Origin of the sequence: Actinoplanes sp. NPDC051513 (genome assembly GCF_044454685.1) — a bacterium.
Lineage (GTDB): Bacteria > Actinomycetota > Actinomycetes > Mycobacteriales > Micromonosporaceae > Actinoplanes.
In genome coordinates this window covers 57145-112026 of sequence record NZ_JBITDW010000030.1, presented here as the reverse complement: position 1 = coordinate 112026, position 54882 = coordinate 57145, and the positions used below count along the sequence as shown (strand labels likewise).

The following is a 54882-nucleotide window of genomic DNA, read 5'->3' as shown; positions in this document are numbered from 1 at the left end:
TACGCCCAAGTCCTCGACGTCTGCGACCGAGTCAACCTGCTCCAACACGGCACCATCACCTTCGACAAACCCACCTCGGAGGTGACCCTGGAGGAACTGACCGAGCTGGTGATAGCCGAGTACCGCAACCGCCGTCTGCACGGCGACAACGGGTAAGTCATGTCGATGATGTCGCCGGAATGGGCGGCCGGCGTGCCGGGCGGCCAGCCTGCCGAGTTGGTCCGGCAAGATCGTGCTGATCAGCCGCTTTGCGCCTTGCCAAGCCCGGCAAGCGGACGGGCCGGCGATTGGCGAGACCCGACTTTCGGCCCGGCGGGTTGCCGGCAGGACGTCCTCAGTCCAGATGCCGGCCGCGCCGATCCGCCGGCGGACCATCGCGGACAGCGTGTCGATTCCCGCCGCTCCGAGGGCCGCCGGCGTCAGCGTCATTGTTTCCGTGCCTGCCGCACAAGCGCTGGAAAGTGGTGTGGTTTGCCCGGGCGGGTCAGGGTGACCCGGGCCGAGCCGGACTTGGTCGGATCGACCACCGATGTCGCCACGACGGTGAGCGACGACGCAGTCTCGGCGGCGGCCACCGAGAGCAGACCATTCGCGGAGATGGTGGTGTCCGCCGAGTTCGCACCCTTGACCGACCACGTCACCGCCGGGCTCACCCCCTCGTTGGTGGTCACCTTGGCGGTGAACTGCCGGACCCAGTTCCAGCCCCGCGTCAGTTTCTGAGTCGCGGGCGCCACCGACACGGAGTCCACCCCCGACCACAGGTAGTCCCTGGCGAAGATCGTGAACAGCTGGCCCGCCGTCATCCCGTCGTGCGCGCCGGGGACCTGGGCCGTCGCGGCGGCGTACCCTCGCGCCTTGAAGTTGTTCGCGATGGCGTTCTGGGCGTCGAGGTTGCCTTCGAAGACACCATTGCCGAGGAACACAAAGAGTTCATCGTTGCCGACCGCGGCCGCGACGTTGTCATAGTCCTGTGTGGTCAGCGACGGATTACCGGAGAAGTGTCCGTAGAACGCGAAGGTGGTCGGGTAGGCCCTGATGACGTGGGCGCCCGTCATTCCGCCGTACGAGAACCCGGCGTAGGCGCGGCCCTCACGCTTGGTCGAGACGTTGTATCTCTTTTCGATGAGGGGAAGGATCGTCTGGACCAGGTTGTTGGCGGCGTTGGTCTGGTTGTAGGAGGCGAAGCCGAGGCTGGTGCCCGTGAAGTGGTTCCCCATGGTGACAACCACCGTCGGCTCGATCTCGCCCTTCGCCGTCATGTTGTCCAGAATGTTCGGGACATTCGCCGGGATCATGAAGTCGGTCTCGTCACCGAAGATGCCGTGGGCGAGGTAAGCAACCTTGTACGGCTCCGCGCGGTTGGCGTCGTAGCCGGCCGGCAGGTAGACGCCGAGGTAATGGCCGCTGTCGCCCAGAATCGTGGTGTAGGGGATGTACCTGACGGTGCCCCATTTCGATCGGTCCGCCATCGGCAGCTCGTACTCCGCACGTTCCTTGAGCACCGGGTCGTTCTGCTTCTTGGCGTACGGCACGTACACCGCATCGAGAACGTCGTTGTTCCTGACGCGGAACGAGGACTCGCCCGGGGGCCGTGGGTTCGTCGAGGCCGGATCCCAGATACGCTTGTTTTCCCAGCCCTGAGTCGGGTCCCAGACCCGGTACCAGTAGCTGAGGCCGCCGGCGTGCAGCGGGATCGAGATCGACCAGTATCCCCTCGAATTCTTGGTCATGTCCCTGAGGAATTCGGTGCCTCCGGCGTGGTACCGCCCCGTCTGCCAGGCTTCCGGCTGATACCGCGTGTTGCCCGTGCCGAGGTCGAGCAGAGTCAGATCTCCGGCAAGGCGAACCTGGGTGGCATGGGGATTGCGGTAGACGAACTTGGCGGTGTATCCGGTCGGTGAATGGCGATCCGCCCGGACGGTCGCGCCTTCCACAATTGCGCGTTCGCCTGCGGTGGCAGCCGGCGGGGAAACGATGATGCCGGCACCGAGGGACACGAACAAGAGTAACGAGATCGCACGCCTGAGCCGGCGCCGTTCGATCGCCTTTCTCATCTGAGCACACTCCTTCGTTGTCTGTTCAGTGGAACCAGCTCATTGGGCGAGAAGCCATCGCAGGATGGTCTTGTCCTCGTACGTGGGGGCCGCGGCGAGGTGGCGGTCCGGCTCGTAGAACGCCGAGTCGGCGTACTCGGTGTACTTGACCAGTGCGTTTGCCTGGGCGGGGGTTTTCCCGAGGACCATGTAGGCGTTCCAGATGCGGTTGTACGAGGCCTGCCCGGTCGTGACCACGTTGAGAAGGTGGTCATGAGTGCCGTGGGTGATCCAGACCGGCGTACCGGACGCGGCGATGGCGGTTGCCTGGGCTGCGCCGGCGGCGAAACCTCCGGTGATCAGGGCACCGTCGAAGAGTCCGGGGTAGGTGGCGAGTGCGGCCCAGGCGAGCGTGGAGCCGTACGAGACCGTGGACGAGTAGATCCGGTCCTGGTCCACCGAGAACTCCCGCGCGAAAGCGTTCAGGAGCTCGACCATGACGTCTGCCTGGGCGGCCGCAGTACCGACCCGCTGGTTCTGTGGAGCCAGGACGATGACGTCCTCGCTGGTGCCCGTCCACTTCTCCTGCAGCCACGCGGTCGCGGGGATGTCCGCAGCTACCTGCACCCCTTCGTTGGAGCCGTTGAACCCCATGCCCTGCCCCGGCAGGATCACGACGACCGGGTACTTTTTGGCGGCGTCGTAACCTGCGGGCAGGTGGTAGGCGTAGGGAATCATCGTGCCCGCAGTCGTCGTAAACCTCTTGTAGACGAAGTCGTCGGCCAGCAGGTTGATCGCGGGTTTGGTGGGCGCGTACGCCCGGTCGGACGCCGCGGCCAGCCGCGGGCCATGGCCTTTACCCTGCCCCCGCTGGGCATAGACGTCCTCGTTCTGCACGACCGTCGTCTGCAGGTCGGCGTTGACTTTGACGTAGTTGCCCGCCGCCATGACGGTGTTGCCACCGGGATCCGTCGCGGCGAGCTCGATGATGACGAACTTGCCCGGGTCGGACCGCTTGTCCGCGTTCAGGGCGGGCGCATCATTGGTATAGACGGCGGCAATCGTGCGGTTGGCTCGTTTCGTCGGGTCGGTAATGTCCTCGACGGGGTTGAAGCGGAAGTTGTAGAGGCTGTCCGAGACCGCGTAGGTGCCGCGGTCCAGGGTCCGCCCGTTCACCTGTGACGAGTACTCGACCGCGACCGCCGTGACCTTCTGGCCGAAGGCCAGAATCTGCGTGATCGGGATGACGTTCTGGACTCCGTGACCACCATGGCCGGGCGGCTTCGCGGTGGCCGCGCCAGGGGCGATCAAGACCGTGCCGACAAGGACGGCGACCGTAGCCAAGGATTTTCGCATCGACATTGGTTGTCCCTCCGAACGGTGCGCGCCGCTATCAGGGAGCGCCGTGGCACGGACGCTACGCAACGCCCCCGAAACAATCAATAGACGAAAACATCCGAAGGTACAGGCAATCTTTACGACTAATCCGTCATATATAGGCCGCCTCATCGAGTCGCAGCCAGAACCGATGATCAGCCACGAACTGCGGGCTCTGCCGATAGCGCAGTTATGACGAAACAGCTATAAATTACGGCTATGCCGATGACCTCCGACGCTGCCGTCGACAGCGGTCTCACCAGTACCGAACGAGCTGTCCTCCGGGCCTTGTCCGACGGTGAGCACCGCACCGTCGCCGCAGTCTGCGCCGAGGTCTCGGCGGCGCGCAGCAGTGTCGTACACGCGTTGAAACGCCTTCGGGCCGCGGGCTTGGTGGCGGAGCATCCCTCAAGTCGCTCGGCGAGAGGGCGGCCGGCCCGCGGTTGGTCCGTCACGACATCGCCTGGCGTGCTCGCCGTGGTCCTGGCTGCGGCCCATGGTTTCCTCGCCGGTGTGGTACGACCCGACGGCGAGGTCCTGGCGGCGGTGCACGGCGTAGCGGACTTCACCACACCGGCGGGGGCTCTGGAGTTGCTCGATCGTGCCCTCGCCGAAGCCGGCGTGACGCATCAGGAGGTCGAGCTCGCGGTCCTCGGGCTGCCTGGCCCGTCCTTGTTCGCTCGGACGCCTGGCCCGGACCCGCTCGGAGGATCACACCTGCGGCGCTTCCGGTCCTGGGACGGGCGACCAGCTGCGGATGTCGTGGGCGATTTTCTCGATCGCCCCGTCTTCTGCGAGAACGACGCCAATCTGGCAGCGCTCGGTGAGGCCGTCTACGGGGACGTGGCCGGCCTCCACACCGTGCTGCACATCTCCCTCACGCACGGGACCGGCGCTGGTCTGGTCATCGGAGGCAGGCTCCACCGCGGTGGCTCCCGGCTGGCGGGTGAGGTCGGGCACCTCCACGTCGACGACGCCGGGCAGCTCTGCGAGTGCGGTGCGCGCGGCTGCTTCTGGCAGACCACGAGCATTCCGGCGCTGCTCAGCGAACTGGCCACGGCCCATGGACGGACCTTCACGGTGAGCGATCTCGACGCGGCGGCCGCCTCCGGAGAGCTTGAGATCATGCGGGCGCTCCGCGGATTCGGCCGCTCCCTCGGCCGCCGCGTGGCCGACTTCGTCGTATTCCTCGACCCCCAGGCCATCGTCGTGGACTCCGCCCTGGGCGCCGCCTCCGACGTCATCGCCGACGGCATTCGTGAGGCGGTCGACCAGTACACCCCGCCGATGATGGCGGCGTCGGTCAAGATCTCATCCGGATCGCTGGGGGCATCGGCACATCTGAAGGGGGCGGCGGCCCTCGTCCGTACGGAGCACCTCTTCGAGGTATCCCAGCTTGGCCCGCGGGTGCAAGCGAGCCAGGCATAGCTCGCCAGTCCACGCGTTCAGCGGCGGCGGCAAGTCGGCCGTCCAGGCGGCCGTCGCATTACTCGTCAATCACCTTCTGCTGACGGTCTGGTGAGATCACCCGGCGGAACACCAGGGCCTGGTAGTGATATCAGGGCCAGCAGCCCCTCGAAGTCGGTCGAGCAAGGGCCACAAGCGCGCAGGTGCGCGGCGACGCCGGGGTACCTGCTCCGGGCCGCCTCGGGGCCGGCGGCATGCAGCTCGGCGTAGACGTGCAGAAGCTCCATCGCTTCACCGCAGCCGACATCGCGCGGATCGGTCCGCAGGAACGCGTCGAAATCGATCGGGTCGCTCATCGGTCCTCCCGCAAATGCCCCTTGGCGACCAGAGCCGTCCGCAATTTCCGGCGCGCGTCGAAAAGCGTCTTGTATGCCGCGTTGTGGTTGGCGTCGAGCTCGATGCAAAGCGAGTCGAGCGGCACACCGTCCAGGACGATCGCCTTGAAGACGCGTCGTTGCCGGTCGGTCAGCTCGTGCTCCACCGCGTGCCGGAAGACCTCGAGCAGCTCACGCCACTCGGCTTCACGCTCGGCGGAGAACCCGAACAGCGCGGGCATGCGCTCCCGGTCGGACTCGTCCAGCGGCAGCGTGGGTCGGCGGTTCCAGAAATGCCGCCCGAGCTCCCGGGCGAGTGGCGGAGTCCGCTCCGGCAGTCGGCAAGGTTGCGAAAGTGTTGCCTGGAGATGTCTTGCGCGCGGTGTGACGCTCGCCATAATCTGTCGGCACCTGATTGTTGAAGCGCTTCGACGATACGCATCGACTACGTCCTGGGGTTTGCCCATGGCTGCATTCACGAGCAAGGATGTCGCCCGGCTCGCGGGCGTCTCGCAGAGCACAGTTTCGTACGTGATGACCGGCAAGCGTCAGATCTCCGAGCGCACCCGGCAGCGCGTGCTGGCCGCCATGGAGCAGCTCACCTATGAACCCCATGCCGGTGCGCGAGCGCTGGCCGGACGGCGTACGCAAGTGGTCGGTCTGGTCGTGCCTTTCGACTCGACATCGGAAATGACCGGGCTGCTGCCGTTCATCGAGACCATCGCCAGTTCCGCGCGGGCCAACGACTACGAGGTTCTGCTGGTCACCGCGGACGAGGGTTCGGCGGGGCTGCGGCGCCTGGCCGGGCGGGCGCTGTGCGACGCGATCATCATGATGGACATCCAGGAGCAGGACGAGCGAGTCCAGGTGGCCGCCTCCTTACCCATTCCCGTCGTGCTCGTCGGCGTGCCCGACGACCCGGCCGGCCTCTACTGCGTGGATCTCGATTTCGAGGCGGCCGCCCGGATCGCCGTCGACGAGCTTGTGGACACCGCGCATGACGAGGCGTTCGTCGTCGGCTATCCGGCGGCGGTGACGGACCGCCGGATCAACTTCGCCGGCCGGTTCCTGCGATCGGTGCGCCGTCATGCGGAGATGCGCGGCCTCCCGCTCACCGTGCTCGAGCCGGCCGAGCTGGGCCGGGCGGGGGCCGCGGAGGTGGTCGACCAGATTCTGACGCGCCGAAGCCCGGGGCGGACAGGCGTCCTGGTGCCCTACAACGCGGCCATCGGACCGTTGCTGCACGCGCTGCGGGCCCGTGCGGTGGTACCCGGCCGCGACCTGTCCCTCATCGGACTCAGCACCGACCGCCAGGCGGACGAATCGGAGCCGCCGTACACCAACATCTCCGAGGAGCCGCGAGACGTGTCGCGGCGCGCGATGAAGACCCTGCTCTGGTTGCTCGATCCCGGTCCCGGGGTGGGGCATCCACCGATAGATCTCGTCGCCCCGCGCCTGACTCGCCGGAGCACCGTGATGCCCGCGCCCGCATCCGCGGCGCGCTCGGGCTAGAGCCAGATCCGAAGACGCCAACTCGGTCCGCCGCATCCGTGTCGTAATCGATGCGTATCGACGGGCGATCGCCGACACATCCCTATCGATACGTATCGACAGGGACCTCGAAACGACGCCTTGAAAACCCTTCCCACGTTGCGTTCCGATCGAAAGGACACCCCCGACATGTTCCGTTCCACTCGATCTCGTAAAGCCCCGGCCGCACTCGCGTCGATACTCGCCCTGCCCCTGGCGCTCACCGCTTGCGGTGGCTCGGACAACGGTTCGGACAGTGGCGGCGCGACGACCCTGCGGGTGCTCGACTACTACAACAACGATCCGGGCAAGACGGTCTGGCAGAAGGCCATCGAGGCCTGCGCCTCGCAGGCCGGCGCCACCGTCTCGCGGGAGGCGGTGCCGGGCGCGACGCTGATCCAGAAGGTGCTGCAGCAGGCTTCGTCCAAGACGCTGCCGGATCTGCTCATGCTCGACAATCCCGACCTGCAGCAGATCGCGCAGACCGGGGCCCTGACGCCGCTGGACACCTTCGGCCTCAATGCCGATGGCTTCGCCAAAGGCGTGGTCGACGCTTCGACCTATCAAGGCAAGCTCTACGGCCTGCAGCCCGTGACCAACACGATCGGGCTGTTCTACAACAAGGACATCCTGGCCAAGGCCGGCGTTACCCCGCCGACAACCTGGGAGGAGTTGAAGACGGCCGCCAAGAAGCTGACCTCCGGCAGCCAGTACGGACTGGCCTTCTCGGCGCCGGCCAACTACGAGGGCACGTGGCAGTTCCTGCCGTTCATGTGGTCGAACGGCGGCGACGAGAAGAACATCGCGACGCCGGAGACCGCGCAGGCCCTGCAGCTGTGGGTGGACCTGATGAAGGCCGGTTCGGTCTCGAAGTCCGCGCTGAACTGGACCCAGGCTGACGTCAACGACCAGTTCAGGGCCGGCAAGGCCGCGATGATGGTGAACGGGCCGTGGCAGTTCCCGGTGCTGGACGCGGACACGGCTCTGCACTATGCGGTGGTGAAGATCCCGGCCCCGGCCGCCGGCCGGCCGATCGTCGCGCCCCTCGGTGGCGAGACGTGGACCGTCCCGCAGACCGGCAACAAGGACAAGCAGGCCAAGGCGGCCAAGGTCGTCGCCTGCCTCAACTCCGACGAGAGTCAGGTCAACCTGGCCAAGCAGAACCAGACCATCCCCACCAAGACCGCCCTGCTGACGAGCTTCAGCTCGTCGAACCCGAACGTGAAGGGCTTCGCCGATCAGATCCCGACGGCGCGGTCGCGCACGGGTGAACTCGGCGCTGACTGGCCGAAGGCGGCCACGAAGATCTACACAGCCTTCCAGTCCGCGCTGACCGGGCAGGCGGATCCGGCCAAGGCCCTGGAGCAAGCCCAGAATGGCTGAGAACCAGCCCCTGTCCGGCTCGGTGCACCCGGGATCCCAGTCCGGATCCCGGGGCGCCACCACCGCGCATCGCCGGGCGGATCCACCGCCCCCGCTGGATCCGGCGCCCCCGGACCGGGTCCGCCACTGGAAGTCGCGTCGCGGGCAGGACCGACTCGCACAACTGCTGTTCCTGGCCCCGGCCGTGATCTACATGGTGGCGTTCTTCGGCTACCCCGTCGTCAAGAACTTCCTGATGGCGCTCCAGAAGTTCTCGACGAGCACCTTCTACACCGGCGAAGCGCCGTGGGTCGGGCTCGCCAACTACCGCGCCGTGATCACCTCGTCGGTGTTCAGCAAGGCACTGTTCAACACCGTCCTGTTCACCGCCGGGTCGATCCTGGGGCAATTCGTCATCGGGCTCGGTCTGGCGGTCTTCTTCCGCCGCCGCTTCCCGCTCAATGGCGTGCTGCGGTCACTGTTGTTGATCCCGTGGTTGATCCCGCTGATCGTCTCGGGTGCGGTCTGGCGCTGGATCCTGGACAAGGACAACGGCGCGCTCAACCGGTTCCTGGCCGCCATCCACCTGGCGCCCGGGCACCCCGGCTGGCTGACCAGCACCTCGCTCGCCCTGATCGCCGTGATCATGGTGAACATCTGGATCGGCATCCCCTTCAACCTGACCATCCTCTATGGCGGACTGCAGGACATCCCGGAGGATCTGTACGAGGCGGCCACGCTCGACGGGGCGTCCGGCTGGCAACGGTTCCGCTACGTGACGTGGCCGCTGCTCCGGCCGGTCGTGAGCGTCGTGCTGGTGCTCGGGGTGGTCTACACCGTCAAGGTTCTCGACGTGATCCTGGGCCTGACCAACGGCGGGCCGGCCAACGCGAGCCAGACCATCGCCACCCAGTCGTACCACCTGTCCTTCGTGGAGTTCGATTTCGGGCAGGGGGCCGCCCTCGGCAACATCCTGATCGCCATCTCCCTGGTGTTCGCCGTCATCTATCTGCGCGCGAACCGGCGTGCCGTGGACGAGTGAGGTCGTCATGTCCATCACCGCGCAACCGAGCAGGCGCGTCAAACAGCCCTGGCCACGCTGGGCCAACACCGTGGTCGCGATCGGAATTCTGGCTGTCCTGCTGTTCCCGATCTACTGGATGATCAACGTGTCGCTGCAGCCGAGCGGATCCGCGGTCGGCACGCCGTGGCTACCGATCCATCTCAGCTGGCGGGGCTACTCCACCGCGCTCGGTCAACAGGGCCGCAACCTGCTGACCAGCCTCGTCGTGGCGCTCGGTTCGGTGGTCTTCTGCCTGCTCGTCGCGACCCCGGCGGCCTACGTGCTGGCCCAGCTCCGGCTTCGCTTCGCCGGCGCGATCCTGTTCGGCGTGCTCATCTCGCAGATGATCCCGGGCATCGTGATCGCGAACGCGCTCTACACCGCCTACACCGACGTGGGACTGCTCAACTCGGTCCCCGGCCTCGTCCTCGCCGACTCCACCGCGGGTGTCCCGTTCGCGATCCTCATCGTGCGGGCGTTCATGACCAACATCCCGCAGTCGGTCATCGAGGCCGGCCGGGTCGACGGCGCCGGGCACCTCCGGACGTTCGTCTCGATCGTGCTCCCGATGAGCCGCAACGCGCTGATCACCGCGGCGCTGTTCAGCTTCCTGTTCGCATGGGCGGACTTCCTCTTCGCGCTCACGCTCACCACCACGGAGGACGTGCGGCCGGTGACGCTCGGCCTCTACACCTACATCGGAACGTACGTCAACGACTGGAGTTCGGTGATGGCGACCGCCGTGCTCGCCTCCATCCCGGCCATCGTGCTGCTCGTCGTGGCCCAGCGCTACGTCGCGGCCGGAACCACCGCCGGCGCGGTGAAATGAGTCTTATCGGAAGGAGTCAACCGTGACATCGGCAGAGACCGGCCCCGTGCGCGTGACGGTGTGGGGAGAGAACCGCCACGAACAGATCGAGGAGCACGTGGCGAAGATCTACCCGTACGGCATGCACGCGGCGATCGCGGACGGTATCCGGGAGAATCTCGGCGACGGATGCACCGTACGGACGGCGACGCTCGACGACCCCGAGCACGGGCTGACCGAGGACGCGCTCGCACAGACCGACGTACTCACCTGGTGGGGGCACGCGGCGCACGCCGAGGTGGCCGACGAGGTCGTCGAGCGCGTACACCGGCATGTGCTCTCCGGAATGGGCCTCGTCGTGCTCCACTCCGGACACTGGTCGAAGATCTTCACCACGCTGATGGGCACAACCTGCACGCTGCGCTGGCGCTCGGAGCACGATCGCGAGCTGATCTGGACGGTCGACCCCACCCACCCCATCGCGCGGGACGTGCCGCATCCCCTCATCATCGAGGAGGACGAGATGTACGGCGAGTTCTTCGATATCCCGGCTCCCGAGGAGCTGGTCTTCATCAGCTCGTTCACCGGCGGGGAGGTCTTCCGCAGCGGCTGCACCTTCCGGCGAGGCCACGGCAAGATCTTCTACTTCCGCCCCGGGGACCAGGACTATCCCACCTATCATCACCGGGGCGTACGCAAGGTGATCGCGAACGGGGTCGCCTGGGCCGCCGGCGACCGGTCCGCGCGCGAATATCCGACGCTGCTGCGCTACGACACCGGAGACTTCTTCCACGGCCAGGGCTACCGGGGACCGCTCCAGTGAGGTTCCGGAGCGTCGTCAGCAGTCCGGCCCAGCCGCTGCGGGTCGTTGTCGCCGGTGCCGGCAACATGGGCCGGGCCTGGCTGGCCGCCGTCACCGCTGCGCCCGGCGTAGAGCTGACCGGCGTCGCCGACCTTGACCTGACCGCTGCGAAGGCCGCCGTCGCCGCCGTCGGCCGGCCCGGTCTGGCGATCGGCAGCGACGCCGTCGAGCTGGCCGGGCAGACCGACGCGCAGGCGCTGATCAACGTGACCGTCCCGGAGGCCCACCACTCGGTGACCACCGCGGCGTTGTTCGCCGGCCTGCCGGTACTCGGTGAGAAGCCGGTCGCGGAGTCGGTGAGCCGTGCGCTCTCGTTGGTGGCGGCCACCGAGGTCACGGGCGAGCTGTTCATGGTCAGCCAATCCCGGCGATGGAATCCGCAGCTGTCCCGGCTGCGCGCCATGACCCGGCAGCTCGGACCCATCGGCACGGTCACCACCGACTTCTTCCGGGCTCCGCACTTCGGCGGCTTCCGCGAGCAGATGGCCCAGCCGCTACTCGTCGACATGGCGATCCACGCCTTCGACTCGGTGCGCTTCCTGCTGGACTGCGAGCCGGTGTCCGCCTACTGCCAGTCCTACAATCCGCAATGGAGCTGGTATGCCGGGCACGCCAGCGCGACCGCGGTGTTCGAGATGGAATCCGGCACCCGGTACGTCTACAACGGCAGCTGGTGCAGCCCCGGCGCCGAGACCTCGTGGAACGGCAGTTGGCGGATCAGCGGGCAGAACGGCACCGCACTGTGGAACGGCGACGACGACCCGATCCTGCACATGGAAGCGGCGCCCACGATCGCGGACACGTCGCCCTATTCCGGGATCGAGGGCGCCCTGCAGATGTTCGTACAGGCCTTACGCACCGGACAGCGGCCCTCCGGCGAGGTGCACGAGAACGTGATGAGCCTGGCGATGGTCGAAGCAGCCGTGCAGTCGGCCAGGACGGGCAGGCCCGCTCGGCTCGACGACGTTCTTACCCGGGCGTACGTGCAGGCGATCCGCACCGAGGACCGCCCTGACGTCTGCCGCGTTCTTCAAAATTGGCCCTCTGTGCGCGCTGCCCTTGCGACATCCTCCAGACACGTAAAGATCAGATGAGCGGCCCAGCCGGATCCGCGACCTGCCGGCGCAGCGCCACCTTGGCGAACTTGCCGGTTGCGGTCTTCGGGATCTCCGGCATGAAGCGGAACTCGTCGGGCACCCACCACGAGGCCACCCGGCCGGCCAGGTGGGCCCGCAGGTCCTCGGCGGCGAGGCTCCGGCCGGGCGCGACCACCACACAGGCCAGTGGGCGCTCGCCCCAGCGGCGGTCGGGAACGGCGACCACCGCGGCTTCCAGGACGTCGGGGTGCGCCATGATCGCGTTCTCGAGAGTGACGGAGGAGATCCATTCGCCGCCGGACTTGACCAGATCCTTGGTCCGGTCGACGATCCGGAGACAGCCGTCGGCGTCGATGGTGCCGATGTCGCCCGTACGCAGCCAGCCGTCGTCGGTGATGCTCTCCTGGCCGGCGCCGGCCCCGAAGTAGCCGTTCGCGATCGTCGGGCCGCTGACCTGCACCTCCCCCGGAGTGGCGCCGTCGTGCGGGACGATGTGGCCGTCAGCGTCGAGGAGCCGCAGTTCGGTGAGCGGCACCGACCGGCCCGGTGAGCACAGAATTTCGCGCCGCGCGGCGGCGTCCAGCCCGTCCTGGGTGCTCGCCGGCCGCGCGCAGGTGACCAGCGGGCTCGTCTCGGTCATCCCCCAGGAGCTGCTCAGGGTGACACCGGCGACGTCGTCGTACGCCTGCGACAACGAAATTGGCAGCGCGCTGCCACCGCTGACCGCCATCCGCAGCGCGGACAGGTCGAGGCCGGGCAGCAAGGGCTCCAGGGCGCGCCAGATCGCCGGGACCGCGGCGGTGAACGTGACGCGATGCCGGGTCAGCAGCGACGCGAGGGCGTCCGGGGTCATCCGCGGGCCGGGCAGCACCAGGTCGGCGCCGGCCATGGCCGCGGCGTACGGGAGTCCCCAGGCGTTGACGTGGAACATCGGGACGATCGGCATGACCACGTCGCGCTCGCTGATCGCGAAGGCGTCGGCCCCGAGCAGGACGAGAGTGTGCAGCACGATCGACCGCTGGCTGGAGAGCACGCCCTTCGGCCGGCCGGTCGTGCCGGAGGTGTAGCACAGGCTCGCGGCGTCGTCCTCGGCCACGACGGCCGCGGCGACCGGTTCGCGTACGCGGGCCAGGAGCGCGTCGTAGTCGAACACGCGGGAGTCGCCGGGGATCGGCTCGTCGCCGCCGTCGTCCATCACCACGACGTGGCGGACGGTGTGCAGGTCCGCCATGAGCGGCCACACCGTGGGCAGCAGGGACCGGTCGACGAAGAGGACGTCGTCAGCGGCATCGGCCACTATGTAGGTCAGTTCGGCGGCGAAGAGCCGGTGGTTGAGGGTGTGCAGCACCCGGCCCGAGCTCGGCACGGCCAGGTACAGCTCCAGGTGCCGCTGGGAGTTCCACCCGAACGTCCCGACCCGCGCACCCGGCGGCACGCCGAGCAGATCGAGGACGCCGGCCAGCCGCCGGGCCCGGGCGACGACCTCGCCCCAGGTCGCGGCGCCCTCCCCCGTGGCAGTCGCGGTGACGACCCGTTTGTGGCCGAACACGCCCTCGGCGCGCCGCACCAGCATCGCGACGTCGAGTGCCCGGTCCTGCATCAGCCCGCGCACCGGTCACGCCCCCGGGACGTCGACGCGGACGGCCAGCAGCCTGCCCTCGGTCGCGGCCTTGCGCGCCTGATCGTGGAAGTCCGGCGCGGCGCAGATGTAAAGGGTGCGCCCGTCGGCGCCGCCCAGGCCGCAGGCGTAGACGGGGGTACCCGGACGGATCTCATCGGTGATGGTGCCGCCCTCGATCACCCGCACGACACGCTCGCCGGTGGCGTCCGCGATCCACAATCCGCCCTCGGCGTCGAGACAGGCGCCGTCGCCGGCCACGGTGAGCGCCGGCAGCACGACCTCCAGGGACCGGTCGGCGGGCAGCGGGGCGAATTCCGCCCAGACGCGGCGGTTGATCAGCCGGCCGTCCTCGGTGAGATCGAACGCGCTGACCCGGTCGCCGAAGGTCTCCACGACGAGCAGGACGCCGTCGGGGGTGATCACGCTGCCGTTGGGGAACCAGAGATCGTCGGCGACCTGGGTCACGGTGCCGCCGAGGTCCACCCGGTGCAGCGAGGCCGGCTCGATCGGGGCGCCGGCCATCAGGTCGAAACCGAAGTTGCCGACGTACGCCCGGCCCTGCGCATCAACCGACATGTCGTTGGCGTGGCCGGTGGCGTACGACGACAGGTCGCCGTGCGTGACCAGGGCGCCGTCGGGTTCGCGGCGCAGCACCCGCCGGTCGGTCATCGAGACGATCAGCAGCCGGCCGTCGGGCAACCAGCCCAGGCCGGACGGCTGCCCCGGCACCTCGGCCTCGACGCGCAGGTCCGAGCCGTCCTCCTTGGCCGACGAGACGCGGTAGCCGTAGAAGTCGGAGAACCAGATGCGCCCGTCGTGCCAGCGAGGCGCCTCCAGGAAGTGCCCGTCGGCCACGACGGTGGCAGGCGTTTCGCTCATGTTGTCTCTCCTTCGAAAGCTGGGGGCGGTCACAGGGAGAGTCCTCCGTCGACGGGAAGGACGACGCCGGTGATGTAGGACGCCTCGTCGGAGGCGAGGAACGCGACCGCGCCCGCCATCTCGGACGTCTCGGCGAAGCGGCCCATGGGGATGGCGCCGGTCAGTTCGGCGAGCTTGCCGGGCGGCACCGAGGCGATCATCCGCGTCTGCGCGTTGGGCGAGATCGCGTTGACCGTCGTGCCGAACCGGGCCAGCTCCTTGGCGGTGCTCTTGGTGAACCCGATGATCCCGGCCTTCGCCATCGCATAGTTCGACTGGCCCGGATTGCCGTGCAGGCCGGTGTACGACGTCACGTTGATCACCCGGCCCGAGCCCTGGCGGCGGAAATGCGGTACGGCCGCCCGGGTGAACCGGAATGTGCCGCCCGCGTGCACCGCCATCACCGACTCGTAGTCGCCGTCGCTGAGCTTCCACACGACGCCGTCGCGCAGGATCCCGGCGTTGTTGACCAGCACGTCGATCCGGCCGGTCTCGGCCACCACCCGGGCCACGACGGCGTCGACCTGTGCGCTGTCGGTGACGTCGGCGGCCAGCCCCGCCGCCCCGGTCTCGCCCGCCGTCCGGGCCACCGCATCGGCCTCGACGTCGACGAGATAGACGGTCGCGCCGGCCGCGTGGAAGTGCTCGCCGATCGCCCGGCCGACACCGCGGGCGGCGCCGGTGACCAGCACGGTCCGCCCGGTGAAATCGAAGGTCAGGTTCGCCATCACGCCTCCACCGTGCGGGTCCGGGCACGCATCCGTTCGGCGTTTCGCCGTAATCCCGGCGAGTCCACCGCGACGACCACCGCGAGCAGCGCCGCGTAGAACAGCTGGGTCGAGTAGTCCGGCAGGTACGCCACGGCCACGATCTGGGCCAGCAGCGCCACCGAAACCGCCCCGGCCAGCAGCCCGGCCGGGGTGCCGCGGCCGCCGGCCAGCGACACGCCGCCGAGGAGCGCGGCGACCGCGGCGATGAGCAGCGGCTGGAGCCCAGGATCGGGATTGGCCGAGGCGAAGCTGAAGTTGAGCAGTGCTCCGCCCAGCGCCGCAAGCGTGCCGGACGTGGTGAAGAGCAGCACCAGGTTCCGCCCCACCCGGACGCCGGCGACCCGCGCCGCGCGGCGATCGCCGCCGATCGCCCGCAGTTCCGCCCCGAGCCGGGTGGCGCCCATGACCACGGCCGCGAGCGCGAACGCCCCGAGGGTGATCAGGCTGCGCGGCGAGAAGACGCCGGCCACGGTCTGGTCGACCCAGAGGATCGCGTCGCGGTTGGTGAAGGTGACACTGCGGCCGTCCGAGAGCGCGTATGTGCCGCCGAGCAGCGCGATGTAGGCGGCGAGCGTGACCGGCACCGACGGGATGCGCAGCCAGGCGATGAGGCCGCCCTGGACGGCCCCGATCGCGGCGCCGGCGGCGACGGCGGCCAGCAGGCCCAGTGCCGCCGACGACTGCCCCGCCTGCACGGCGATCATGCCGCCGATGGCGTACGTGCCGACCACGGACAGGTCGAACTCGCCGGCGATCATGGTGAGGCCGATGGCGAGCGCGAGCAGCCCGATCTGGGCGAGGCCCTGGAACGCGTTGTAGACGTCGAAGGTGGTGAGCGCAGCGCCGGTGAACAGCGGTGTGCTCGCGAAGGCGATCACGACCAGCAGCAGCGCCGCGGTCGGCACCAGGTGTTCCGGGCGCGGCCGGAGCCAGCCGTTCATCGCGGCCCTCGCGAGCTGCGGAGATGGACGAGCACGACGACGACGAGCACGAGGACTCCTTTCGCCAGGATCTGAACCCCGGTCGGGTAGCCGCGGATGAGGAGGATGTCGGCGATGACCGAGATGAGCACGGCGCCGCCGAGGGTCCGCAGCGCCGAGCCCTTGCCGCCGGCGATGGCGGTGCCCCCGACCAGGACCGCGGCGATCGCGTCGAGAGTGAGCGTGCCGCCGAGGTTGGTGGTGGCGCTGGTGTTGAACGCCGCCAGGAAGACGCCGCTGATCGCCAGGCACAGGCCGGAGAACGCCCAGGCCACCACCGTGACCCGGCCTACCGGCAGGCCCGCGGCCCGCGCTGCGGCCCGGTTCTCCCCGACCAGGTACATCTGCCGTCCCGCGGTCGTACGCCGCAGGATCCACTGGGCCAGCACGGTGAGCAGCAGCAGGACGTAGACGGCGAGCGGGAGTCCCAAAGGCGTCGCGTTGAGCACGTCGTAGTCGCCGGACGCGGCGTTCACTGGCGTCCCGCCGCTGAACCAGACCGCGCCGCCGCCGATCGCGAACCCGGCGGCGATCGTCAGCACGATCGGGTTGGCCTCCCAGTAGCCGACCCCGATGCCCTGGACGACGGTGATGGCGACGCCGCACAGCAGGGCGAGCAGCGTGGCCATGACAAGGCCTTGGCCCAGCGCCGCGAGGAAGACCATGGCGACGACCGTGGCGGTCTGCGAGGCCGCCAGCGAGACCGCCGACCCGGCGATCATCACGAGCGTCGCGCCCATCGCGGCGATGCCGACCAGAGCGGTCGACGCGAGGATGGCGCGCGCGTTGTCGAGGGTGAGGAAGCGGTCGGTCGTGACGGCGAGCGGCAGGAGCGCCACCACCAGGAGGCCGAGCGCCACGGTGAGCAGACCGGGCCGGGTATGCCGGCGCGGGGTGTCCGCGGTGGCCGGCCGCGGCGCGGTGAGTCCGTCGGTCGTCGTCATGCCGGGTCCTTCCACTCGGTCATGTCCCGCATCAGCACCGCGCCGTCCGCTCCGCCCTCGTACGTGTCGACCACGCGACCGTCGCGCATCGTGAGGATCACGTCGCCGAGTTCGAGCAGCTCCTCGAGCTCGGTGGAGGCGAAGACCACGACGAGGCCGGTGTCGGCGGCCTCGTGCAGCAGACGGTGGATCGCCGCCCGCCCGCCGATGTCGACGCCGCGGGTCGGCTCGTCCAGCAGCAGGACGTGGACGTCGTCGCGGCCCAGCGAGCGGCCGACGAAGACCTTCTGCTGGTTGCCGCCGCTGAGCGCGAGGACCGGATCGGCGAGCCGATCCTCCGGCAGGCCGGCGAGAGTGGCGAGCGACCGAGCGGTACGCCGTTCGCGCCCCGTACCCACGAGCCCGCCCGCGCCGAGCCGGTCGAGCCTGGTGGCCACGAGGTTCCCGGCGACCGATTTGTCGAGGAACAGTCCCTCGCCCTTGCGGTCGTTGGAGACGAACGCGATCCCGGACCGGGCCGCGCCGACCGGGTCGCGGAACGGGACGGCGCGGCCGCGCAGGTCGACGCTCCCCGTCGCCCGGGGGTGCAGGCCGGCGAGCGCCCGCAGCACGTCGGACGCCCCGCTGCCGAGCTGACCGGCCAGCGCATAGATCCAGCCGGCCCGCGCGGTGAACGTGAAGTCGTCGAGCCGGCCCGGCACGCGCAGGTGCTCGACCCGGAGCGCGTGGGTAAGGTCCGGGTCGGGCCGCCGGGTGGCCTCGAGCCGGTGCGGGGGCTCGCCGAGCATCGTCACGATCAGCCGCTCGACGGTGAGATCCGCGGCTGGGGTGGTCGCGACGTCGCGGCCGTCGCGCAGCACCGTGACCGTGTCGCAGAGCTCGAGCACCTCGGACAACCGGTGTGAGACGAAGACAACCGCGCATCCGCGTGCAGCGACCCGGCGTACCGCGGCGAAGACCCGCCGGCTTTCCGCGGCGCTGAGGGTGGCGGTCGGCTCGTCCAGGATGACCACCCGGGCCCGCTGGCTCAGCGCCTTCGCGATCTCGACGAGCTGGCGCTCTCCCATGCTCAGCGTCGCGACCGGCTGGTCCGGCCGGACCTGGTCGAGGCCCATGTCGTCGAGGACCTCGCGGCAGCGGCTCAACGCGGCCCGCCGCCGCTTGACCAGCGGCGCGTCGATGTCGCCGAGCGACATGTTCTCGAGCACGGTGAGCGCCGGAACCACGCTCAGCTCCTGGTCGACCAGGGCGACGCCGAGCCGCTGCGCGGCCTGGCGGTTGCGCAGGGCGACCGGCTTCCCGTCGAGCAGGATACGGCCGGCGTCGGGCGCGAGCTGCCCCGACAGCATCTTCACGACGGTGCTCTTCCCGGCCCCGTTGTGGCCGCACAAGGCGTGGATCTCGCCGACCCCGACCGTGAAGGAGACCTCCCGCACCGCCGGGACGCCGGCGAATCCACGCGCGAGCGCCTCGACGGTGACGAAGGGCTCCGAGCCTGCGACCGGCTCGTCGGCGGACGCAGTCATGCTGTGCCTACCTTCGGCATGCGCTCCCGGCCCTCGCCTGTGAGGCCGCCGGGCGGTACGGCTGGGTGCCGTTCGGTGCAGTCGCTCATGCCTGGCTGCACTGCTCCTCGAACTGCGAGACGGTCGCGGCCGTGACCCGGTCCTCCTTGACCAGCTCGCTCTGCGGTGGGTTCTCGCCGTTGAAGTAGCGCTTGACGTAGTCGGCGGTCTGCTTCGCGATCGTGATCGGGTCTTCGGTGGCGGTGCCATACATCTCGCCCGCCTTGATCGCCGTGATGCCGGCCTTGAAGCAGTTGCCGCCGGTCACGACGAGCCCGTCCTTGCCACCCACCTTGCAGCCCGCCTGTTTGGCCGCCTGCACGATCGGCAGCGCCATGTAATCGGCCATGCCGTACGCGGCCTGGATGCCGTCGCAGCCGTGCTTGGCGAACAGCTGCTGAGCGACCTTGCCGGACGCCGTCGGGTCCCAGTTGGTGTCCTGGTCCTCGATCACCTGGTACTGCGGCGCGGTCGCCATCACCTTGGCGAAACCCTTCATGCGGTCCTGGGTGACCAGCATCGACTTGGTGCCGGACAGCACGATCACCTTGCCGGATGCGCTCCCCTTCGCTTTCAGCCCCTCGATGATGTTCTCCGCCGCGAATTCACCGAGCTTCTCGTTGTCCGACAGCACCGACATGACGTCCTTCTCGACCGACGGGTCAGGCCGGCCGTCGACGATGAGCACCGGGACCCGGGCCTGCTTGGCCTTCTGGATCGGGACCGCCATCGCCGTGGTGTCCCACAGCGCGGAGACGATGAGGTCCGGCTTCTGCGAGACCGCCTGGTTGAAGTTCTGCACCTGGGAGCCCGCGTCCATGCTGGCAAGGTCGTTGACCTTGATGCCGGTCGAGGCGAGCTCCGCCTTGAAGGTCTTGTTGTACGCGGCGCCCCACGGGCTGGCGTCGCCGTACCCGACGAAGGCGATCGTCTTGCCCTGGGTCCCGCCGCCCCCGCCGGCGTCGGCGGCGGAGGAGCCGCCGGACGAACCGCCGCAGGCCGCGGTGGCCAGGATCAAGCCGAAGGCGCCGGTGACAAGACCGGCGCGGTGTGTTCGAGTCCGGAACATGGGATCTCCTCCGAGAGAGGGGGCGTCGAGGACGAAAGAGAGGCCGGCGATCGCCGCTGACTAAGCGCATAGTCACCTGATAGCGTGAGTGTGTCAACCGTCACATGTAGGTGGCGCGGTGGAAATGGGAGAGTCCGCACCGGGTGGTCTGGATTCGGCAGCACGTCCCGAACGTGTACGGTCGCCGGCATCGGCGAGGAAGGCGGCAGGCACCCGATGGCCAAGAGACAGGCCCGATTCACCACGCAGGACCTCGAGGGGCTTCCGGAGCTGGAGGACGACTCGCCGGCGCTCTGGGACGAGTCGTTGGGCGACGTGCCGCGGCGGCTGCTCACCTCCGCGGTGCGCTGCTTCGCGTCCAACGGCTTCCACGCGACGACCACCCGCGACATCTCCAGCGGGGTCGGGCTCAGCCCCGGCGCGCTCTATGTGCACTTCCCGTCGAAAGAGATCGTTCTCTTCGAGATCATTCGCACCGCCCACCAGCGTGTCCTGGCCTACCTCACCGAGCCGGCGGTGCTGACGATCGAGGACCCGGTGCGCCATCTCCAGGCGCTGGTGGCCCGATACACCGAGTGGCACGCCCGCAACCACGTCGCGGCCCGTGTCAGCCAGTACGAGCTGGCCGGCCTCTCCGCGGAACACTACGAAGAGATCCTGGAGACGCGGCACCGGACCAACGACGTCTTCCGGGCTGCGGTCGAACGCGGTGTCACGACCGGAAAATTTGCCGATGTCGATGTCAAGCGGGTGTCCCGGGCCATCCTCTCGCTCGGCATCGACCTGGTCCGGTGGTACCGCCGCGACGGCTCCGACTCGCCGGAACAGCTGGCGGAGTTCACTGCCCAGCTGGCGCTCAAGATGGCCATGACACCCGACCTCGACCTCGGTCCGGCCCCGCTGGGCACGCCGGCCACCTTCTCGGCGTGACCCGGCCACCGGCTCAGCCCGCAGCGGCGCGGCCTTGAGGCCGGCGAGCACCGAAGGGCGGACCCAGGTCGCCGGCGGTGCGAGCCGTGCTGCTCGGTACGCCGCTGCGACGATGGCGTTGTCGGGTTCGGCCCATACAACCTCGAAGAAGTTTGTCCTCTGTATCGGCGACGTACGCGGACCTGCCGGGAAAGAACTCCGCATCCGTCGGTTCCTTGGTGATCCGCCCTCCCGCAGCGCGGAACCGATCCGCCAGGCGATCAACCTCGGATGCATGACGCACAACGATGCCGATGGTGAACCGGATACCGCCGCGGCCGAGCTCATGGTCGCCGCGCCCATTGGCGGCGAGCTTCGTCGCGGAGAACAACGCCAGCACCGCTCCGATCCGCGAGGCTATTGCAGCGACCACTGCTGGTTGCCTTGGCCGCCGGCGACGCAGGCGTAGATCTGCAGTCCGGTCCCGTTACCGGTGCCTTGGCCGATGGCGTCGAGGCACTTGCCGGACGCGGTGTTGACCAGGTTGCCGTTGCCTTGCAACGTCCACTTCTGCGCGCCGCTGCCGTTGCAGGTCCACAGGTTCACGGCCGTGCCGTCACTGCCGGCGTTGAGACACTTACCGCTTTGCGGGTTGACGAGGGTGTTGTTGGTGTAGCTCCACGCCTGGTTCCACTGCCCGGTGCAGTCGTACAGCTGCAACCGGGCGCCGTCAGCGGTGTTGTAGCCGGAGATGTCCGCGCAGCGGCCACTGGCCGTGCCCTTGAGCGCACCGCCGCTCGGTGGCGGAGTGGTGACCGGCGGGAGGTGGCCGCTGCCACCAGACGGAGTTCGCCCGGTGGCAGCGGCTCAGCAGCCGGAGCAGGACACCGCTAGCGCTGCAGGGTGAGCAGGCCCGGACGCCACGGCAGGTTGTTGTAGTCGCCGCCGGCAGCGGGATCCTTGCCCTGGTAGAGCAACTGCAGGTTGCACGGGTCGACGGTCTTGGTCTGATCGGGGTTGTTGCGGACCAGATCACCGTGGCTGATGTCGTTGGTCCAGGTGGCGCCGCTGTTGGCCTTGCCCGCGAACGGGTTGCTCTCGGTGGCGGCCTGCGGAGTCCACGAACCGCTCAGGCTGGACGAGGTGAACGAGCGGAAGTAGCGACCCTGACTCCCGATCGCCTCGACGATCATCAGGTACTGGTTCTGGCCCTGGACCTTGTAGACCTCGACCGCTTCGAAGAGGTTGTTCGTCGAGTCGCTCATGATCGTCGTGTACGACGCCCCGAAGCTGCCCGGGAAGTTCCCGATCGGCATGCTCGCCCGGTAGATCTTGCCGTTGTCCCCGGCGAAGAACAGGTACATGTTCTGGTCGTCACCGATGAGGGTCTGGTCGATCACACCGTACGGAGCGTCGGCGATCGTCCCGGTGAACAGCGTCTGTACGCCGGACCAGCCGTTGGCGTTGGTCGGATCGGTGGAGGTCTTGTAGCTGAACGAGGTCGGACCCCACTGATAGGCCAGCACCCAGATGTTCTTCGGGGCGAAGTAGAGCAGCGTGGGCGCCACCGTGCCCTGGCTCATCCCGTTCTGGCCCGCCGAGGCCATGTCCGACCAGTTCGTGAACGGGGTGAAGTTCATCGAGCCGTACGAGCCGTTCGAGACGTTCGACGCGTAGACCAGGTGCTTGCCGTTGTAGACGACGTTGGTGAAGTCCTTCAGCGAGGTCCAACCGTTCTTCGGGTTGGCCAGCGAACCCGAAGAACTCCACCGGTACGACGACGGAAGCGTGCACGTGCTGCCGGTCGGCGTCGGTGTGGGCGAGGTGGTCGGTGTCGGCGAGGTGGTGCCGCCCCCGAGGGAGACGAGCTGGAACTGCTGGTTCGCCTGTCCGTGGCAGTCGTACAACTGGACCTGCTGACCGTTGCCCGTGCCCCAGACGTCGAGGCACCGCCCGGACTGCACGCCGGTGATGGTGCCATTGGAGTTGACGTTCCACTGCTGGTTTGTCTGCCCGTTGCAGCTGTATATCTGGATCGCCGCGGAGTTGCCGGAGCCGGCGGCGTCCAGGCACATGGTGCCGTACACCGTCAGTTGCTTGTTGGAGGTGTACGTCCATTGCTGGTTGGACTGGCGGTTGCAGTCGTACAGAGCAACCCGCGTGCCGTTGTTCTGCGAGGCGTTCGGCACGTCGATGCACCGACCCGACTGCGTACCCCTGATCTCGTTCGCGCCGCTCGGCGAGGTGGGCGTCGGACTGGTGGGTGTCGGCCCGGTGGGCGTGGGGCCGGTTGGTGTGGGTGTGGCGGCGTTGAGTGCGTTGAGGACCGAGGTGTAGGCGGCTTTCTTGTTGCCCGAGCCGTCGAACAGCAGCGGGCTCTCGCCGGAGCGCCAGGAGTCGCTGTCACGCACCCCCCACACGGTGATGCCCAGGCAGCGGGCCACGTTCATGCACGCTTGGGTCAGGCCGGCGTACTGGGAGGTGGAGGAGTTGGTGACGTCGACCTCGGTCAGCGCCACGTCCACGCCGGCGTTGGCGAAGTTGGTCAGCGTGGTCTGGAAGTTGCCGGGCAGCGAGCTGCCGCCGGTGAAGTGGGTCTGCAGGCCCACGCAGTCGATGGGTACGCCGCGGGACTTGAAGTCCCTGACCATGTTGAGCACGGCCACGGTCTTGGCGTACGTCGCGTTCTCGATGTTGTAGTCGTTGTAGCAGAGCTTGACCGACGGGTCGGCGTTGCGGGCGGTGCGGAACGCCACCTCGATCCAGTCGTTGCCGGTGTTCTGCAGGTTGGAGTTGCGGCGGCTGCCGTCCTCGTTGAAGGCCTCGTTGACGACGTCCCAGGCGGCGAGCTTGCCCTTGTAGTGGGCCATCACGCCGTTGATGTGATCGATCATCGCCTGGCGCAGGCTGCTGCCGCTGAGGCTCTGCATCCAGCCGGGTTGCTGGCCGTGCCACGCGAGGGTGTGGCCGCGGACCTTCATGCCGCGCTGGGTCGCCCAGTTGTAGATCTGGTCGCCGGAGCTGAAATTGAACTGGCCACGGTTGGGCTCGGTCGCGTCCGGCTTCATCTCGTTCTCGGCGGTCACCATGTTGAACTCGCGTCCGGCGATCGTGCTGTAGGTCGAGTCGCCGAGCCGGCCGGCCGCGATCGCGGTGCCGAAGTAGCGGCCCGACTGGGCCGCGGCGGCACCCAGCGTGCTGGCCGCCGCCTCCGCGGACGGGATGAGGACCGCCGTGCCGGCCGCCGCCAGCAGACCCGTCGCGGCGGCCAACACCAAACGGTACCGGCTGGATCTCTTCAAGCGATTCATGACACTCCTTGTGACCTCGTGCTCGGAGGGACGGTGGACGCCCTCTGCTGCACCTGCGCTCGCCCGCGGCCCAGGTGCGGCAAACACCGCCGGGTGGCGGCGCGGCTGTCTTCTCGATTTGTGGCGTGCCGGTTGCCGGCGTCGGCCGCGCGGGTGTGGCGCTCTCGAGGCGGTGACGGGCCGCCCTGTGCGCCGCCGCGGCGACCGCCTTCGCGAGGCTCCTGCGGGGGCGGGTGAGCCATCGGGTTTCGGGATTGACGCAGACCCGAATCTGCAATATTCCGAAACATTCCGGCAACTTTCGGCGAACGCTACCTCTGAAGCCAGCTACTGGTCAATGCCTCCGGAAGCGTTCAGGATCTTTCGACTCTGTATGGGCTTTGCTGGAAGCGGTGTCGCGGTCGCGCGATTAGGCCATCGACGCAGAGCGATGGTCTCGACGCTCATACATTGACCGATGTTACAGTCCGCGAAGGTCGCTTGGCCGGAAGTACCGGAGCCGCCTTGGAACTTTTAGATTAGGCAGCTGGGGGCCATCGCTGTTGCGCGCGAAGGCGGCTACACAACGTGTCCGTGGCCCACCGCTCTCACCGATCACTGGCCCAGCCGCGGTCGCGCCCGAGCAACAGGTAGAGCTCGGGGCTGAGCAGGCCGGACGGCAGATCGCCGCCTCTCCGACGGGCATGCTCACGCGCGCGCCCGGTTCGCCGGCCGGCATCTGCGCTGCGTTGCGCCGGACGACGTAACGCGGGTCGACGCCGTAGGACCACGCGCCTTATCGCCGGCGTTCAGCAGGATGCGCTTGTTACCGAAGACAACCACCGCATCGTCACGCGCGGACCGGCAAAGCTCGGGAATCCGCCAAGGATCGACGCCAACGACCAAGTGACACGCCCCGATGTAACACTTTTCCGGCTGTAAACTGACGGGATCTATTCACCGATGATGAAAAGTCATCTCGATCAGATTTCCACCTTGTCCGGCCGGCGCCGGCTCGACGGCTTGCCTCTGGGCGAGAACGCAGTGTCGGTCGACGAACATCGGGCGGGTGCGTTACTCTTCGAAGCTCGTCAATGTCTTTGCCCGAAGAGGATTCGCATGAATTCGCGGAGCGCACTGGTTACGGCGGGCTCAGTCGGCCTACTGCTCATGGCGAGCACGGCGGCGGCGAGGGTCGCGCAGGCCGACGACCTGCCCCCCGGCGCGCCTCCCGGCGTCTGCGCGGTCGATGCCGAGTATGGTCCACCGCTCTCCTCGGCGACGACCACCGCTGCCCGGCTCGTCGGCGGCCAAGCCTTTCTCGAAGGTCCCGTGTGGGTCGCCGATCACGGCTTTCTGCTGATGTCCGACATGGCCGCGGCCACCGGACCGCAGCGAGTACAGCCGTCGACAATTCTGCGCTATACCCCGGGTTCGGCAGTCGTAGAAACGGCGATCGCCGACTCCGGCAGTAACGGCCTGGCGCTTTCCCCGGACGGCCAGTCGATCGTCGCGGCTACTCACGACCAGCGCAGCATCTCCCGTTATCAGCTCGCCGACTCTTCCCGTACGGTCGTTGCCGCCGATTTCCTCGGTGCGGCGTTCAACTCGCCGAACGACGTGACGATCCGCTCCGACGGCGTCGTCTATTTCACCGATCCGGATTTCCAGCGCGGCGGCCGAGCCGACGCGATGAAGGGCCGAACGAGCGTGTTCCGGGTCTCCGGCGGAGCCGTATCGCTGGTCGACGACGGCCTGCGGGAACCGAACGGCATCGCGCTGTCCCCGGACGGCGGCACTCTCTACGTCGGCGCATACGGCGAGAACAAGATCTACAGCTATCCGGTACGGGCGGACGGCAGCACCGGCGCCCGAACGCCCTTCGCGTCCGTTGCCGGACCCGACGGGGTGACGATCGACTGCGCCGGCAACGTCTACTGGGCGTCCGGACGGGACGGCCTCGTCCACGTCTTCGCGCCGGAGGGTGCGGAACTCGGAACCGTCGCCTCCGGCGCCGGGACCACGAACGTCGCTTTCGGCGGCGACGACCGGCAGACCCTGTTCATCACTTCCGGGCGTACGGGCGACTCCGGGCTCTACAGCGTGCGTCTCGGCGTGCCCGGCTACCCGTACTGAAAATTGTTGTCGGAGGGTACGCACATGCTGTCACGACGCGCTGTCCTTGCCCTGTTCGCCGCTTGCGCGGTGCTGGCCGGTGTAACGGCGGCCGATGACCCGTCGGCGCGGGCGGCCGCGGCCGATACCCAGCCGCCGACCGTACCGACCGGCCTGGATGCCAGTGACGTCGGTTGCGCCGCCGTGACGTTGAGTTGGTCGGCGGCAACCGACGACACCGGCGTCGCGTTCTACGACCTCTACCACGACGGCCAGGCGATCGGTTCCACCACCGCGGAGGTACGCACGACCACGCTGGGCATGGTCGCCGGCGCGCGGTGGGGCTTCTACGTCAACGCCCGTGACGCCGCCGGCAACGTCTCGCAAGCCAGCAACACGGTGTGGGTCACCGCGCCCTTCTGTTCGCAGGACACCACCGCACCCACCGTCCCGGCCGGTCTCACCGGCCGGGCCGTCGGCACCGCGGTCACCCTGAATTGGGCCACCGCCACCGACGACGTAGCCGTCACGGGTTACGACGTGTTGCGCGACGGCACCAAGGTCGGCGTCCTGGCCGGCTCGGCCGCCGGCCCGCCGGACACCACCTTCACCGACGTCGGACTGACCGTCGACACCGATTACGCGTACGCGGTAGTCGCGCGCGACGCGCAGGGCAACACCTCGCAACCGAGCGACTCGGTACAGGTACGCACCGGAAGTTCGTGTGCTGCCGTGTGCGGCATCACCCAGGTGACCACCGAGCGTGACCTGCCATGGGGTCTGGTGCAGCTGCCGGACGGGACTGTCCTCTATGGGCAGCGCGACCTGTTCTCCATCCAGGCGATGGCACCGGACGGCACGAACAAGCACAGCATCGGGAAAGTGCCGGACGCGGCGGGCACCGACGGCGAGGGCGGGGTGCTCGGGCTGGCCGTCTCGCCGACCTTCGCCACCGATCACTGGGTGTACGTGTACCACACGACGGCAACGGACAACCGCATCGTCCGCTTCGAGTACGACGGCACGCTGCGAACCGAGACCCGGGAGATTCTCGTGACCGGGATCCCGCGCAACAAGTACCACAACGGCGGCCGCCTGCGGTTCGGCCCGGACGGCAAACTCTACGCGGCCGCCGGCGACGGTCAGGATCCCGACCAGGCGCAGGACCTCACCAGCCTTGGCGGAAAGGTGCTGCGGCTCAACCCGGACGGCAGCGTCCCGGAGGACAACCCGTTCCCCGGCAGCTTCGTCTGGAGCTACGGGCACCGCAACCCGCAGGGCATTGCCTTCGACTCCCAGGGCCGGCTGTGGGAACAGGAGTTCGGCAACAACGTGATGGACGAGACCAACCTCGTCGTCAAGGGCGGTAACTACGGCTGGCCGGCCTGCGAAGGCACGATCGGCGACGCCTGCGTCGCCCCGGGCTTCGTCGCGCCCGTTCAGACCTATCCCGTCGCGTCGGCCTCCTGCAGCGGCATGGCAATCGTGCATGACGTTCTCTACATCGCCTGCCTGCGCGGCACCCGGCTGTACCGCGCGGTGATCGACGGCGATCGGCTGACCGGCATCCAGCAGTACTACGTCGGCGCCTACGGCCGCCTGCGCACCGTCGAGCCGACGATCGACGGCAACCTGTGGCTGACCACCAGCACCCGAGGAGACAAGGACAGCGTTCCACAGAACAGCAACGAGAGAATCTTCGAGCTGACCCTGGGCGAGGGCTGACCCTGGGCGAGGGCTGATCCGGCGGGGGAAGCTCATCGCCGAGCCGGCAGGCCACACCGACGGTAGGTCCGTCGTGCCGGGCCGGCGTCGCGTGCCGGGTCTCAGTCCAGGCTGTCGGCGATGAAGGTGAGGGTGAGCTGCTCGAGCCGGCGCCGGAAGGCGTTGGGGCCGTCGCGCAGGGGTCCCTGTCCGGTGAGCACCGCCAGCCCGTGCACCGCCGACCAGATCGGGTATTCGATGCCGTCCCGGCGCTCCCGATCGAGGACACCGGCGTCGACGAGTTCGTCCAGCACGGACCGGAGCTGGCCCAGCGGCGTGCTGTCCCGCCCCGTTTCGTCGTCCGGAGCGGCGTAAGCGTGTTGCTGCGGCACCGCGAATGCGGTGGCGAACAGCCCCGGTTCCTGGCGAGCGAAGTCCAGGTACGCGGTGCCGATCGCGCCCAGGCGGCGGCGGGCGGCTATGGCGTTGCCGTGGGCGCCACCGACCCGGGCGACGCCGGCGGCCATGCGGTCGGTGAGCCGGCGCATGGCGGCCGCGCAGACCGCGGCCAGCAGCTCGTCACGGTCGGCGAAGTGCCGGTAGGCGGCGTTGGGCACGACGCCGACCTGCCGGGTCGCCTCGCGCAGCGAAACGGCGTCCGGCCCTCCGGTACGGGCCAGCTCGAGCCCCGCGGCCACCAGGCCGTCGCGGACCGCGCCGCGCGGACGGCGCCGCCGCGGCGCCTGCTGCGGCTCCCCCGGCGGTCGGCTGGTTGTCACGATCACAGGATAGCAAGTGGACGGCGTCCACTTTCCGCATTACAGTGGACAGCGTCCACTAAATGAGGGGTGTCCGATGAGCAGAAGCAGCACGGCCGACCGGCCGCAGCGAGACCGAGCGCCGGTGACGGCCGAGGAATGGTTCGCCGGCGGGCAACGGATCCCGTACGACCCGGGTTGCGCGAGGGTGCTCACCGAGGAGGAGGCCGCGGCGAAACCGGGCACTCTCCGGGTCTTCCAGCGCGTGATTCCGGCCGAACGGAGCCCGCAGGCAGGGTGGGTCACGCTGCTGCCCGGCTTCCCGGATGGCTCGTACGGGTGGGCCCAGGTGGACCGGATGCTCGGCGACGACCCGGGCCCGCGGCTGTACGTGGAGCCGGTCGGGCAGGGCGACTCGGACAAGCCCGGCGACTATCCCTACTCCACGATGGAGCGCGCGGACCTGGTCGAGGCGTTGTGGCGGCACCACGATGTGCGCCGCACCGTCGTCGTCACCTTCGACTACACGTCGCTGGCCCTGCTCGAGCTGCTTCGCCGCCGGCTGGAGCGGGCCGCCTCCGGCGACCCTCCCGTCCCGGAGGTCACGGCTGTCCTCCTGGTGAACGGCGGCCTGTTCGCCGACGCGCACACCCACCCCTGGCTGGGCACTCCCCTGCTGCGTACCCGGCTGGGCGCCTTGGGAATGCGGCGTGCGCAGCGCTCGCCGCGCCAGTTGGACGGCGCGATGAAACGGGCACGCATGTACTCCCGCACCTACCGCCCCAGCCCGGAGCAACTGGCCGGGCTGCGCTCGGCGATCACCCGCCGGGAGGGGGCGGCGTTCCTCCACAACGCCGCCGGATTCGTCGGCGAGCACCGCCGCAACGCCGAACGCTGGGATCTCGCCGCCATCGCCCGCGACCTGGACGGCGCGGTCGCCCTCTACGTCGCCGGCAGCGACGAGGACCCCTACGAGCACCGGCAGATCGCGGCCACCCGCGAGCGCGTACCCGACGCCGAGGTGCTGACCTTCCCCGGCGGCCACCTCACCACCAGCGAACACCCCGACCTGCTCGCCGCCGCGATCCGGGACATCGCCGCGCGCCACGGCGCGGGCGGCCCCGGCGCCGCGCACCGATGACCTGAACCACCAAACCGAAGGGGACCGACATGACCAGGATGACCCCCTTGCTCGTACGCAACGAGCAGTTCGCCCGTACGTACACCGCGGCGGCACTCGGCGTGCCCGCGACGCCGCTGCTGGTCGTCACCTGCCTCGACCACCGGGTCGATCCCGCCGCCGTCCTCGGGCTCCGGCTCGGCGACGCGCCCGTCATCCGCAACGCAGGGGGACGCGTCTCCTCCCCGGGCGTGATCATGGTTCTTTCGCGGGGGTGGATGCCGCGGGACGGTCAGGCCGCTTCGTGTCGGCCCGGCCGCGAGGCGAGGACGACAGGGCCGGTGTCGCCGGGCGGGTTGACCTGCTCGAGCCTGCGACGTGGCTGGTCCGGGGAGTGGAGGGTCAGCCGCAGGCCCACGGCCGCGACGATCAGACCGGCGACAGTGGTGGCTCCGTGCTCTTCGGTTGGCCCCGCCCGCCGAGGTGTCCGTCGCCCTGGCTTGGCTGGCCCGCCAGGCGGCCGCAGACCTCACCGGCCCGACCCGGCAACGGCTTCACGCCTGCGGCGACGACGCCTGCTCCGGGATCTTCATCGACCATACCGGCCGACGGCGCTGGTGCTCGGACGAACGCTGCGGCGTCCGCGCCCGCGTGCGTGCGCAACGCGCCCGAGCCCGGGCAGCGGATTAGCCCGAGGCCCGGCCGGGCACGGTCGAGAGGGTCGTCGATCCGGCCGGCCGGCCGTGGTCAGGCCCGCCGTTCTTCGAGGAGCTGCTTGAGAACGCCGAGGTTGGCCGCCACCGCCGACTTGATGCCGGAGGCTGCCAAGGGGGCGACGAGCCGCATCGGACCCGAGGGCTGCAGTTTCATGGTGTTGGTGAGCACGGTGCCGCTCCCGGCCGGGACGAGCAGATAGGTGACCTCGGAGTGGAAGGGTCCGAGAGCACCCCGGATCGAGAGTCTGTGGTCGCGCTCGAACTCGGTGACTTCGAAGGTCTCCTCGCTTCGAGCGGGAAGTGTCCGGGTCTGCCGGAAGCGTGAGCCGACACCGACCGCGCCATCGGAGATCTTCCGGGTGTCGCTGATCGCGTAGTTCCACCGCGGCACGTTCTCGAAGTCGGCGAGGAATCCGAACACCTCGGCGAGCTCACGGTCGATCGTGATCGTGTTGGTGAACTTCATGGGAGCCGTTCTCCTCACTGTGCGATGTTTCCAGCAGGTCGTGCAGGCGCCCGCGGGCCGGGCCGGACCGGGCCGCCGTCCGGTCGATGACCCGCAGAGGCGCGGGTGCGCAGCGATTCCACGAGCAGACCGAGCCCGTACTCGAACTGGTCGGCGGACGCCGCCGAGGCCAGGTCCCGGCGCAACGCGTGCAGATGCGGGTAGTCGGCCGGGTCGAGCGCGTCGATGGCGCTGTTCCACGAGGACACGTAGGCCTCTTCCGGCTGCTGGTGGACCCGCGGCAACTCCCACATGACGGAGCCGAAGACGTAGGTGAACAGGCTGTAGAACGCGCGCACCGCGTCGCCGGGGGCGAAGCCGGCGCGGATCAGAACGCCGTGAACGGTCTCGAGTTGAGCGAAGACCTGTCCGACCGTCAGCCCGTGGTCGGCGAGGATGCGCCCGAGCGCGGGATGGGCGATCGCCGCCTCCCGGAGTGCTCGCAGGTAGCCGACGACGCGGCCCTCCCAGTCATCGACGGCGCCGTCCGGTACTTCGATCTGTCCCATGACCCGTTCGGCAACCGCGTCGACGAGGTCGCGTTTGTCACTGACGTGGCGATAGAGCGACATCGTTCCGACCCCGAGGTGCCGGGCGACATTCGGCATCGTCACCGCCTCGAGACCCGCTTCGTCGATCAGCTCCAACGCCGCCTTGACGATCACCGCCCGAGACAGCGTGTTGCGCGGCGCCCGCTTCGGCGCGCCGCCTGAACCTTCCGCCGGCATCCTGCCTCCCATTTTGCGTATGACGTACGCTATCACTAGCGTACGTCATACGCTACTGGATCGGAAATTCGAGCCTTCACGAGTCGGTGAACAACGAGCTGGTGCGGTTCTTCGCCTGAGGATCACCGCTCGCCTGCCGGCGTAGCGAGGCGTCCAGGCCGTCGACCATCCGGGCGAAGGTCACGTCGACCGACTGCGGCAGGCCGAAGCCGCCGGCGGCCTCCAGGCTGACGAAGCCGTGCAGGGCGACCCGCAGGATTCGGATGGCGTGGATCCGGTCATCGCCCTGGATCCCGTAGCCGGCGACGACGGCGTCCAGAACGGCGACGGCCGCGGCGCCGACGGCCAGGTGCTCGTCGTCGTCCGGAGCGGGCGCGCGCACACTGGCCGCGCACCGCGCCGGGTACGCGTGGGCGTACTCCCGGTAGGCCCCGGCGATCGCCTCCAGCGCCGTACGCCCGGAGCGCCCCACCGCGGCCCGGGTCAGCGCGCCGGTCAGCTCGCGCACGCCGAGCACCGCCAGGTCGCGGCGCAGCCCGTCCAGGCTGTCGATGTGCTTGTACAGGCTGGGCAGGGACACGCCGAGCCGCTTGGCGACGGTGGCCAGGGTCAGCCGGTCAAGGCCCTGCTCGTCGGCGACGACCGCGGCCTCGGCGACCACGCGGGCCCGGGTCAGACCCGCACGGGGCATCAGCGCGCCCCGGTGCGCGTCCGGCGGCTCACGGCCAGGCAGGCCGCGGTGACGAAGACCAGCAGGAGCGGAAGCGACACGTACGCGGCCATGCTCAGGGTGTCGGACAGCAGCAGGAATCCCAGGCCGGAGACGGCGATGGCGACGGCCAGGGCCAGACCCAGGAACCCGATCCAGCGGGGAAGCCGGCCGCGCCGGGCCAGGTTCCATCCGAGAACCGCGACCGCCGCCAGCAGCAGCATCTTCACGCCGTCCGCGCGGTTGACGACCTGCGTCAGGGCGAGCGCCGCGCCGGCTCGCTCGTGCGGGACCGCCCACCCGGTCAGCGCGACGCCCAATCCGCACTGAGCCACCGAAATGGCCGCCGCGACCAGGCCGGCGCCGGTGAACCAGCGGCCGGCGCGCCCGCCACCCGCCCGGCCCACGGCGACGACCGCCACGGCCAGCAGCAGGCCGGCGACGCCTTCGGTGAGCAGGAACTGGACGAGCGCCGCGCCGGTGTGCCCGGCGTAGCTGGACAGGATCTCGGCACCGGTGGAGTGCACGGTGGTGCCGGACGAGGCGATGCTCAAACCCACGATCCACGTCGCCGGATACGCGACGGCGGCGGTGACCGCCGCGATGGTGAGGTAACGCGCGGAACGGCGGGCGCGCGGAGCTTCCGCGCCGGCGGTGGACGGTGTGACGGCGGTAGTGGCGCTCACGGCACTCCCCTAGCTAGTGTCATTAACTTAATGGTTAATGCTACTAGCTTACCTCGGTGCGGCGGCGGTCGTCACCCGCAGGGGCGGCATGAACGGCGGCGAGCTGGGTACCAAAGCCGGTCAGCACAGCAGGTCCTGCGAGCACGTCTTGCGAGCATCTCTTTCAAGCTGGAGGACAGGGTCATGGCGACTACGGAGGCGCTTCCCGAACTGGTCGACAAGCTCTATGCCGCGCAGGAACGGATCGACCGAGACGAGATCTACCGCCGGGCGGTCGCCGCGGAGTTGCCGCCCGACGACATTGCCGTGCTCGAGCGGTTGCCCGAGGGCGAGTACGCCGAGGACGAGCTGAACGAAGCCATCGCCCAGATCGCCAAGCCCGGCGCCTCCCCCCTGAGCATTGACGAGGAACCCACCGACTGACGCGCGCCTGTCCCCCTTTGTGCGAGGACGTCCGGCACTGGATGCTGATGCCGTGAACACGTCGACCAGTGATGGCTCAACCGGACGGGCAACGTACCGGCGCTCCACGGGATCCCCGCGCGGCGAGGCGCGGCGGCGGGAGCTGCTGGATCGCGTCACCGACGACCTTGCGAGCAACGGACTCGTGGAGTTCTCGCTTCGACGTGCGGCGCGCGCGGCGGGCACGACGCACAAGGTGCTTCTGTACTACTTCAACGGAGCCGACGACCTGCTCGACCAAGCGATCCTCAGGCTGCGCGACAGGCGCATCGACAACGCGATGGCCGCTGTACGGCAAGGGCCGGCGGGTCAGACGTTGGCGGATCGCGTACGCGCCACGTGGCCCGCAATCATCGGAGCGGAGTCACGCGTACTCGACCAAGCTATCGGCTTGACGATGTACGACCCCGACCGCTACGCGAACCTCGGCAAGGGCGCGTCGCAGCAGTACCTGCCTTCGGTGCTGTCCCTCTGCCCCGAGCACTGGTCGGACCAGCGGAAGCTCCAGGTCGCCGAGATGATCCTCGCTTCATCAGCGGCGACGAGCGGTGCGCCGCCTGGCACTATCCGGGATCCAACGGCGCCTGTGTGATCATGGCCGGCGGCTTCGCCGTGACGAAGGAAGCGGCCACCGATCTGTTCGCCGAACGGTTCCACGAGGCCGGGTTCTCCGTGCTCGCATTTGACTACCGCCATCTCGGGGAGAGCGACGGTCAACCGCGCTTGGTCCTGCCCATCCGCGACCAGCTCGCCGATTGGGAGGCCAGCGCCGGCCTCGATTGGTCGGGCTCACCGGCGCACCGGGGACTGTCGCCATGCTGACGACGCCGGATGCCGCGGCGGGCGATCATGCGCTACGCGCGCACCGGTACCCGGAATGGCAACGGCAGGTCGCCGCTCGATCTGCGCTGAACATGGTCTTCTACCGGCCGGGCCGCGACGCCGCACGGGTCCGTTGCCCGCTTCTGGTCGTCGTGGCTGAGAACGACCGATCAACCCCGACAAGGCTCACCGTACGCGCGACGCGCGCCGCCGCGTCCGCGGAGCTCGTCCGGATACCGGGCGGACATTACGAGCCGTTCCTGGCGGGACACGCGCGGGCCATCGAGGCCGAGTTGTCGTTCCTGCGCCGGCACGTGCTGGGCAACCAGTCGCCCGGTGGCTCCGAGACCCCGGCGGACGCCGAGGCACCAAGGGAGACGGCATGAGGCGGATCGAGCTCTCGGCCGGTTGATCCGCCCAGCAACCCCGATCGTGAGATCGGCGCGCCGGGGATGAGACAGTTGCGGCATGACCGGTACGCCGCCGCAGGGTCCCGCTCGGGTTCGGTCGCGCCCGCGGCCGGAGGGCAGGCGCAGGCTCACGCGCGAGGTGATCGTGGCGGCCGGCCTGCGCCTCGCCGATGCCGAGGGCCTCGACGCCGTATCGATCCGCGGGCTCGCCGCGATGCTGGGAGCACGGCCGATGTCGCTGTACAGGCACATCGAGCGCAAGGAGGACCTGCTCGACCTGATGTTCGACGATCTCGCCGGCGCCGTGCTCGAGGATGGACCGCTGCCGTCCGGGTGGCGTGACGCGTTGATGGTCGTCGCCGACCGCAAGCGTCGCGTCTGCCTCGCCCACCCGTGGGCGGCGGCCTTGTACGCGCGCCGGCCGCGAATCGGTCCGAACAGCGTGATGCAGTTGGAGCTGGCGATCGCGGCCCTGCGCCCGCTGACCGCGGATCTCGTGCAGGCGGTCCGGGTGGTCAACGCCGTCGATGACTACACGATCGGGCATGTGACCCGGGAACTGATCTACGACGCCGGCGGCGAGGCGGACTGGAGCCAGGCGATGCGGCCGTACCTGACCGGGCTTGCGGACAGCGGCCGGTACCCGACGTTGGCACCACTGCTGGCTGACCCGGTGCGCGACGACAGCGACGCCACGTTCGCCGCCGGCCTAGGGTGGCTCCTCGACGGCATCGCGAAGTCGTTCGGCCGGGACGGCTGAGGCACGCGAAGGCGTCGGCACGGCCAGGTCCAGCGGCGGTGTCGGGAAGCCGCCGGACGGCGGCGCCGGAACGGCGCGGTGTGCAGGCAGCCGGCGTGGCCGGGCCAGCAAGATCAGTACGAGCAGCGCGACGAACCCGGCGAACACCACCGAGCGTGCGGCCGGGCTCGACGCGGTCACCCGAGCGACGACCTTCCGCTCGAACACGATGACGAAGATCGTCATGAAAGTGAGGAACAGGAAGATCGCCACAGTCTTGACCAGGATCATCCACCAGGAGTCCGAGGGCATCATGCGTACACCGTATCGCTTCATCGCACGCCGTGCGATACTGTGCCGCCGGCCCAGCGCATGTCACATCTGCGATGTGCCGGCCGTCTCATTGAAGACATAGAGCTGAACTGCGAAGGAGTGGGAGGGCGCCGTGCCGGACGAGAACAAGAAACACGCGTTGTACCAGGCTCTGGTGGACCGGGTCCTGAACGGAGAGGGCCGGGCGTCCGCGCGGTTACGCGCTCAGGCGTTCCGGAACGAAGGAGTGCCCCCGCCGCTGGACTCGCTGGTTGCCAAGATCGCCGCGAGGCCCACCGAGATCACGACGGCGGACTTCATCGCGGCGAAGGCGGCCGGCCGCAGCGAAGACGAGTTGTTCGAGGTGGTGGTCTGCGCCGCGGTCGGGCAGTCCGCGCGCCTGTACGACGCGGGGCTTGCGGCCCTGAGGGAGGCCACCTGATGCGCCTCGACATTCTCAACCACGGCTATCGCCGGCGACCAGGCTGCTGTTCGCCGTCATCCGGCTGTTCTCCGGTCACCCGGTGCCGGACGCCGCCAAGGTGGTCTTCTACCGACCCGACTTCTACGGTGTGCGGGCGAAGGAGTTCACGCACGAGGCGATGCGTGGCCCGTCCGCCTGGTCGGTGGCCGACCGAGAGCTCATGGCGGCTTATGTGTCCAAGGTGAGCGCATCGGCGTTCTGCATCGGGGCGCACACCGCGACCGCGCGCCGTGCGTACGGGAATGGGCCGATGGTCGACGCGGTGCTGGCCGATCTCGAGTCGGCGCCGATCGCCGAGCCGCTGCGGGCGACACTTCGAATGCTCGGCACGCTGACCACCGAGGGAGAGCTCAGCCGCGACGACATGCGGGCGGTACTGGCAGCGGGGGTCAGTCGCGAGCAGATCGAGGACGCGCTCGCGGTCGGCGCCGCGTTCGCCGTCACCGATCGCCTCGCCGACGCCTTCGGCTTCGAAGTGCTCAGCCCCGAGGGTTTCGACGCGGGCGCCAAATACCTGCTCAAACGGGGCTACCGATAGCGGGGCCGAGGCGGGAACCGGGCCCGGGTACGGCTGAACCTGATCGCGGCCTGGCGAGAGACCACCGAACGACGAGGAGAGACAGATGAGCACGCAGTCCAACAGACCGGCCTCGGATCATGTCATCAGCGAGAGCGAGGTGGCGGTCCTGAGTTACCAGATGGAGGTCATCAGCCCTGCGGACGACAGCGGAACCACGCTGGTGGAGACGACCCTCCAGGAGCGCTTCTCCGGAGGGCTGAACGGCGACGCGATCGCCAAGCACCTGCGGGTGGTCAGGCACGACGGCACCGGAACGTTCACCTGCGTCGAGCGTTTCGTCGGCGCGTTGGACGGGCGGCCGGGTTCGTTCGCGCTGACCGCAGAAGGTTTCACCGACGAGGCAGGTGTCGTACACGGACGGTGGGAGGTCGTCCCTGGCTCCGGCATCGGGGAATTGACGGGATTGCGCGGTTTCGCATCCTTCTACGCCAAGCAGGTCCCGGAGAGCCGGACCGGTTGGGCGGCCCGGGACGTATTGACCTACTGGTTCGAGGCTGGGCCGGCCGGCCTGACATGACCTGCGCCCAGGTCAGGCGAGCACCTCGGCCGGATGTTGTACCCGGCGCGGAGAAAGTTGTCCGGATCGTACGCCGCCTTGACGCTGCGCAGCCTGCGGTGGTTGTCCGGCCTGTACGCGGTCGGCCTGCCGCGCCATCTCGACGGCGGCGCGGACGTCGGTCGCCGCCTCGGCGTTGACCACCGCCAGCGGCCGATGCTCGACGGCCGGGTTCAGCGTGCGGCACCGCTCCCCGTAACCTTCGTCGCCGCGCCGGTACACCTGGCCGGTCAGACGGTGTGCGTACGTCAACCTCATGGCGTCCTCCCCCACGTGTGATGTCATCCGGTCAGACCGCCCTCGGTTGGCAAACTCATCGCTCGGACGACGAAGCGCTCGCTGCTCCATCAGCGGCCACCACACGGGGGATGCTGTGCTTATGAGTGGTCCTGTCATCGCCGCTGCACGACGACACTCGTTGGGCCTGCGCGCCGACGGCACCGTGGTCGCGGCCGGCGACGGGACGTCGAGTGAGTGTCGCGTCGACGACTGGATCCACATGGTCGCCGTGGCGGCGGGCAACGTGCATACGGCGTCGAACACTGGGCGGTCCCACAGCGTCGGCCTGCGCGCCGATGGAACCGTGATGGCGACGGGGTGGAACGGCGATGGGCAGTGCGACGTCGCGTCCTGGCGCGACGTCACCCTTGTCGCCGCGGGTTGGCGCCGCACCTTGGGGCTGGTTGGTAACGGCTCCGTGCTGGCCGCGGGACGGCTTCGCGAGGGAGCATGCGACGTGGGCCGGTGGCGTGAGGTCGTCGGGTTGGCTTGTGGCGACTGGCATTCGGTGGGCCTGCGAGCCGACGGGACTACCGTTGCAGTCGGAAACGATCGCCGTGGGCAATGCGCGGTTGCCACGTGGCGCGACATTGCCGCCGTTGCCGCCGGATACCTTCACACGGTCGGTCTCACCAACGACGGACGCGTCTTCGCGGTGGGGGATCAATCGACGGGCGCCTGTGACGTCAGTGCTTGGCGGGACGTCGTGGCAGTGGCGGCCGGGAGCTACCACACCGTCGGCGTCACCGCGGCCGGCCGGGCCCTGGCCGTGGGAAGCACGGATTTCGGCCAGTGCGACGTGGCCGGTTGGCGCGAGGTCGTCGCTGTGGCGGCCGGGTCCACCCACACTCTCGGACTACGCGCGAACGGAACAGTTGTCGCCGCCGGCAACAACGAGCACGGTCAGTGCGATATCACCGGCTGGGACGCGATCCGGTCGCCTGTCTGATATCGCACGAAAGCATGCTCCTGAACCCTCGACCACGCGTCGGTTCGCTCACGACGCGGGGTGCCGCCGTGCGTAATGGTCGTGGAGCAGGTCGCCGCCCCAGTCGTCGCGCAGGTGCCGCCAGACGGAATGGGCGTGGTTGGCGCCGTCCTGGGTGTTGTCGTACTCGATGAGGAATTCGGGCGCCCGGACGCAGTAGTAGTGACCCTCCCCGGGTGTGGTCGGGCCTGCCCAGGCGAACCGGATCAGCTCCAGGCCCGCCGCCTCGGCGTCGCGCCAGCAGGCCCGCGCGTACTGCGCCGGGGCGCGGCCGAGGTATCGCCGGACCAACTGGCCGAGGATGTCCTGCTGCTCCGGATGCAGTTGGCCCCAGCCGATGCCGGTGGGCAGCATTGTCGGGTCGGCCACCGGATCGGCCCGGGTGAGGATGTCATCCGGCGCGCGGCCGGAGCTGATGCCGAGCGCACGCTGGTCCGGGTCGAACCCGGCGGCCAGACGCCGGGCCAGGTCCTCCTCGGCGCCGAGGATCCGGCGGCCGGACGGGACGGTGGCCGGCTCCGAGCCGATGAAATGCGGTGTCAGTGTTGTGCCGGCCGGCCCCACGACCACGTGTACAGCCAGGTGGTGGCCGTTGATGCGCCAGCCCCACGGCTGGTCGCCGTCCGGATCGCCGAGCACCCGCAGCCAGTAACGGTCCCCTGCCGGCGGTGAGCCGGTCGCTAGTTCCCGTCGGACTCGTTCGACCTCGACGGCGCCGACGGCGAGGTCGCCGCCCTCCGGTGAGTGTGCCGATCTGAGCAGCTCCACCGCCAGGGCGTGCTGGGCATTGGTGAGATGCTCCATCGGCAGGCCGGGCCGGTCCCCCGGCAGATAGGTCCAGCGCCGCAGGCCCGGGTCGGCGAGGTCGCCCCGAACGAGGCCCCGCTGCCGTTCGTCCAGGCTCGCGAGAAGCGCACGCGCACATCGTCGGGCGTCGGTGACGGCTGTCGTCATGCGCTGACATTAGCCGCTCGAACCGCCCCGTCCGTCAGCGTGTGTCGTCATGGTCCGGTGGCGAACCCTCCCCGGCCGGCGCGAAGGGGCGAGAGCGGCCGAGTCCGCGGCAAGCTCGTCCGCACACCCTGGGGCGTGGCATCCGGCTGTCCGAGCAACGGCGCACGGGGAGGTCAGCGGCGGCTTCCCGCGAGCCGGCGCTCGCGGACGGGCTCGGCCGTCGCGCCGCGTCGGCGGGTGATCAGCGCGTCGATCGACCAGGGGCCGGCGCCCATGACCGCGATGATCAGGAACGTCCAGGCGTAGAGAACCGGGGTGACGCCGCCGTTCTGGATCGGCATGAGCGCCTGCGGCTGGTGGACGGTGAAGTAGGCGTACGCCATCGAGCCGGAGGCAAGCAGGGCGGCGGGCCGGGTGGCCAGTCCGGCCAGGACCAGAGTGCCGCAGACGAGCTGGATGACCGCGGCGTACCAGGTCGGCCAGGTGCCGGGCTCGATCGCCTGGCCCGAGCCACGGTTGCCGCCGAGCACACCGAAGACGGATGCCAGTCCGTGGCACAGGAACAGGAAGCCGATCACGATGCGGAACAGCGACCACGCGGGTTCGGCGAGGCGGTGGGGATTCATGGGCTGTCCTCCGAGGACGTGGGGTGGGGATGCTCGAAGGCTAGGCCGGGACAATTCCGCAAGACAATGATGAGTATCAATGTCCTGGTGAGCCCATGGGAGCGCTCCCATCAGATGGGACGGGCCCGTAGGTCCAGCCGCCGGGCCCGACCGATCTCAGCTCTGCAGGCTCCAGCTTTGGTTGGCGCCGCCGTTGCAGGACCACAGGATGAGCGGGGTCCCGTTGGCGGTGCCGGCGCCGCTGGCGTCCAGGCAGAGTCCGGACTGCTGTCCGGCGATGGTGCCGTTCGCGTTGATGTTCCACTGCTGGTTGGCCTGACTGTTGCAGTCCCAGATGATCACAGTGGTGCCGTTGCTGGTGCCTTGGCCGTTCGCGTCGAGGCACTTGTTGCCGTACACCTGCAGTTGTCGTCCGGAGGTGTAGGTCCAGCGCTGGTTGGCGGCGCCGGTGCAGTCGCCGAGCTGGACCTGGGTGCCGTTGCTGGTCGAGGAGTTCGGTACGGCCACGCAACGGCCGGACTGAGCGCCCACCACCTGCTGCGCACCGCTGGTCGGAGGAGTCGTCGGCGGGGTCGTGCTGCCGAACTGGGTGAAGAATCCCCAGACTGCGCCGGACGTCCAGGTCTGCCAGCCGTCGCAGGTGCAGCCGTCACGCGGGCCGGGGTCGTGGCCGGCTCCGTCGAAGGCGGCCCAGACGACGGGGTAGCCGGCGCGGCAACCCGAGTAGGTGGTGATGATGTGGGTGAGGCTGCCGTTGGCAGGTTCAGGGGGATTCTGCGGGGTGCAGCCGTTGTTGCGGACGAAGGTGTCACGCAGAGCCCGGCCGCTGGAGATCGGAAGCACGTTGTCCCGCAGCCCGTGCAGCCCCATGTAGGCCACCGGCTGGGTGCCGCCGCTGCAGCCGCTGAGGTTGGCCCCGGAGTAGACGGCGACGGCGCGGAAGACGGTGGGGCGGGCGCACGCGAGGGCGTAGGTCATGGCGCCGCCGTAGCTGAAGCCGGAGGAGAAGATCTGTGCGGTGTCGACGCAGAGACCCGCCTCGATCTGCCGGAGCATGTCGTCGACGAAGGTGACGTCCTGCCCACCGGAGTTGCCCCAGCCGTTGCCGATGCCTTGGGGGGCTACGAAGATCGTGCCGTTGCCGGCGTTGTCAGCGAGCCGGCGCAGTCCGTAGTAGGACCAGTTGTAGCCGTCGGTGCCTCCGGAGTCGACGTCGTTGGCGGTGCCGCCGACCCAGTGGAAACCGAAGATCACCCGGTACGGGTGGTTGTTGTCGTAGCCGGCCGGGACACGCAGGATGTAGCTGCGGTTCTGCCCGCTGCTGCTGATTGTGTGCGTGCCGCTGGCCAGCGTCGGGGCCTTACCGCAGCCGGCCGTGGCGGCAAGGGCGTTCACGCCGGTGGCCCCGGCGAAGGCGCCGGTCAGCGAGGTGCCGCCGACGGCGAGTGCCATGGTCGCCGCGACCACGGCGGCTCCTCGGGCGAGTTTCTGCCGCACCATCACGTAACTCCTTCGGGCGTGGTGACGAGTGCGAGGCGGGCTCGTCCGGGAGCCTCGGCCGTGAGGTTACGGCAGGCCGGACGATCGGCGACCGGTGGATCGACGCCTCGATGATTGTCGATGGTATGACGTATCATCTCTCATTCCTCGCCGATGCGACAGACGAGATATCGATAAGTTTCGCTCGCTCCGCCGGCTCCGGTCGCGTCCGGTCCCGGAACCCCAGCCGTCCGCGTACGTCCGCCGGTTGGCCTCAGCCTGCCGAATCGGGCCGGAACCGGCCATCGAGCACCTGGGACCTAATCAGGTTGTTTGCGCTTTGCCAGTCAGTAACGTTCGACCAGGTGGGCGCGGCTGGCCGGAAGCTCGTACTGCTCCGGCCAGAAGTCGGTGATCTGGGCGATCCGGCCGTCGTCGGCGAGATCGAAGAAACACAGTCCGGGCTGCGTGCCCTCTGGTCGGGCAAACTCGATCCAGCTCGCCGCGCGCAGCTGTTCGCCGACGATCCGCTGCACCCTGATGTGCCAGTCGAAGGCGAAGCCCTCCGCGTTGAACCGGACGTATGCGTCCCGGCCGCGGACCTGCTCTCTGGTCTGAGGGCCGCGGTAGACCACGTCGTCGGCGAGCAGAGCGCCGAACGCGTCCCAGTCCCGGGCCTCCGCCGCGGCCCAGTAGGCCGCGACCACGTCATGCGCGGTGGTCATGTCGGCAGAGTACTCGGCGCCGGGCACCGGTCACCACGACCAGCGTGGGACCTCTTGGCAAGGGTGCAGCTCGGCCTCGCTGGTGGCATGCGAGTTGACCACCGCTACCTCGGTGCCGAACTCCAGGTAGCCGGCGAGCGCGTGCCGGAACGGCTCGTCGTCGGGAAGATCGGTCTCGTCGGCCGCCAGCAGGAACAGCTCGATGAACCTGCGACGCTGTTCTTCGGTGATCCGCTTGCCCCGGTGCGCGTCGGCCAAGGCAGGAAAGCCACCCAGCTCGTCGGTAAACCGGGTCGGGCCCCCGAACACCTCGGCGAAGAACGCGGTCAGATGGTCCACATGCGTCGGGCGCCCCTCGCCGAACAGCGGATGCAACTGCGGGTCCCGCAGCACCGATGCGTACCAGACGCTGATGGTCCGCCGGAGAGCGCCTTCCTTACCCACATGTTCGTACAGCGACTCCATCGCTTGTCCTTCCCACATCATGAATTTTCCTTCCGCGGTACCTCCGCACGGCGGGCCGCCGGCATTGGCACTACCGAACGGGCGGGCGTCTGTGCACGGTCAGCCCGCAAAGTTTCATGGATGGGCATCCACGCCTGTTCTACGCCCGATATACGGCCAGGTGACGGGGCTTCGAGGGTGAAGGGTTCGACGTACACACAGCTACCCGCGTCGGCCGTCAATGGCTTGGTGTGCTGCGGTGCATTCCCTGTCCGCCGCCGCCTCCTCCGCGGTCGCACCGACCGTGTCAGCGATCGCCATGGCCTCTGCGGCGCAATTCGCGGCGGCGTCCGTGGCTCCGAGCAGCCGCCGCGCGCGGGCCAGGCCGATCAGGGCATGCGCCTCGCCCAGCCGGTACTGCGCTCGGCGTGCGCGTTCGACGGACTGGGCCAGCATGTCGACCGCCTCGTTCAGGCGCCCGAGGTCGATATGGATCAGTCCGAGCCGCTCCAACGCCACGCTCACGCTCAAGTCGTCGCCGGTCTCGTCGTACCAAGCCAGGGCCTTCTCGGTGAGCCGGATGGCTTCCTCGTGCCGGCCGAGGTGATGGTGCGCCCGGCCCAGGACCCGGACGGCATACATCGCGCCGATCGTGGCACCGATCTGCTGGGCGATCGTCAGTTGCTGCTCGAGGCACGCGATCGCCTGCGGTACGCGGTTCTGCTCGAGGTGGCGAAGTCCGAGGTTGCCCAACGCGCGCTGCTCACCGAAGCGGTCCCCGATCTCCCGGCAGATGGACAGCTCCATCTTGATGTGTGCGTCGGCCTCGTCATATCGCCGCACTTGCATGAGACCCATGGCGATGCTGCCGTTGGCGTACGCCTCCAGGCGCCGGTCACCCACCCGCCTCGCCAGGGGAATGGCCTGTTCGTTGAGTTCGATCAGGGCGTGGGGGTAGCCGCCCACGCCGAGGAACCAGTGCAGCGCCAGGGTGAGCCCGATGCCGAGCCGGGCGTGCTCGGCCGGCCCGGGCCACGCCTGCCGTATCACGGCCAGCAGGTTCGTCCGCTCCGTCTCCAGCCAGCGGCGCGCCTCACCGGGGTCGGCCAACGGCTTCGGGGCGGCGGGCGCCTCGGGCACGGGGAAATGCGCTCGGTGCGGGAACGCCAGGCGGACCGCGGCTCCGGCAGTGGCGAGGTAGTAGCCGAGGACGCGAGTGATCGCGGCGTTGGCTTCGTCGCCCCCGACAGTTTCGGCCGCGAGCTCGCGGGTGAACAGCCGGATCAGATCATGCATGTGGTAGCGGTCGGAATCGACCGCCTCCATCAGGTGGGCGTCGAGCAGGCGCTCGACGACCAGGTCCGCCTCGGCCGGCGACGTGCTCAGCAGGGCGGCCGCGGCATTCGTGTCGATGTCCGTCACCAGTAGCAGCCCGATCAGTCGCAGCAGGCGGGCCGCCGCGCGGTCGCCCCGATCGTCGCTGCGTCGCAGGGCCGCGTAGCTCACCTCGACGCTGCTGCGCACCGCGAAGTCGCCGGCGGCCAGCTCGGTGAGCCGGTACCGCTCGTCGGTGAGGCGTCCCACCAGGCGCCGGACGGGCCAGGTCGGCCGCGCCTTGAGCCGGGCGGCTGCCACATGCAGCCCCAATGGCAGGTGGTCGCAGAGTTCAGCGAGCCGCGCGGTGGCCGTCGGGTCGGCTGCCGTGCGGGCATCTCCGATCAGACGCTCGAGCATCGCTTGCGAGGCGTCCGGCTCCAGCGGGCCGACGGCCAGGTGACTGGCGCCTTCCAGAGCGGACATGCCGACCCGGCTCGTGACGAGCACGGCTGCGCGGGACAAGCCCGGCAGGAGGGGACGCACCTGACCCGCGGATGCGGCGTTGTCCAGCACGATGAGCAACCGTCGTACGGCTACCAGGCTGCGGAACAGCGCCCCGGCCTCGTCGAGGTCGGACGGCACATCCTCCGGGAGAATCCCCAGCGTCCGCAGGAACCGGCCCAGGCACTCGCCCGGGCACAGCGGCTGCACACCCGAGGTCGCGCCGCGGAGGTTCACGTAGAGTTGCCCGTCCGGGAAGCAGGTGGACCATAGGTTCCCGGCGCGGACTGCCAGCGCGGACTTTCCCGCGCCCGGCGGGCCGTGGATGACTACCACCTCGCCGGTGCCACCGTCGACGTCCGTCTGGAGCAGCAGCCCGCTCAGCGTGCTCAGCTCGCCGGCGCGGCCAATGAACGTCGGGACGTCCAGCGGTAGCTGCCGTGGCGTCTGGCCGGCTTGCGCCCGAGACGCCACCGTGATGGCACCGGCGGACAGGCCCAGCGCCGGGTCCGACCGGAGGATCTCGCTCTGTAACGCCTGTAGCGGCGGGCTCGGCTCCACGCCGATCTCCTCCACCAGGTATGTACGAAGGTGCTGGTACGCGGCGAGCGCGGCGGCCTGCTGCCCGTCCCGGTACAGCGCCAGCATCATCTGGCCCCACAGCCGTTCCCGCAGCGGATGCTGAGCCACCAGGCACTGCAGCTCACCCACGATCTCGGCGTGCCGGCCCAGCGCGAGACGTGCGTCGAACAGCTCCTCGACCGCGGCCAGCCGCTGCTCCTCCAACCGCTGCGCCTCGGCGACCAGCGTGCCGGTGGTGAATGGGACGTTCTGGAACGCACGCCCCCGCCACAGGGCCAAAGCCTCCTCGAGCCGATCCGCTGCCCGTGGGACATCCCCCCGGCGACACGCATCCGTGCCGTTGGCGACGAGCCGCTCGAAAGCCAGCACGTCGAGGCAGTCCGGCATCACGCCGATCATGTACCCCTGTGGGTCCGTGCTGATCGGCGCGGTGGCCGGGTCGGCGGGCGACAGCAGCCGACGCAGCGACCACACGTAGGTACGAACGTTCGACACGGCCGACACCGGCGGATCATCGCCCCACATGTCGTCCACCAAGCTCTCGACCGGCACCAACGTATTCGCCCTGGCCAGCAGGACGGCCAGCAGCAAGCGCAGCTTGGGCCGGACTATCCGCACCTCACCGTCACCGGCCGTGGACACCTGTAAGGGACCCAGTAGCTGGAACTTCAGCTGAGCTCTCACGCTTTCCGCAGCCGCGATCCTGACACCGGTCGATGCACGTGTGGTTCCGGCTCCACGTGTTCGGTAGCGCAGCGCAGCACGTGGCGTCACGGCCGGACCGGCGAGGCGGCGGCCGGCGGTGGCGCGTCCGTCCGGGCCGCCGGGCCGTACTTCGCCACTGCCGCGGCGCGAGCGCGCCGTCCGTACGAAATGGTCCAGAAGAGCAAGGCGGCGACGACGACCAGCGGCAGGACGGCGGACACCGCTGTCATGGCCGAAGTGGACAGCGCGTAGCTGAGGCCGATCCGCGTGGCCGCCTCCGCGACGAACGCCACCCCCCACACGACGGTGATGATCCGCTGGGTACGCCGGAAGGATGGATGCTGCCACAGCCCGTTCCACCGGGCGACGGACTCGGTCGAGCCGTCGGTGGCGAACTTACGTCCGAAGTAGAACATCATGGGCCGCGGCAGGACCAGCGACGCGAGCGCCACGACGCCGAACAGCCCGGTCACCGCGGACTCCTTGATCAGCACCAGGCGCGCACTGTGCAGACCCAGCCCAGCGATCACCCCGAGCGCGATGAAGATCAGCGTGAGGACGCCGAACTCATCGAAGCGCCGCCGTACGGCGAAGGACAGCGCCAGTTCGATCACCGGCCAGCCGCCGCTGATCAGCAGTGCCGTCACCGCCGAGACCTGCCGGTCGGTCAGCAGGTTGTAGGTGATCAGCGGTAGCACCACATTGAACAGGATCGTCGGCACCCAGTGGATCAGCAGGAGCCGGCCGCGGGATCGAGGGGTCTGCGACGTCGTCATCGCGTACCTGCCTAGAATTGTCGAATATGAGCACGAGCGTGAGCGAAAGCGTAACATCTGAGGACCGTTCCGGGCGGGGCCGTTCCGTTCGGCTGGTCCCGTTTCTCTTCGGTGTCGCCGCTGCTCTGGACCGTTCCGAGCTACCCGGTCCCATCCTCGTGGCGCTGCTCGGCGACCTCGGCCTGACCGCCCCGGCGGCCCGCGCCCTGATCGCCCGGATGCGGCGCGACGGCCAGCTCGCCGGCGCCCGGCGCGGCCGTACGGTGGACTATCGCCTCGCCGGTCCGTTCGCCGAGTCGTTCCAGCGGATCCGCGGCGGCGCCACCGGCACACCTTGGGCGGGCCATTTCCACGCCGTGCTCTACCAGGTGCCGGAGCGGCATCGCGCGTTCCGCGATCGACTGCGCCGAACCGGGACCTTCGTCGGTTACGGGCTTCTGCAGCAGGGTGTGCTCATCGCCCCCACGGACCGGCGGCACCTGCTAGACGACGTGGTTGCCGGAGCCCCGGCGGACGCCACGATCCACTTCGCTCGACTCCAGATGCAACGGGACGACGCGGCGCGCGCCGCGTACACGGCGTGGGATCTCGACGCCCTGGATCGCACGTACCGGGCACACGCGCGCCGGCTCCGCGGCGCGATCGCGCGCCGGACAACCGCGCCCCCGGCGGACGGCCGGACGCTGCGGCGCTTCACCGACCTGCTCAGCGGCCCGCTGGTCGACACGCTGCGAGCCACCGGCCTCCCGGCAGACCTCGCCCCGTCCGCGTGGGCATTGCCCGACCTGCGCGCGGCCATCGGCGGCGTCAGGGCGGTCTACCTACCGCCGGCCACCCGGTACGTACGGCGGCTGCTGGACGAACAGCACCCGCCCGCGCCGTACGAGGATGACGAGGGACCGACGTAGAGCCTGGCACCTAGGAGGGCCGGCGTGAACGGGCCCTAACGGAGCTGCCCTGAGCGCTGGAGCTCTTCATAGAGCTTGACGCTGTTCCAGCCCCAGTAGACGCGGTGGTGTCGAATCAGCCCGTCGCGGATCTCCATCACTTCGACGATGTCCATCTGGTCGGTGCCGTCGGTCTGCCGGGGGTACTCCCAGGTGACATGTGTTCCGTCGGACAGATAGCCGGTTCGGAATCGTTGACGCTGGGGTGGTTCCGTTGAGAAGACTTTGGCGACGAACCGACGGAGGTCCTCGCGGCCACGGATCACACCAGTTGCAGTACCTAGCAGGTAGCGCACGAGTGGGCTCTCGAGGGTCGCATCGGGATGGTAAAGAGCCATGGACGCGTCGAGGTCCTTGGCGCCGAGCGCCTTGTCCCAAGCCTCGAATATTTGCTTGATAGCGTCGGTCTCCTGATGCCGGCTGCTCATCTTCCACCTCCTTGGGTCGCTGTGACGGGTCACCTCGTTCGACCACGTACTCCGTCAGGTTAACGACGCGACATTTCGGTCAACGCCGAAGCGGGCCCCGCTCGTGTTGCCACTTCGGTCGTCGGCGCCCGTTCAGCCGTCGCTGAGCAGGAATTCTCGAATCGCCACGGCGACTTCGGTGGCGCTCCTCTTCTTCTCCGGCCCGAAGTGATTCAGCCCACCAAGACCGGTCACGGTCAGACGGGGGATCACGTCTCGGAGCCGTTCCGGGACTTCCGTGATCGATGCTGGGCTTTCTCCGCCGTAGATCCACAGGACAGGTGCCGAGATCTCGCGGTAGCTCTCGAAGCTGTTGTCCAGGCGGAAGATCTCGAGATGCTCACGCAGGACGGCGGGCAGCAGCGCCAAGGTCCGCTCTCGTTCGTCGCCGCGCAGCAGGAAGGCGAGCACGAGACGCATGATCCAGTACGGTGTCTTCTCCGCCCGCTTCGGGCCGAGTGCGAGCGCAAAGGCGATGAAGGCGTCCATCGGCTTGCCGGCGGCGAGGCTCGCTTCATACTGCGCCACCCAGTGCCTCGGCACCGACCCGTTGATGGAGACACCGGGTTCGTAGACCGCGACCTTGGTCAAAGCCTTGTTGGTCCGCGCGGCCTCCAAGGCGATGAGGCCGCCGTAGCTGTGTCCGAAGACCGACGACGCTCGAGTCTCCCGTTGCACGGCCGCAAGATCCTCACACTCTCGGGCTATGCAATATCCGTCCCCTTGGGGTCCATTGCCGTCGTGGCCGCGCCGCTCGATCGTGTGCACGGTGAAGTCACGGCTGAGCGCGCCGGCAAGGGGCGCGAGGTCGTCGGCGACGGCCAGCGCGCCGGGGATCAGGATCAGCCCAGGACCAGACCCGATCGAGCGGTAGTTGATCGTCAGGCCGTCAGCGGAGGCCACCGTCATGTCGGTTGTCCCTTCTTGTCGAGGAGCGCGGTGGGGAGCCTCTCGCTCATGTGGCGAGGCTTATCAGCGACGTGGCGGGCGCGTGCGGCAACCACCGGCCATCTATGAATGTCCGAGTACGGGATGCGGTCGGTAAGGCGCCTCCAGCCGAGACAGTTCGTCTGCGCTCAACGTGAGGTCCACCGCCGCGACGGCGTCCTCCAGATGCGTCACCTTCGTCGCGCCGACGATCGGCGCGCATACGCCGGGCTTGGCCAGTAGCCATGCGAGCGCCACCTGGGCGGGCGGCAGCCCGCGTTCGCCGGCGACGGCACGGACCGCATCGACCACCTCGAAGTCGTCCGCGGTGTACATCTCGTCCGCCAGCGGGTCATCGCCGGCGCGGACGGTGCCGGGATCGCCGTCCCGGGTGCGGCCGCCGGCGAGCAGACCGCGCGCCAGGGGGCTCCATGGATTGAGACCGACACCCTGATCCAGGCACAGCGGAATCATCTCTCGTTCCTCTTCGCGATAGACCAAGTTGTAGTGATTCTGCATTGAGACGAACCTGGTCCAGCCGTACCTGTCGGCCATGTGCTGTGCGGTGGCGAACTGCCACGCGTACATGCTGGACGCGCCGAGGTAGCGAGCCTTACCGGCCCGTACCACGTCGTGCAGCACGGCCATGGTCTCCTCGATCGGGGTTTCGTAGTCCCAGCGATGGATCTGATAGAGGTCGACGTGGTCGGTGCCGAGCCGCCGCAACGAGGCATCGATGCCAGCCATGATGTGCTTACGGGACAGGCCCCGATCATTGGACCCGGAACCCATAGGGAAGTACACCTTCGTGGCGAGTACAAAGTCATCCCGGTGCGGGAACAGGTTGCGCAGCAGGCGGCCGGTGACCTCCTCACTGGCGCCGTAGTCGTACATGTCGGCGGTGTCGAAGAAGGTCACACCGGCCTCGACGGCGCGCCGCACGATCGGCTCGGCCTGGTCCTCGGTCAGATGCCAGTCTGTCTCCGATCGGTCGCCGTAGCTCATCATCCCCAGGCAGATTTGCGAGATCCTCAGCCCGGACCGGCCCAGCCGTACGTACTGCATGTCTGCTCCTTCCTCGAGTTTCACCAGAACCACCGTTGTCCCGCACGTCCCCTGGGCGGTGCAGCACGACGCCGACGATGATCGCGGCGATGCCGAGCAGCTCGACCGAGCTGGGTAGCTGGGCCAGGACGACCACGCCCACCACGGTCGCGGTTGCCGGCAGCAGCGACAACAAAGGGCGAACGATGCGCGCGAAAGCCGAGCGTGGCGTGGATGCCGTTTGTCGTTCCTCCTCACTGGTTGTGGTGAGCGTGCGATCAGTCGTCCCGGCCTCGTTGGGATGGCCTGTGCGCCCCACGGCCGAGCGGTCGGTAGCACTGTTGGCGACGGAGCAGTCAGACCGGACTACCGGCGATGGCCAGCACGCCGGCCAGAACGGTCACGATGCCGGCGCGTTGAATCCGCGCAAGCCGTTCGCCCAGGACGATCCGTGCCAGGCCGATGGTGACAACGGTGTGCAGCGAGCCGAGCACGGCCGCCACGCCGAGCAGGCCAAGGGTCGTGGCGACGGCGTACATGCCGTCGGCCACGACGATGAGCGCACCGATCAGCGCCATGACGGGGAGATCGGCTCGTTGCACCCGAAGGCGGCCGGACCTGCCGATCACGGCCACCGTGACCGCGCCGACAGCTGTCACCGAGGTGAGCCGCGCCGTCAACAACGCCCACGGGACATCGGCCTCGCTGGCGAAATCCATGGCGAGGAAGAACGACCCGAAACCAGCGGCCGCGAGCAGCCCGTAGCCGACGCCCGATGCGCCGGATGTTGTGGTGTTCGCGGTGTCGCGCTGTACGGATGTGATGACGACACCGGCGGCCGCGAGAACGACGCCGACGCTCGCGACCGGTCCGGGAACCTCGCCCGCGACCAGGCCGGCCAGAACCGGCAACACCGGCGCGGCCGCGGCGATCGAGGCGACCACAGTCATCCGTCCCACGGCCAGACCCCGGTACAGGGCAGCAATGCCCACCGCCTCGCCGAGACCTGCCCCAGCGGCGTAGGCGAGGAACCGGCCGTCGGGAGCTGGCAGGCCCCGGACAACGACGGTGAACCCCAGCACGCCCAACGCGGTCACCTGGGACACGAGCAGCACCGACAGGATGGAGGAGGATCTGCTCTTCAACCCACCGAGAAAGTCCGACAACCCCCAACCTATGGCCGATCCGAGCGCCAGCAGAATGGCCGCCATGACTTCACCTCGTGTTTCCGTCTTTACGCACCACTAGCTCCATGGCCGTCCCTTCTTGGACCCCTCATGTCGTCTCGACCGGCCGCGTGGGATGAGGTGAGGGCGGTATCCACCGTGAGGCCCGACGGCCGACGTGGTTGGCCTGATGCGGTTGGTCAGGTCGATTTCCGTAGGCTGAGGTAGTGTCGGCGTTCCTGCGGGTCGAGATGTTCAATGGCGTAGCGCAGCAGCACGCGTGGGGCGGTGGGGGCGTGCCGATCGAGGAAGGTCAGCAACCGGGCGCGGTCGCGCTCGCCGGCCTCGCGGAGCATTCCGCCCACCACTTTCCGTACGAGGTCGTGGCTGTCGCCGACGAGGATCTCGGCGAGGGCGAACGTGTCGTCAAGGTCGCCGGCGCGGACGAATGTCAGGGTGGCGAACATGGCGATTCGGCGCTCCCACCACCGCGGTGACCGCGCCAGCTGGTAGAGGACGTCGCGGGGCCTGTCCCGCAGGTAGCCGCCGATGACCTGGTGGGCACTGACGTCGACGAGGTCCCAGGTGTTGATTCGATCGGTTCGACGCAGGTACAGGTCGAACAGCGCGGCGCGCGCGTCGTGCGAGGTGGACGCGCGGGCGGCCTGTTTGCCCATGATGCTGACCGCGCCGACCCGTACCTCGTGGACCTCGCTGTCCAGCAACTGGTCGATCTCATCGCAGGGCAGGTCGATGAACCGCTGAGCGAGCGCGAAGACGTCACGCATGCGTGGCCGTCCGGTTGGCCCACGCAAGGCCTCGATTCCCTCCGCGAACCGAGCCGCGGTCAGCTGCGACGCGGTCACTTGATCGGTTGGACGAGCTCGGTGCGCCAATCCGATGGCGCCGGCCAGCTTGCCGGGTTCGGCTCCTGCGTCAGGTCGATCCACTCGTAGATCTCCCACCCCGGCCCGTTGGCCTGGCCACGCGTGGCGACAGCCTCCGCGATCCGGCGGTACGCCTCACCAAGGCGGTCGTGGGCACCGAGATGCACGGTTGTCACGGCAGGCCCGCCGGGCAACTCGGTGCCGACGACGCGGCCCTCACCCACGACGTTGTCGGTCACCGGTACGCCGATCTCGACGTCGGTCTCACCGGCATCGAAGGTGTGATAACGAACGAACGGTGGACCGGCCGGCGTAATCCCGCGGTCGCGCAGCAGGCGCCACAGCTCCTGCAAACTCTGACCCTCAGTGGCGATCAGATCAGCGGTCGGAATCGTTTGCCGGATACTCACGACGGGTTGCGGCGGAAATTCCCGGGTCTCGACGGCGTTCATGGTTACCCCTTCCCTCGCAGCGTGACGTCGTGATACAGGCCGGCAACTCCGAGCCTTGGATGACCTGGGGGTGGTGTGAGCCCTCGCCGGCCCGATGTGAGGGAGGCCGGCATTCCACGGCCACCAAGGCGATTCTTGATCATGTCATTTGGATCGGCCTTCCCGACTTGTCACCCGCTTCGCGGAACCGCGAGGAAAGTGGGTGAAACGGCGAAACACTGTGGACGAGTGTCGTTGGTATCAATACAGGCCCGATACATGCCTGATACACACGGACGTCAGCTTGACGGTCGAGCCATCTGTCACAAGAGTTCCGCCTCCGCTGGTGGGTATTTGCTGGACAACGCGCGCCCCGAGGCGGGCGAGCGATTCGCTTGGCTGGCCGAGCTGTTCGACGGTGCCGCCAGGCGTCGAGGTTGTCTGGGGTGACATCACCGATGCCGCTGCGGTCCTACACGCGGCCGCCGACATGGATGCGCGAGGCACTGCTGCACTACCAGCGCCACGACTTCGCCGACATCGCCGAAGCCATTGCGGCCAGTCTCGGCTGGAGCGACGTCTGGTGCCGTTGGCCGCCCCGCTGGCGCGACACGCGATCCTGCGACTGTCGCCCTACCACGGCCGATCGGGTACCAAGCGGTGACCGGGTCAAGGCTGTGCAGCCTGCCTTCAACGCGCCGGACCATTGACGAGCAACGGGCTGCCGTGGCCGGGCGGGATTGCCTTGATGTCCATCTTCACCAAGGCCGTCACCCGAGTCGGTAAAGTATGGCGCCGTCGATCTGCTCACGGGAGATGCCGAGGCCGTCGATCGGGCGACCGGGCACGGCCTCCCACGCGGTTCCGCCCAGCCACTCGGGCAGGACGACGACCGATCTGATGCCCGCCGACCGCAGCGCAGCGATGCTCGCCGGGTCCGGAAATGTCATGCTGACCGAGCGGATCCGCTCCTGGCCGGCCGGGACGAAGCTGACCACGCCGTTGGGGATGCGCGGGAACCCGTTCGTGGACCAGAGCATGATGGACATCTCGAGACTGCCAACGCTCGGCAGCACCAGGGTCGGCTCCTGCGCGGCACTCATCGCGGCCGGATATCGCAGCACTTCGGGGTGCGGGGTCCGGTTGATCCCTTCGGCGACGACCAGCACGAGCGGGATCAACAGGGCAAGTCGCAGCGCGACGAATCTTCCGCGGGCCAGCAGCCCCGACCGCACGGTGCCGGCCGCGGGCCAGGGCGCCGTGGCTCGCGCACCGGCGACCAATTCACTGACCGCACCGGCCGCGAGGATGGCCAGCAACAACGTGGTCCACATCGTCATTCGCCCGGGTGTGCGCAGTGCCGCCCAGCCCGGCAGGTGCTTGGAGAGTGTCAGATAGCCCGGGTCACCGTGCCAGGGCAGGGTCGCGCCGAGCGTCAGCAGCACCGCCCCGAGGATGCCGAGGGCCAGCAGGATCCGGTGGCGGACCCGGAAGATCGAGATGAACGTCCCGATCACGGCCAGGACGATCAAGGCGATGCCGGGCAGCAGCGTCATCTCCGGCGCCCAGGGCAGGTGCGAGCGTGCCGCGGCGTGCCGGGTACCCCACAGCCAGGACGTCTCAGGCGCGAGGACGAGGCCTCGCCAAGCCGGCGAATACATCTCGGTCCAGCCCAGTCCGCGGTCGGCCTGCGGGTTGAGCTGCACCACGCGGGCGAAGGCGAGGCCCATGAAGGCCGCGGCAGCGGCGAAACACAACCCGCCGACCAGATCGGCGGCAAGCAGCCGCCGACCGAAGGACGGCCGGCCGCGCCGCCACCAGGCCCAGCCGAAACACGCAGCGACCACAAGACAGACGGCCACCATCACGTACGCGAAAACCAGTCCGATGGCCAGCCCGAGGGTGACCTGCCAAGCGCCGACCAGCCAGCCGGCCAGCGCCCACCACGGGCTGTGCCGTTCCGGGCGGTGGCCGGCGCGCAACGACCAGCCGTGGCCGCGAGCGATCATGGCAAGGCTCAGCGCGATGCCGCCGGTGGAGATGACGTTCAGGTGGCCGTCATGCGCGAGCCGCCACGGTGCGTACGCCCAAGCAACGCCCGCCACCGTCGCACCGAGCGGGTGCGCACCCAACTGGCGGGTCAAGGCGTATCCCCCGATGAAGGCGAGCGCATGCAGCAGGACGTACAAAATGTTGTATCGCAGGACGGCCGCGTCCATGCCTGATCCGATCATGCCGAACGGTGCGTAGCC

General features: G+C 68.9%; 56 protein-coding genes and 3 pseudogenes (1 of these 59 only partly in view). 24 read left to right on the top strand and 35 right to left on the bottom strand.

Annotated elements, in window-relative coordinates:
• Positions 1–425: 425 nt before the first annotated feature.
• Both ACIA5D_RS45545 and ACIA5D_RS45540 read right to left on the bottom strand, forming a co-directional pair.
• Positions 426–2054 carry an alpha/beta hydrolase-fold protein gene (locus tag ACIA5D_RS45545; RefSeq protein ID WP_396036916.1) on the bottom strand — a complete coding sequence of 543 codons (1629 nt, stop codon included), beginning with the start codon at positions 2052–2054 and terminating at the stop codon, positions 426–428.
• Between the two features lie 39 nt (positions 2055–2093).
• Positions 2094–3389 carry a hypothetical protein gene (locus ACIA5D_RS45540; protein WP_396036915.1) on the bottom strand — a complete coding sequence of 432 codons (1296 nt, stop codon included), beginning with the start codon at positions 3387–3389 and terminating at the stop codon, positions 2094–2096.
• Positions 3390–3629: 240 nt separating this feature from the next.
• Here ACIA5D_RS45540 and ACIA5D_RS45535 point away from each other — a divergent pair.
• Together ACIA5D_RS45535 and ACIA5D_RS45530 are read left to right on the top strand one after the other, a co-directional pair.
• Positions 3630–3824: pseudogene (locus tag ACIA5D_RS45535) on the top strand (MarR family transcriptional regulator); the annotation flags it as partial.
• A 54-nt stretch (positions 3825–3878) separates the two neighbouring features.
• The gene (locus tag ACIA5D_RS45530) at positions 3879–4838 is read left to right on the top strand and encodes an ROK family protein (RefSeq protein ID WP_396036923.1); all 960 of its coding nucleotides are present in this window, start codon (positions 3879–3881) and stop codon (positions 4836–4838) included.
• Between the two features lie 65 nt (positions 4839–4903).
• Here the strand turns inward: ACIA5D_RS45530 and ACIA5D_RS45525 are convergent, their stop codons facing one another.
• Together ACIA5D_RS45525 and ACIA5D_RS45520 are read right to left on the bottom strand one after the other, a co-directional pair.
• Positions 4904–5173, bottom strand: coding sequence for a hypothetical protein (locus ACIA5D_RS45525; RefSeq protein WP_396036914.1), 270 nt, complete (start codon positions 5171–5173; stop codon positions 4904–4906).
• The gene (locus ACIA5D_RS45520) at positions 5170–5433 is read right to left on the bottom strand and encodes a hypothetical protein (protein ID WP_396036913.1); all 264 of its coding nucleotides are present in this window, start codon (positions 5431–5433) and stop codon (positions 5170–5172) included. The genes ACIA5D_RS45525 and ACIA5D_RS45520 overlap by 4 nt, the downstream gene beginning before the upstream one ends.
• A gap of 223 nt (positions 5434–5656) precedes the next feature.
• Here ACIA5D_RS45520 and ACIA5D_RS45515 point away from each other — a divergent pair, with 223 nt between their 5' ends.
• From ACIA5D_RS45515 to ACIA5D_RS45490, 6 genes are all read left to right on the top strand, one after another.
• Positions 5657–6703, top strand: a complete 1047-nt coding sequence (locus tag ACIA5D_RS45515; protein ID WP_396036912.1) for a LacI family DNA-binding transcriptional regulator — start codon at positions 5657–5659, stop codon at positions 6701–6703.
• Positions 6704–6841: 138 nt separating this feature from the next.
• Complete coding sequence (locus ACIA5D_RS45510; RefSeq protein ID WP_396036911.1) at positions 6842–8104, top strand: extracellular solute-binding protein; 1263 nt, start codon at positions 6842–6844, stop codon at positions 8102–8104.
• Positions 8097–9125 carry a carbohydrate ABC transporter permease gene (locus ACIA5D_RS45505; protein ID WP_396036910.1) on the top strand — a complete coding sequence of 343 codons (1029 nt, stop codon included), beginning with the start codon at positions 8097–8099 and terminating at the stop codon, positions 9123–9125. The genes ACIA5D_RS45510 and ACIA5D_RS45505 overlap by 8 nt, the downstream gene beginning before the upstream one ends.
• 7 nt (positions 9126–9132) lie before the next feature.
• On the top strand, positions 9133–9975 hold the full coding sequence (locus ACIA5D_RS45500; protein WP_396036909.1) for a carbohydrate ABC transporter permease: 843 nt from the start codon (positions 9133–9135) through the stop codon (positions 9973–9975).
• Positions 9976–9997: 22 nt separating this feature from the next.
• Positions 9998–10777 (top strand): ThuA domain-containing protein, encoded by a 780-nt coding sequence (locus tag ACIA5D_RS45495; protein ID WP_396036908.1) that lies wholly within the window; start codon positions 9998–10000, stop codon positions 10775–10777.
• A complete protein-coding gene (locus ACIA5D_RS45490; RefSeq protein ID WP_396036907.1) occupies positions 10774–11910 on the top strand; it encodes a Gfo/Idh/MocA family protein in 1137 nt (378 codons plus the stop codon). The genes ACIA5D_RS45495 and ACIA5D_RS45490 overlap by 4 nt, the downstream gene beginning before the upstream one ends.
• Here the strand turns inward: ACIA5D_RS45490 and ACIA5D_RS45485 are convergent.
• The 7 genes from ACIA5D_RS45485 to ACIA5D_RS45455 form a co-directional block, all read right to left on the bottom strand.
• Complete coding sequence (locus tag ACIA5D_RS45485; protein WP_396036906.1) at positions 11903–13513, bottom strand: long-chain fatty acid--CoA ligase; 1611 nt, start codon at positions 13511–13513, stop codon at positions 11903–11905. The two genes, ACIA5D_RS45490 and ACIA5D_RS45485, sit on opposite strands and share 8 nt — an antisense overlap.
• A 15-nt stretch (positions 13514–13528) precedes the next feature.
• Positions 13529–14413 carry an SMP-30/gluconolactonase/LRE family protein gene (locus ACIA5D_RS45480; RefSeq protein WP_396036905.1) on the bottom strand — a complete coding sequence of 295 codons (885 nt, stop codon included), beginning with the start codon at positions 14411–14413 and terminating at the stop codon, positions 13529–13531.
• A 29-nt stretch (positions 14414–14442) separates the two neighbouring features.
• Entirely contained in the window at positions 14443–15180 is a 738-nt protein-coding gene (locus tag ACIA5D_RS45475) for an SDR family oxidoreductase (RefSeq protein ID WP_396036904.1), read from the bottom strand.
• Positions 15180–16163: an ABC transporter permease gene (locus tag ACIA5D_RS45470; protein ID WP_396036903.1), complete on the bottom strand. Its 984-nt coding sequence runs from the start codon at positions 16161–16163 to the stop codon at positions 15180–15182. The genes ACIA5D_RS45475 and ACIA5D_RS45470 overlap by 1 nt, the downstream gene beginning before the upstream one ends.
• Entirely contained in the window at positions 16160–17146 is a 987-nt protein-coding gene (locus ACIA5D_RS45465; RefSeq protein WP_396036902.1) for an ABC transporter permease, read from the bottom strand. Before ACIA5D_RS45465 ends, ACIA5D_RS45470 begins: the two co-directional genes overlap by 4 nt.
• On the bottom strand, positions 17143–18672 hold the full coding sequence (locus tag ACIA5D_RS45460; RefSeq protein ID WP_396036901.1) for a sugar ABC transporter ATP-binding protein: 1530 nt from the start codon (positions 18670–18672) through the stop codon (positions 17143–17145). The genes ACIA5D_RS45465 and ACIA5D_RS45460 overlap by 4 nt, the downstream gene beginning before the upstream one ends.
• Before the next feature lie 85 nt (positions 18673–18757).
• Positions 18758–19780 carry a sugar ABC transporter substrate-binding protein gene (locus ACIA5D_RS45455; protein WP_396036900.1) on the bottom strand — a complete coding sequence of 341 codons (1023 nt, stop codon included), beginning with the start codon at positions 19778–19780 and terminating at the stop codon, positions 18758–18760.
• Positions 19781–19996: 216 nt separating this feature from the next.
• Between ACIA5D_RS45455 and ACIA5D_RS45450 the strand changes: the two genes are divergently transcribed.
• The gene (locus tag ACIA5D_RS45450; RefSeq protein WP_396036898.1) at positions 19997–20710 is read left to right on the top strand and encodes a TetR/AcrR family transcriptional regulator; all 714 of its coding nucleotides are present in this window, start codon (positions 19997–19999) and stop codon (positions 20708–20710) included.
• A 13-nt stretch (positions 20711–20723) separates the two neighbouring features.
• On the opposite strand, the gene ACIA5D_RS45445 is transcribed toward ACIA5D_RS45450, so the two are convergent.
• From ACIA5D_RS45445 to ACIA5D_RS45435, 3 genes and pseudogenes are all read right to left on the bottom strand, one after another.
• Positions 20724–21089, bottom strand: a complete 366-nt coding sequence (locus ACIA5D_RS45445; RefSeq protein ID WP_396036897.1) for a hypothetical protein — start codon at positions 21087–21089, stop codon at positions 20724–20726.
• 17 nt (positions 21090–21106) lie between these two features.
• Positions 21107–21469 (bottom strand): annotated as a pseudogene (locus tag ACIA5D_RS45440) (RICIN domain-containing protein); the annotation flags it as partial.
• 110 nt (positions 21470–21579) lie between these two features.
• Positions 21580–24000, bottom strand: a complete 2421-nt coding sequence (locus tag ACIA5D_RS45435; protein ID WP_396036896.1) for a non-reducing end alpha-L-arabinofuranosidase family hydrolase — start codon at positions 23998–24000, stop codon at positions 21580–21582.
• Between the two features lie 945 nt (positions 24001–24945).
• Between ACIA5D_RS45435 and ACIA5D_RS45430 the strand changes: the two genes are divergently transcribed.
• Together ACIA5D_RS45430 and ACIA5D_RS45425 are read left to right on the top strand one after the other, a co-directional pair.
• The gene (locus tag ACIA5D_RS45430) at positions 24946–26115 is read left to right on the top strand and encodes an SMP-30/gluconolactonase/LRE family protein (protein WP_396036895.1); all 1170 of its coding nucleotides are present in this window, start codon (positions 24946–24948) and stop codon (positions 26113–26115) included.
• Positions 26116–26139: 24 nt separating this feature from the next.
• The gene (locus ACIA5D_RS45425; RefSeq protein WP_396036894.1) at positions 26140–27819 is read left to right on the top strand and encodes a PQQ-dependent sugar dehydrogenase; all 1680 of its coding nucleotides are present in this window, start codon (positions 26140–26142) and stop codon (positions 27817–27819) included.
• Between the two features lie 101 nt (positions 27820–27920).
• Here ACIA5D_RS45425 and ACIA5D_RS45420 read toward each other — a convergent pair whose 3' ends face one another.
• Positions 27921–28577: a TetR/AcrR family transcriptional regulator gene (locus ACIA5D_RS45420; protein WP_396036893.1), complete on the bottom strand. Its 657-nt coding sequence runs from the start codon at positions 28575–28577 to the stop codon at positions 27921–27923.
• A 76-nt stretch (positions 28578–28653) separates the two neighbouring features.
• On the opposite strand from ACIA5D_RS45420, the gene ACIA5D_RS45415 reads away from it, so the two are divergent.
• On the top strand, positions 28654–29697 hold the full coding sequence (locus tag ACIA5D_RS45415; RefSeq protein ID WP_396036892.1) for an alpha/beta fold hydrolase: 1044 nt from the start codon (positions 28654–28656) through the stop codon (positions 29695–29697).
• 357 nt (positions 29698–30054) lie between these two features.
• The gene (locus tag ACIA5D_RS45410; protein WP_396036891.1) at positions 30055–30366 is read left to right on the top strand and encodes a CGNR zinc finger domain-containing protein; all 312 of its coding nucleotides are present in this window, start codon (positions 30055–30057) and stop codon (positions 30364–30366) included.
• A gap of 57 nt (positions 30367–30423) precedes the next feature.
• Here the strand turns inward: ACIA5D_RS45410 and ACIA5D_RS45405 are convergent, their stop codons facing one another.
• The 4 genes from ACIA5D_RS45405 to ACIA5D_RS45390 all read right to left on the bottom strand — a co-directional run bounded on the left by ACIA5D_RS45405 (position 30424) and on the right by ACIA5D_RS45390 (position 33020).
• A complete protein-coding gene (locus ACIA5D_RS45405) occupies positions 30424–30858 on the bottom strand; it encodes an SRPBCC family protein (protein WP_396036890.1) in 435 nt (144 codons plus the stop codon).
• 14 nt (positions 30859–30872) lie between these two features.
• A complete protein-coding gene (locus ACIA5D_RS45400) occupies positions 30873–31625 on the bottom strand; it encodes a TetR/AcrR family transcriptional regulator (protein WP_396036889.1) in 753 nt (250 codons plus the stop codon).
• 76 nt (positions 31626–31701) lie between these two features.
• The gene (locus tag ACIA5D_RS45395) at positions 31702–32316 is read right to left on the bottom strand and encodes a WHG domain-containing protein (protein ID WP_396036888.1); all 615 of its coding nucleotides are present in this window, start codon (positions 32314–32316) and stop codon (positions 31702–31704) included.
• Positions 32316–33020 carry a hypothetical protein gene (locus ACIA5D_RS45390; protein WP_396036887.1) on the bottom strand — a complete coding sequence of 235 codons (705 nt, stop codon included), beginning with the start codon at positions 33018–33020 and terminating at the stop codon, positions 32316–32318. Before ACIA5D_RS45390 ends, ACIA5D_RS45395 begins: the two co-directional genes overlap by 1 nt.
• Before the next feature lie 183 nt (positions 33021–33203).
• Between ACIA5D_RS45390 and ACIA5D_RS45385 the strand changes: the two genes are divergently transcribed.
• From ACIA5D_RS45385 to ACIA5D_RS45365, 5 genes are all read left to right on the top strand, one after another.
• Positions 33204–33443 carry a hypothetical protein gene (locus ACIA5D_RS45385; RefSeq protein WP_396036886.1) on the top strand — a complete coding sequence of 80 codons (240 nt, stop codon included), beginning with the start codon at positions 33204–33206 and terminating at the stop codon, positions 33441–33443.
• A 52-nt stretch (positions 33444–33495) separates the two neighbouring features.
• A complete protein-coding gene (locus tag ACIA5D_RS45380) occupies positions 33496–34074 on the top strand; it encodes a TetR/AcrR family transcriptional regulator (RefSeq protein WP_396036885.1) in 579 nt (192 codons plus the stop codon).
• Complete coding sequence (locus ACIA5D_RS45375) at positions 34071–34304, top strand: hypothetical protein (protein ID WP_396036884.1); 234 nt, start codon at positions 34071–34073, stop codon at positions 34302–34304. Before ACIA5D_RS45380 ends, ACIA5D_RS45375 begins: the two co-directional genes overlap by 4 nt.
• Positions 34298–34690, top strand: a complete 393-nt coding sequence (locus ACIA5D_RS45370) for a hypothetical protein (protein ID WP_396036883.1) — start codon at positions 34298–34300, stop codon at positions 34688–34690. Before ACIA5D_RS45375 ends, ACIA5D_RS45370 begins: the two co-directional genes overlap by 7 nt.
• An 82-nt stretch (positions 34691–34772) precedes the next feature.
• The gene (locus tag ACIA5D_RS45365; RefSeq protein ID WP_396036882.1) at positions 34773–35474 is read left to right on the top strand and encodes a TetR/AcrR family transcriptional regulator C-terminal domain-containing protein; all 702 of its coding nucleotides are present in this window, start codon (positions 34773–34775) and stop codon (positions 35472–35474) included.
• On the opposite strand, the gene ACIA5D_RS45360 is transcribed toward ACIA5D_RS45365, so the two are convergent.
• A complete protein-coding gene (locus ACIA5D_RS45360; protein WP_396036881.1) occupies positions 35424–35768 on the bottom strand; it encodes a hypothetical protein in 345 nt (114 codons plus the stop codon). The two genes, ACIA5D_RS45365 and ACIA5D_RS45360, sit on opposite strands and share 51 nt — an antisense overlap.
• Before the next feature lie 130 nt (positions 35769–35898).
• Here ACIA5D_RS45360 and ACIA5D_RS45355 point away from each other — a divergent pair, with 130 nt between their 5' ends.
• From ACIA5D_RS45355 to ACIA5D_RS45345, 3 genes are all read left to right on the top strand, one after another.
• Complete coding sequence (locus tag ACIA5D_RS45355) at positions 35899–36207, top strand: hypothetical protein (RefSeq protein ID WP_396036880.1); 309 nt, start codon at positions 35899–35901, stop codon at positions 36205–36207.
• Between the two features lie 82 nt (positions 36208–36289).
• Complete coding sequence (locus ACIA5D_RS45350) at positions 36290–36787, top strand: carboxymuconolactone decarboxylase family protein (RefSeq protein ID WP_396036879.1); 498 nt, start codon at positions 36290–36292, stop codon at positions 36785–36787.
• Positions 36788–36872: 85 nt separating this feature from the next.
• The gene (locus ACIA5D_RS45345) at positions 36873–37346 is read left to right on the top strand and encodes a DUF3224 domain-containing protein (protein ID WP_396036878.1); all 474 of its coding nucleotides are present in this window, start codon (positions 36873–36875) and stop codon (positions 37344–37346) included.
• Here ACIA5D_RS45345 and ACIA5D_RS45340 read toward each other — a convergent pair.
• On the bottom strand, positions 37310–37438 hold the full coding sequence (locus ACIA5D_RS45340) for a hypothetical protein (RefSeq protein WP_396036922.1): 129 nt from the start codon (positions 37436–37438) through the stop codon (positions 37310–37312). The two genes, ACIA5D_RS45345 and ACIA5D_RS45340, sit on opposite strands and share 37 nt — an antisense overlap.
• Before the next feature lie 365 nt (positions 37439–37803).
• Here ACIA5D_RS45340 and ACIA5D_RS45335 point away from each other — a divergent pair, with 365 nt between their 5' ends.
• A complete protein-coding gene (locus ACIA5D_RS45335) occupies positions 37804–38613 on the top strand; it encodes an RCC1 domain-containing protein (RefSeq protein ID WP_396036877.1) in 810 nt (269 codons plus the stop codon).
• 48 nt (positions 38614–38661) lie between these two features.
• Here ACIA5D_RS45335 and ACIA5D_RS45330 read toward each other — a convergent pair whose 3' ends face one another.
• The 7 genes from ACIA5D_RS45330 to ACIA5D_RS45300 form a co-directional block, all read right to left on the bottom strand.
• On the bottom strand, positions 38662–39606 hold the full coding sequence (locus tag ACIA5D_RS45330) for a DUF3500 domain-containing protein (RefSeq protein ID WP_396036876.1): 945 nt from the start codon (positions 39604–39606) through the stop codon (positions 38662–38664).
• A gap of 173 nt (positions 39607–39779) precedes the next feature.
• Positions 39780–40232, bottom strand: coding sequence for a DoxX family protein (locus ACIA5D_RS45325; protein WP_396036875.1), 453 nt, complete (start codon positions 40230–40232; stop codon positions 39780–39782).
• Positions 40233–40388: 156 nt separating this feature from the next.
• A complete protein-coding gene (locus tag ACIA5D_RS45320) occupies positions 40389–41732 on the bottom strand; it encodes an RICIN domain-containing protein (protein WP_396036874.1) in 1344 nt (447 codons plus the stop codon).
• Positions 41733–42058: 326 nt separating this feature from the next.
• Positions 42059–42436, bottom strand: a complete 378-nt coding sequence (locus ACIA5D_RS45315; protein ID WP_396036873.1) for a nuclear transport factor 2 family protein — start codon at positions 42434–42436, stop codon at positions 42059–42061.
• Between the two features lie 30 nt (positions 42437–42466).
• On the bottom strand, positions 42467–42901 hold the full coding sequence (locus tag ACIA5D_RS45310; protein ID WP_396036872.1) for a group II truncated hemoglobin: 435 nt from the start codon (positions 42899–42901) through the stop codon (positions 42467–42469).
• Between the two features lie 201 nt (positions 42902–43102).
• Complete coding sequence (locus ACIA5D_RS45305) at positions 43103–45922, bottom strand: BTAD domain-containing putative transcriptional regulator (RefSeq protein WP_396036871.1); 2820 nt, start codon at positions 45920–45922, stop codon at positions 43103–43105.
• 128 nt (positions 45923–46050) lie between these two features.
• Positions 46051–46761 (bottom strand): VC0807 family protein, encoded by a 711-nt coding sequence (locus ACIA5D_RS45300; protein ID WP_396036870.1) that lies wholly within the window; start codon positions 46759–46761, stop codon positions 46051–46053.
• A 38-nt stretch (positions 46762–46799) separates the two neighbouring features.
• Between ACIA5D_RS45300 and ACIA5D_RS45295 the strand changes: the two genes are divergently transcribed.
• On the top strand, positions 46800–47669 hold the full coding sequence (locus ACIA5D_RS45295) for a hypothetical protein (RefSeq protein WP_396036869.1): 870 nt from the start codon (positions 46800–46802) through the stop codon (positions 47667–47669).
• 35 nt (positions 47670–47704) lie between these two features.
• Here the strand turns inward: ACIA5D_RS45295 and ACIA5D_RS45290 are convergent, their stop codons facing one another.
• The 6 genes and pseudogenes from ACIA5D_RS45290 to ACIA5D_RS45265 form a co-directional block, all read right to left on the bottom strand.
• Positions 47705–48136, bottom strand: a complete 432-nt coding sequence (locus tag ACIA5D_RS45290) for a nuclear transport factor 2 family protein (RefSeq protein WP_396036868.1) — start codon at positions 48134–48136, stop codon at positions 47705–47707.
• 132 nt (positions 48137–48268) lie between these two features.
• Entirely contained in the window at positions 48269–49084 is an 816-nt protein-coding gene (locus ACIA5D_RS45285; protein WP_396036867.1) for an alpha/beta fold hydrolase, read from the bottom strand.
• Positions 49085–49186: 102 nt separating this feature from the next.
• The gene (locus tag ACIA5D_RS45280; RefSeq protein WP_396036866.1) at positions 49187–50167 is read right to left on the bottom strand and encodes an aldo/keto reductase; all 981 of its coding nucleotides are present in this window, start codon (positions 50165–50167) and stop codon (positions 49187–49189) included.
• 335 nt (positions 50168–50502) lie between these two features.
• Entirely contained in the window at positions 50503–51357 is an 855-nt protein-coding gene (locus ACIA5D_RS45275; protein WP_396036865.1) for an EamA family transporter, read from the bottom strand.
• Between the two features lie 155 nt (positions 51358–51512).
• Positions 51513–52103: pseudogene (locus ACIA5D_RS45270) on the bottom strand (DNA alkylation repair protein); the annotation flags it as partial.
• 71 nt (positions 52104–52174) lie between these two features.
• The gene (locus ACIA5D_RS45265; RefSeq protein ID WP_396036864.1) at positions 52175–52651 is read right to left on the bottom strand and encodes a GyrI-like domain-containing protein; all 477 of its coding nucleotides are present in this window, start codon (positions 52649–52651) and stop codon (positions 52175–52177) included.
• Positions 52652–53076: 425 nt separating this feature from the next.
• Between ACIA5D_RS45265 and ACIA5D_RS45260 the strand changes: the two genes are divergently transcribed.
• On the top strand, positions 53077–53340 hold the full coding sequence (locus ACIA5D_RS45260) for a hypothetical protein (protein WP_396036863.1): 264 nt from the start codon (positions 53077–53079) through the stop codon (positions 53338–53340).
• Between the two features lie 60 nt (positions 53341–53400).
• On the opposite strand, the gene ACIA5D_RS45255 is transcribed toward ACIA5D_RS45260, so the two are convergent.
• Positions 53401–54882 carry the 3' portion of a hypothetical protein gene (locus ACIA5D_RS45255; protein ID WP_396036921.1) on the bottom strand. Its footprint extends 252 nt past the window's final position, so the window shows 1482 of its 1734 coding nt (coding positions 253–1734); its start codon lies beyond the right edge, outside the window; it ends in the stop codon at positions 53401–53403.

What these genes read in the sequence shown, in the direction of transcription:
- ACIA5D_RS45545 (WP_396036916.1), bottom strand. Translation starts at nt 2,054, where the DNA reads ATGAGAAAGGCGATCGAACGGCGCCGGCTCAGGCGTGCGATCTCGTTA.
- ACIA5D_RS45540 (WP_396036915.1), bottom strand. Translation starts at nt 3,389, where the DNA reads ATGCGAAAATCCTTGGCTACGGTCGCCGTCCTTGTCGGCACGGTCTTG.
- ACIA5D_RS45525 (WP_396036914.1), bottom strand. Translation starts at nt 5,173, where the DNA reads ATGAGCGACCCGATCGATTTCGACGCGTTCCTGCGGACCGATCCGCGC.
- ACIA5D_RS45520 (WP_396036913.1), bottom strand. Translation starts at nt 5,433, where the DNA reads ATGCCCGCGCTGTTCGGGTTCTCCGCCGAGCGTGAAGCCGAGTGGCGT.
- ACIA5D_RS45515 (WP_396036912.1), top strand. Translation starts at nt 5,657, where the DNA reads ATGGCTGCATTCACGAGCAAGGATGTCGCCCGGCTCGCGGGCGTCTCG.
- ACIA5D_RS45505 (WP_396036910.1), top strand. Translation starts at nt 8,097, where the DNA reads ATGGCTGAGAACCAGCCCCTGTCCGGCTCGGTGCACCCGGGATCCCAG.
- ACIA5D_RS45500 (WP_396036909.1), top strand. Translation starts at nt 9,133, where the DNA reads ATGTCCATCACCGCGCAACCGAGCAGGCGCGTCAAACAGCCCTGGCCA.
- ACIA5D_RS45485 (WP_396036906.1), bottom strand. Translation starts at nt 13,513, where the DNA reads ATGCAGGACCGGGCACTCGACGTCGCGATGCTGGTGCGGCGCGCCGAG.
- ACIA5D_RS45480 (WP_396036905.1), bottom strand. Translation starts at nt 14,413, where the DNA reads ATGAGCGAAACGCCTGCCACCGTCGTGGCCGACGGGCACTTCCTGGAG.
- ACIA5D_RS45475 (WP_396036904.1), bottom strand. Translation starts at nt 15,180, where the DNA reads ATGGCGAACCTGACCTTCGATTTCACCGGGCGGACCGTGCTGGTCACC.
- ACIA5D_RS45470 (WP_396036903.1), bottom strand. Translation starts at nt 16,163, where the DNA reads ATGAACGGCTGGCTCCGGCCGCGCCCGGAACACCTGGTGCCGACCGCG.
- ACIA5D_RS45465 (WP_396036902.1), bottom strand. Translation starts at nt 17,146, where the DNA reads ATGACGACGACCGACGGACTCACCGCGCCGCGGCCGGCCACCGCGGAC.
- ACIA5D_RS45460 (WP_396036901.1), bottom strand. Translation starts at nt 18,672, where the DNA reads ATGACTGCGTCCGCCGACGAGCCGGTCGCAGGCTCGGAGCCCTTCGTC.
- ACIA5D_RS45455 (WP_396036900.1), bottom strand. Translation starts at nt 19,780, where the DNA reads ATGTTCCGGACTCGAACACACCGCGCCGGTCTTGTCACCGGCGCCTTC.
- ACIA5D_RS45450 (WP_396036898.1), top strand. Translation starts at nt 19,997, where the DNA reads ATGGCCAAGAGACAGGCCCGATTCACCACGCAGGACCTCGAGGGGCTT.
- ACIA5D_RS45435 (WP_396036896.1), bottom strand. Translation starts at nt 24,000, where the DNA reads ATGAATCGCTTGAAGAGATCCAGCCGGTACCGTTTGGTGTTGGCCGCC.
- ACIA5D_RS45430 (WP_396036895.1), top strand. Translation starts at nt 24,946, where the DNA reads ATGAAAAGTCATCTCGATCAGATTTCCACCTTGTCCGGCCGGCGCCGG.
- ACIA5D_RS45425 (WP_396036894.1), top strand. Translation starts at nt 26,140, where the DNA reads ATGCTGTCACGACGCGCTGTCCTTGCCCTGTTCGCCGCTTGCGCGGTG.
- ACIA5D_RS45415 (WP_396036892.1), top strand. Translation starts at nt 28,654, where the DNA reads ATGAGCAGAAGCAGCACGGCCGACCGGCCGCAGCGAGACCGAGCGCCG.
- ACIA5D_RS45405 (WP_396036890.1), bottom strand. Translation starts at nt 30,858, where the DNA reads ATGAAGTTCACCAACACGATCACGATCGACCGTGAGCTCGCCGAGGTG.
- ACIA5D_RS45400 (WP_396036889.1), bottom strand. Translation starts at nt 31,625, where the DNA reads ATGCCGGCGGAAGGTTCAGGCGGCGCGCCGAAGCGGGCGCCGCGCAAC.
- ACIA5D_RS45395 (WP_396036888.1), bottom strand. Translation starts at nt 32,316, where the DNA reads ATGCCCCGTGCGGGTCTGACCCGGGCCCGCGTGGTCGCCGAGGCCGCG.
- ACIA5D_RS45385 (WP_396036886.1), top strand. Translation starts at nt 33,204, where the DNA reads ATGGCGACTACGGAGGCGCTTCCCGAACTGGTCGACAAGCTCTATGCC.
- ACIA5D_RS45370 (WP_396036883.1), top strand. Translation starts at nt 34,298, where the DNA reads ATGCTGACGACGCCGGATGCCGCGGCGGGCGATCATGCGCTACGCGCG.
- ACIA5D_RS45365 (WP_396036882.1), top strand. Translation starts at nt 34,773, where the DNA reads ATGACCGGTACGCCGCCGCAGGGTCCCGCTCGGGTTCGGTCGCGCCCG.
- ACIA5D_RS45360 (WP_396036881.1), bottom strand. Translation starts at nt 35,768, where the DNA reads ATGATGCCCTCGGACTCCTGGTGGATGATCCTGGTCAAGACTGTGGCG.
- ACIA5D_RS45345 (WP_396036878.1), top strand. Translation starts at nt 36,873, where the DNA reads ATGAGCACGCAGTCCAACAGACCGGCCTCGGATCATGTCATCAGCGAG.
- ACIA5D_RS45330 (WP_396036876.1), bottom strand. Translation starts at nt 39,606, where the DNA reads ATGACGACAGCCGTCACCGACGCCCGACGATGTGCGCGTGCGCTTCTC.
- ACIA5D_RS45325 (WP_396036875.1), bottom strand. Translation starts at nt 40,232, where the DNA reads ATGAATCCCCACCGCCTCGCCGAACCCGCGTGGTCGCTGTTCCGCATC.
- ACIA5D_RS45320 (WP_396036874.1), bottom strand. Translation starts at nt 41,732, where the DNA reads ATGGTGCGGCAGAAACTCGCCCGAGGAGCCGCCGTGGTCGCGGCGACC.
- ACIA5D_RS45315 (WP_396036873.1), bottom strand. Translation starts at nt 42,436, where the DNA reads ATGACCACCGCGCATGACGTGGTCGCGGCCTACTGGGCCGCGGCGGAG.
- ACIA5D_RS45310 (WP_396036872.1), bottom strand. Translation starts at nt 42,901, where the DNA reads ATGGAGTCGCTGTACGAACATGTGGGTAAGGAAGGCGCTCTCCGGCGG.
- ACIA5D_RS45300 (WP_396036870.1), bottom strand. Translation starts at nt 46,761, where the DNA reads ATGACGACGTCGCAGACCCCTCGATCCCGCGGCCGGCTCCTGCTGATC.
- ACIA5D_RS45290 (WP_396036868.1), bottom strand. Translation starts at nt 48,136, where the DNA reads ATGAGCAGCCGGCATCAGGAGACCGACGCTATCAAGCAAATATTCGAG.
- ACIA5D_RS45285 (WP_396036867.1), bottom strand. Translation starts at nt 49,084, where the DNA reads ATGACGGTGGCCTCCGCTGACGGCCTGACGATCAACTACCGCTCGATC.
- ACIA5D_RS45280 (WP_396036866.1), bottom strand. Translation starts at nt 50,167, where the DNA reads ATGCAGTACGTACGGCTGGGCCGGTCCGGGCTGAGGATCTCGCAAATC.
- ACIA5D_RS45275 (WP_396036865.1), bottom strand. Translation starts at nt 51,357, where the DNA reads ATGGCGGCCATTCTGCTGGCGCTCGGATCGGCCATAGGTTGGGGGTTG.
- ACIA5D_RS45265 (WP_396036864.1), bottom strand. Translation starts at nt 52,651, where the DNA reads ATGAACGCCGTCGAGACCCGGGAATTTCCGCCGCAACCCGTCGTGAGT.